Below are 40,889 nucleotides of genomic sequence, written 5' to 3' on the forward strand. Positions count from 1 at the left end.
GTGGACTGGCGACCCGTTTCGTGCCGCAAACGTCCTGCGGCGCAGACTCCTAGGGGTCTGCGCCGTAGGAACGGTGCAGACTCGTAGTCAGGCCCGGTTGGGCGGCGATCGGAGCCGCAGGCGACGATTGTCGGGCTACGCCCCGCCGGCGACGACTACTGCGCGTCCTCCACCCACTCGGCGAACTGCGACCACGGCCCCGGCACCCCTTGGATGGGGACGATGGTCTCGACGTCGAGCCCCAGCCGCTGCACGTTGCCGTACAGGCTCCGGGCGCTGGCGTTCGGACTCGCCGGCAGCGAGCCGCCGGGGCCGGGCGGCGTGAACAGGTCGGCCTGCACCAGGATCTTCTCGTGCGGCAGGTAGGCCATCAGCATCCCCGCGGCGTGGGCCAGGCCCTGGACGTGGTGCAGCTCGACCAGGCGCGTCGTGTCGCCGAGGATGTACTTCTCGCGCAGCGTCTCGAAGATGTAGCCCTCCGACCACTCCTCCGGCGGGAACAGCGAGAAGCGGTCCGGCTCGAGCAGCCACGGCCGCGCCCGCAGGACCTCCTGGTAGTAGGGGAAGTTCCCCTGGTGGGTGACCACGGTCGCGCCCTCGTGCACGTAGGCGCGCATGCCGCCCAGGGTGTCCCAGTGGTGATGGGTCGTCACCACCCAGCGGATTTCCTTGCCCGGGATGCGGCGCCGGATCTCGTCCATCACGGCGAGCGAGCGCGCCTCGTTCAGCGGCGCCTCGATGACCGCGACCTCGTCCTCGAACTCCACCGCCACGCTGTGGTGCGAGCCGCCGGCCATCAGCCACACGCCCTCGGCCACTTCTTCCGCCACCACGCGCATGGGGGGCGCCGTCGCGTTGCGCGCCGCGTCCGGGACGCTCAGCGCGGCGTCCGCCACGTTCACCTCGACGCTGTCGATGGTCGACAGTTGAAACGTGTGATCGCCGCCGCTGACGTTCGGCGCGTGGGCGCCGTCGTCGAAGTCCTGGTGCTGGTGCCAGTTCATCGGGAACATCATGCCCCCGCCCACGTCCTGGTAGTTCGTGTAGACGGTCTCGTAGTACATGTCGCCCACGACCGGACTCGGCATCCAGGTCTGCACGCGCTGGACGATGTTGTCCCCGGTGATGGTGCCGTTGATCCGGTACTTGTCGAGGGCGACGAACGAGACGACGGTGACCCGCCCGCCGTATTCGTTCCGCTCGACCGCGATCACGTCGTCGGCGGCCATGGCGCCCTTCAGGAAGCCCTGCGGGGTGAGATAGATCTCCAGCCGCCTGCGCTCGGCGTCCTGCGGCCGGGGCACCACCCGGTCGATCTCACCGTTCCAGGCATACTGGCCCCGGACCATCCAGTTCCGGACCCGGTCTCCCACGATCGGCGCGCCGCCGCCGCCCCGGGCGGGATAGTTCCCCTGTCGGATGACCATCTCCTCGGTCGACGATTCGGTCTCGAAGTCGATCGTGCGGGTGTACTCGGCCAGCTCGAAGCGCGGCCAGTCCTCGGCGGGGGCGAAGTTCTGGCCCGCCGCGCCCACCCAGCCGTCCCCGGAGTACCGGATCGACATCATGTCGTCGACGCCCATGGTCTCGGCGGCGGCCTGCAGCACGGCCTGCGCGTCCTGCGCCGCGGCCGGCCCGGCCGCCAGCATCGCGACGGCAACGAAGATTCCAACTCGCTTCCTCATGATTCCCTCCCCGTAGCTTCCTGACGATCCGCGCCGGACGGACCGCAGCCGATGCGAGCCGCCCGGCCCCTCGGAGCGCCCAGCGTAGTCGTTTTGCACCGCGATGACCACGGGAATCGTGGGATTTAGGTCTCAAGCTGTTGGAGGACCGTTGCGGATGGGGTCACGTCTTGCTGTGCAGAACGCCAGATGCCGTTCTCGTGGTTCCTCGCAGCCTACAGACGACGAGTCTGAAACCCGCCACGAAGTCGGGCGCATCAGCGCAGTCTGGAAATTATACCGAATCCCATCATAGCGGACACAGTCATGCCCAGCAACCCAATGCAGCCGAAGAGCCAAAAAACTATACTGAAACACTGTCTATAGGACAAGTACGTCTTCCAAAAGCGCAACCTGAAGCGCCTGCCCTGCCTTTCCTTCTTGGTGGTGAGTTCTTCAAATCTGAACAACTGGAGTTCGCAGGGTTGTTGCGCGTCGGAGTTCGTGAAGGATCCTTCCAAGTTCTTCAACGCAAGTTCGGAGTTCTTTATGACGGTCCGCACCCGCTCATCCAACTTACCAAAAACAAACGCGACGACCACGAGTAGTGCACCGAGCAACGTGCCAACAAAATAGAGCTTCTGGACGAGTGAAGCTCCCAAACTGGTGGCCATGAAGGCAGCCAGTGTAATGAAGAACTTGAATGAAGACATGCGCTGGTTGGCGTGGAGTTCGAAGTAATCCCATGCATAGCTTCGCATGCCTTCCTCGCTCACGCCGTTTCGTGTATCTTCCTTCATTCTCCTCTGCCCGTCTCTCGGTCGAGTCGCCGGCGGGCGTCACGGAACACCGCCAGCGTAGCGCGTTCCCACCTCGGCTCACGCCCCACGCCTCGTTCTCGCTGAGCGGCTTCGTCCGCCCGCAACCTCGATCTCGTCGAGGTTCATTCCTCCCATTCTACCGCCAGAGGGTTCGATTGGCAGGATGCCGCGATGGGCGGATTGGTCAGTCAAAAACGGGGGCATCCAACGTATTCAACGTCGTCCAACGTTGTCCAGCCGTTCGGGGGATCCCGGCAACCGGGCTTCGCATCGTGGTGCGTCGAAACCACCAGCGGTGGGGCTTGAGTGATACGCACACTTCGTCCCATCGCCGAAGGGCGTGGTCGATGCGCTTCATGCTGGACGCCCTGCCGGGATCGAGCAGCCGACGAACCTGCACGGGTTGCCCGCCGAGTGAACGGGCCAGCTCACCCAGGCTGACGCCCTGCTGCCTCATGGCCACATAGAGCGCCGCCGCCGGCCATTCCGTCGCGTCGTCGATGTCGTCGCCATGCGTGGTCGCGTCCGGCAGGTCGGGGGAACGTCACGAGTTAGCCTCCAATCACGCTCTTTCCTGAATCTTGCCGGATAAGCGAATTCAGTCGTCGCCCCGTCGAAATCCCACCTTTTCGAAGATTCTGCTTGACAACTCTCTGACGGCCGGTCGGGCGCGGTCCGGCACGAAGTCTGAGACCCCTCTCGGAACGACACATCCGCGCCCTGAGGTCCCTCTTCGGCCAGGATGACCGCAAATCACCAATCCGCCCTCGGACGAGGCGCGCGAACGCTATCAAGCCGTTTAAAAACAGAGGGTTACAATGGATCCATGAGCGCAACGGCAGCCTTGGTTCCAGCCACTTCCAGCGACATCCCGACGTCGACGGTCGCCCCGCCGCCCAGCGGCGCTCCCGTGTCCATCGAGGAACACCGCGCGGCGGTCCTGCAGCGCCGCGACGAGGCCGAGCGCCTCGGCAACGACATCGCCGAGCTGGCCGCCCGCATCCAGGCCGCCACCTACGAGCTGCTGGTGATGATTCGCGCCTTCGACCAGCGCGAAGGGTGGAGCGGTTTCAAGTCCTGCGCCCACTGGCTGAACTGGCGCACCGGACTCGCCCTGGGCGCCGCCCGCGAGAAGGTGCGCGTAGCCCGCGCGCTGGTAGACCTCCCGCTGTTGAGCGACGCGATGCGGCGGGGACGGATCTCCTACTCGAAGGTGCGGGCGCTGACGCGGGTGGCGACGCCGGCCAACGAGCGCCGGCTGCTCGGTTTCGCGGAGTGCGCGCCGGCCTCCTACGTCGAGCGGCTGGCGCGGGCGTGGTGCCGGGTCGACCGGCAGGCAGAGGCGACCGACGAGCGGCGGCGGCACGAACGCCGGAACCTGACCACCTGGGTCGACGACGATGGGATGGTGGTGATCCGCGGGCGGCTCTCGCCCGAGGTGGGCGCGGTGGTGCGCCGCGCCCTGGAAGCGGCGGGCGACCAACTGCGCACCGACGTGTCGCCGGAGGAAGCGGCAGACACCAGCTTCGGCCAGCGGCAGGCGGACGCGCTGAGCCTGGTAGCCGAGAGTGCGCTGGCCGCGGGGCTGGATCGCGGCACGGCGGGCGACCGGTACCAGGTGGTGCTGCACGTCGACGCGGAGACGCTGGGGAGCGGCGCGGGGGAGGGTCCGGAGGACGTTTCCGCGGAAACGTTGACGAGCGGTGAAACCGCCGAGGACGTTGCAATCGAGCTCTCCGACGGTCTCGACGTTTCCGCAGAGACGCCGTGGACCGTCGCGGGGGAGGGGGCGGAGGACGTTTCCGCGGAGACGCCGCGAACCACCGCGGAGGTTCCCGCGAAGACGCCCCGGATGACCGGCCACGCCGCTCTCGAAGATGCAGACGGGCTGCGGGTGTCCACCGAGACCGCCCGCCGGATGGCCTGCGACGCCGGCACGGTCGTCATGGTCGAGGCTGCAGACGGCTCGGTCCTCGACGTCGGCCGGAAGACCCGCACCATTCCCCCGGCGCTGCGGCGGGCGCTGCAGGCCCGCGACCACGGGTGCCGGTTCCCCGGCTGCAACGCGCGGCGCTGCGATGTCCATCACATTCGGCACTGGGCCGACGGCGGTGCAACGCGGCTCGACAACCTGGTGCTGCTCTGCCGCCGGCACCACCGGGCCGTCCACGAAGAGGGCTTCAGCGTGCGGGTGGGTCCGACCGGCGACGCCGCGTTCTGCTGGCCCGACGGCCGGCCGTTCCCGGACGCGCCGGCCGCTCCCCGCTGGACCGGGCCGCCGCTGGCGCCGACCGGCGCGCATCTGGCCGCGGCCGGCATCGAGATCGGGCCCGACACGGCGACGCCGGACTGGCACGGCGAGCGGCTCGACCTCGGCTACGCCATCGATGTCCTGTGGAAACCGAGGACGGACTCCTGCGACGCCGGAGCCCGGATGCAGGCGTAGGTCGTGGACCGAGGCCAGTTGACTGCGAAGGTGAACACGCTGCCAATCGGAGTCGGGGCATCGGCCGAGAGTGCACACTGTTGCCGGAATAGCCCGCAGAAGCCGAGCACCGAGGCGATGAGGATGCCGGTGTCGTCCACGGTCATGTCACGAGCGGAGCACGTTCCCGGCAGGGCTCTAGATTGGCGCGTAGACCGCATACGTCGGCGCACCAGCGACTACAATCGGACCGTCTTCCACGGGGGAGGGAACACGATGACGATGACGATGAGACTGTCGGCGGTCGCGCTGCTGTCGGTGCTGGCGGTGTCCGGAGCGTGGGCCCAGACCGGCTCGGACCGGGCGGTGACCGAGGCGCAGTACGAGCAGTGGAAGGCGGAACTGACCAACTGGGGGCGGTGGGGCGCGAACGACGAGATCGGCGCGCTGAATCTGATCACCCCGGCCAAGCGGCTGGAGGCGGTGGCGCTGGTCGAGGAGGGATTCACCGTGTCCCTGGCCGGGGACGCCGACACCGTCGAAGCGGTCGACAACCCGCGGCCGTACCAGCACGAGATGGTGGGGATCAGTTCGGACCGGATCTCCGTCCAGTATCACGGGATCGCGCATACCCATCTCGACGCGCTGGCCCACATCAACGACGACGGCGTCTTCTACAACGGCTACGCGCCGGACGCCGACGAGGTCATCGCGAACGGGCACCCGAAGAACTCCATCCACAACCTGAAGAACGGCATCGTGACGCGCGGCGTGCTCATCGACATCCCGCGGCTGCGCGGCGTGCCGTACCTGGAGCCGGGTACGCCGATCTACGTGGAAGATCTGGAGGCGTGGGAGGAGCACGCAGGGGTGAAGGTCTCACCCGGGGACGCGCTGTTCATCCGCACCGGCGTGTGGGCGCGCCGCGCCGTCGAGGGGCCGTGGCTGCGGGGCCGTCGCCCGGGCGGCCGGTCCGCGGGGCTGCACCCGTCGGTCATCCCGTGGCTGAAGGAGCGCGACATCGCGCTGATGGGCAGCGACCATCCGACTTACGTCGCGCCGTCGGAGCTGCCCGGCGCGGTCCACGACTTCGCGCTGCTGTACTTGGGCATTCACATGTTCGACAACTGCGACCTCGAGGCGCTCGGCGAGGCGGCGGCGGAACGCAACCGGTGGAAGTTCCTGCTGATGGCGGCCCCGCTGCCGATCCGCGGCGGGACCGGGTCGCCGCTCAATCCGATCGCCGTGTTCTGAGCGGACACTGGTGTCCGCCGATCGTGGTGGTCGAATCAACGGAACGGAGCCGGCCATGGCCACGCGCTGGCTTGGCAATTGGCCGGCTGGAAACGCGAGCCGTGGACCCTGAGCGGGAGATGCTGGTCTTCGAGCGTGACATGGCCACGGGCGGTTCGGCCCAGTCTGCCGGTACGCTGGCGTGCACTGAGCGCGGCACGGTCGACCTTGACGATGTGCTTCCACCGCACGACCCCGGTCCTTGGCCGGCCGGCCTGTCGCAGCGGCGCGAGCACATCTGCGACGACCGGGATCGCTGAAGGGCGGGGATGTTCCTCGACACCAAAGTCCTGGTCCGTGCGTGCTTCACAACTGCGCCGCGATAAGCCCTGGCCCGCGTCCGGCTCCGCGACGTGATCGGCGGCAAGGAGCGACCACGCATCAGCGGTCGGGTCGTGCGCGAGTACCTGGCCGTGGTGACGCGCCCGCAGACTTGGTCGGCACCCTTGGCCGTGCTCGGCCGCACTCCGGGACGTGGACTGGTTTCTGTCGTCGTTCGCTGTACCGAAGGACGGTCCTGAAGTCACCCGCACGCTGGCCGCGTTGTGTCGAGAGGTTTCAGGTTGCCGGACGCCAAGTCCGCGACGCGAACATCACGGCAACGATGCTCACTCACGCCGAAGGGCGCCTGCTGAGGTTCAATCCGGACGATTTCCGAAGGGTACGGCGATCACATCGCGCTGATCGATCCGGCCGCGGGCGTTTGAGTTTGGTGTTCGCCAAGCGTGCGTTGGTCGGGAGCACGGTGGGTTGCACGACAGGATCGTGCAACGATTTCCTCGCCTGTTGGACTCACGATTCGCGGTATTTCCTGCGGCAAGAACCCTGCGATGCGCGACATCGGTGCTGCCGTGTGGCTTGGCACCCGGCCGGTTTCACGTCCTGAGCAGCGTTCCCTCACGCTCCTCTCGCACGGCGAAACCACTTGACGGCTTCCCGATCGTTCTGCGGAACGCCCCGGCCGTGACTGTACATGTATCCGAGGTTGTGCTGTGCTCTGCGGTGGCCTTGTTCGGCGGCGCGTCGAAACCACTTGACGGCTTCCCGATCGTTCTGTGGAACGCCCAAGCCGTTTTCATACATGGTGCCAAGGTTGGATTGTGCGGTGGCGTCACCCTCTACGGCGGCGCGTCGATACCATCGGGCGGCTTCACCATGGTCCTGTGGAACGCCCCGGCCGCTTTCGTACATGACGCCGAGGTTGGACTGTGCGTCGGCGTGACCTTGTTCGGCGGCGCGTCGAAACCACTTGACGGCTTCCTGATCGTTCTGTGGAACGCCCAGGCCGTTCTTGAGCATGACGCCGAGGTAGGACTGTGCTCTGGGGTGATGCTGTTCGGCGGCGCGTCGATACCATCGGACAGCTTCTTCATCGCCCTGTGGAACTCCCCGGCCGCGACGGTGCATGACCCCGAGGTTACATTGCGCAGCGGCGTGATCTTGTTCGGCGGCGTGTCGATACCAGCGAGCGGCCTCACCGTAGTCCTGGGTAACACCTTGGCCGGTGTAGTACATGATCCCGAGGTTGAATTGCGCAGCCGCGAGGCCTTGTTCGGCGGCGCGTCGATACCATCGGACGGCTTCTTCATCGTCCTGTGGAACCCCCCGGCCCTGACGATACATGACCCCGAGGTTGAATTGTGCGGCGTGATCTTGTTCGGCGGCGCGTCGATACCAGCGAGCGGCCTCACCGTAGTCCTGGGCAGCACCTTGGCCGGTGTAGTGCATGAACCCGAGGTTGAATTGTGCAGCGGCGTGACCTTGTTCGGCGGCACGGCGAAACCATCTGGCTGCCTCGGAGGCGTCCGCGGATACTCCATGGCCGTTGCTGTACACGGTGCCCAGCCAGTATTGTGCTTCAGCGTGACCGTGGTCTGCAGCCCGTCTGGCTGCCGTCCAGCCGGGGTCAACGAAATCCTGCCCGAAGATGGCTAGCAGCAGCCGGAATCCCTCCAGACCGAGCTCGAAGAGATCCTCCGCGTCGGACCGCTCGATATCCGCCAGCCCGCGCGTAACCAGATTGCGGCGTTCACGCGCCGCAATCGTGCGTCCGTGCGGCGCTGGGACAAGGTCGGTCCCTTTCCGCTGCTTCACGGTGCCTCTGCCCCCAGGGCCGCGAGTTCTTGTCGCGCGGTAGCGATTTGGTCATCGACGGAAACTGCCATCTCCTCCAGCAGGTTCCCGCCCGCCTCTGCACGTATTCTGCGTTTCTGCTGGAGGGCGTAGAGATCACCCGCTTGAAGCTCCCGGATGGTCCAGGCGATGCTGTCGAGTCGTCGCCGTACCTGGTCGAGCTGGCGGATTACACGGACCAGATCGCTCGCGGTTCCCGTCCCCGATACCGACTCCGGACTCGTTTCCCAATCCGAAAGCAAGGCTGCCAGGGCCTCGGAGTCCTGCTGCTGGTAGGCGTCATTCGCCTTCGCCATCCAGTCGTGGCGTCGTTCCCGTTCGTCATCGGTCGCAGCTAGATCGGGGTGAACCCTGCGCGCGATGGTCCGATACAACGTCTTGACCTCGCCGGGTGGGTCGAAGGGAGGCGCCGGCTCTTGAGCTCCTTGGCCTTGGGCCTCGGCTGCGGAGAACTCCGCGGTAGCCCGTGCTTCCGTGGCTGCTGCCTGCGCCGCGTCGTTGGTCGGAGCCTTGGCCGCGAGGGTTTCTGCAATACGAGCCTTGAGGTCGTCGAGTTCGGCGAACCGGACGCCAACGACGCGAAGATACTCGGTCTTGAAGGCCGCGAGTTCTGCCTGAAGAGTTGAGAGACGGAGCTCCTGTTCGACGAGGTCGGCCTCCAGCGCGGCCAGCTCATTTCGCTTCCGTTCGAGTTCTCGCTCTTCGGGGCTCTGTACCCGCGACGGTAGGTTACCCAAGACGTCCACCGTACGTGCAGAACAGGGTTGTCGCGAGCAGCGCAACACCGAGACCGAATCCGCACACGTGAACGTAGAACAAGCACCATGTCCAGCGGCCGAGGCCACGCAGTCGCCGAAGACTTTGTGCCGTTCGTCCGCCCCGCGCCCTCTGCGCAGTACCCCGGAAATCGGACATCCGGCAGACCACGCAGGCCAAGCCGCAGACTGCCGAGGTCGCCAACGCGACGAATGATGACAGCATCAAGCCCTTGGCAGGGGTGGCCTGCATGAACTCACCGTCCCGGAGGAGAGAGAACCAGTAGCCGAGCGTCGTGATGGTCAGGGCCAAGAAGAGATTCAACGCGTAGGTGAGCTGGTCGATGGCGATCTTCTGCCATCTCTGGGCTCTATCCGTTGCACCCATATCAGTCTGATTCAGGCGCCAAAGGCAGCAACGCCAACCTGCTATGCCGGCGTGACCGGTGCGCCCGCTGCCGCGGCAGCGTCGCTGCCACAATTATACGGAGCCGAGAAGCTCCAGTGTTATCGGGGGTTTGCGCCTATCGTGCTAGCAAGTATGCCGACTCCGCCCCAGCCTTCCGGTTCCCATGCCAACCCCCTGGGACCCCCACAGAGGCCGCGCCAACTCAGGGGGCGGGGCGTGGTCAGACCGGCATACCGTGAACGAGGCGGCTGCCTGACCGGCACCGTGCTGGGGTGCTGGCCAGACCGCCTCGATTCGCTACGCTTACGCTACCGCGACTGCGCCGCGGCCTCGGCCTCCGCTTCCTCGGCCCGCGCCCCGGCCAGGATGTTGTAGAGCCCGTAGTTGCCTTCGTGGCAGGCGTACTCGAACAGCGGCTCTTCGTTCCGCTGCATCGGGACCTCGTAGGTCCACGGCCGCGTCCAGACGGTCGGGTCGTCGATGGTCGCCTGGTACAACAGCGTGTCGTCCGCCACGCGCGTGAACCGCTCGGTCAGGCGCAGGTTGGCGTCGGTCCGTCCCTGCGAGAAGCTGGTCTCGCGCAGGAAGCGGCTCGTCTCGACGACCAGGGTGTCGCCCTCCCAGTAGCCGCGGGCCTCGCCCGTCCACTGCGGCAGGTCCGTGTGCGGGCGGCCGTCGAGTGGGACGACGCGCACGTTGTGGTTCATCTCGACCAGCAGCGCCACGGTGTCCGGCGTCTGGAAGATCTGCACGTTGTTGTTGTAGCCGCCCGGCGTCATCGGCGGTCCGGAGTTGAAGCCGGTGATGCAGCGCAACTGCAGGCCGTTCGAGCCGAAGTCCTCCATCCAGCCGCCGGGGGTGGGCGCGTGGGTCACGACGCCTTCGCGCGCCGCGCGCAACGCCGCGTGCCTCGCCTCGGCCTCGGGCGTGAACGGCGGCATCCTGCCGTTCGGCGGGTCGATGACCAGCGACGTGCGCCGCGTGCCGACCGTCGTCGTGCCGCGGTCGAGCCAGAAGTTGTTGTAGAACCCGGGAGCGCCGTTCTCACCGCTGTCCACGCTCTCGGTCACCGTGGTGCGCACGGCGGCCCGGTTCAGCAGCTCCTCGTTGCGATCGAGCGTCTCCTGCTCGAGGCGCGCCGCCTCTTCCGCGGTCAGGAACTCCTGGTCCGCCAGCGCGGCGGGTCGCTCCATGGGGGTTATGGACCGGAAGTCCCAGACGCCCTGCAGGTCCGGCACGCCCCACGGCGTCCGGGGCGTGTCCGCCGCGTTCTCCGCCTGGGCCGCCGCGGCCAGGGGCGTCAGCGCCACGATCGCGACCGCCGTTGCCAACGCCGCGAAGTACCGATGGCTCATCGTCGTCCTCCTTCTCCGTTTCCTCACGCGTCGAATAGGTCCCCGTGCGTTTCGGACGCGACCTCGTCGTCTTTCCAGGGGCCGCGACCGGTCCGTTCACTGCTGATGTCAATCGCCCGCCGGCAGGGCGAAGACGTAGAGCGCGTTGCCTCCCTCCGGTTGGAAGATCTCCGGGGTGAGTTGCGCGGTGAGGCTCCGGAACGCCCCTCCCAGCGCGCCCGGAACGGCGATGAACTGCCGCCCGCCCGCCTCGTAGGTGATTGGATAGCCGGCCGCCGCGGTGCCGAGGCGGGTCTCCCAGAGGACGTCGCCCGTCCGGATGTCGAACGCCCGGTAGTAGCGGTCGGCATCGCCAGCGAAGACCAGGCCGCCGGCCGTGGTCAGCGTCGACGTCAGGAAGGCGGCGCGCTGCTCGCGGCTCCACAGCTCCTCCATGGTCCGCACGTCGTAAGCGGCCAGCTTGCCCACGTTGCCGTCACTGCCCGGCATCTCGCGGTACTCGGACCGGCCCGCCTCGCCGCCGCCGCCCTCGACGAACTCCACCTCGCGCCCGGTCAGGTACATGCACGCCTGGTGGAGGGGGATCACCAGCGCCCCGGCGCCGGGATGATACGCCGATGCCTGCCAGTTGTGGCCGCCGAGCAGACTGGGGCACGCGGGCACGCGGTCGCCGATGCGGGCGTCGATGATGTCCTGCCGGTAGGTGAACCGTCCGGTGGTCCGGTCGATCGACTCGAAGATGTCCTGGTAGACGGTCTCGCGCAGGTCGACGAGCGCGCCCGTCCGCCGGTCGAGCTTCCAGAGGATGCCGTCCTTGCCGATCGTGAACAGCCACTTCTCCTCGCCCGCATCCACCAGCACCCGCTCGTAGACGATGTCGAGGTCGAGCGTCTCCCCCGGTGCATGCTGGAAGTACCACTGCACCTGCCCGCTGCGCGGGTTCAGCGCGAGCGTCGAGTTGGTGTAGAGCGCGTCCTGCCGCGTCGTCATGCCGCGGCTGGCCGCCACCCACGGCTTGGCCTGCGCCGTGCCTATGTAGAAGAGGCCGAGGTCCGGGTCGTAGCTGCCCGGGATCCACGAGTCGCCGCCCGCACGCAGATACGGCGGCGTGTCGCCCCACGAGGCGTCGTTCGGATCGCCCGGCAGGGCGATCGTCGACGTGCGCCAGAGCTCCTCGCCGGTGTCCGGGTCGTGGCCGGTGATGAAGCAGGTCTGCTCCTTGTAGCGCTGGCACCCGTTGGTGCCGGTGACGACGACGCCGTCGGCGATGATCGGGCCGGCGTTGCCGCGGAACCCCTGCGTGTAGTCCGCTTTCAGGGTGCGCCACACTTCGGCGCCGGTCCGCGCATCGAGCGCCACGATCGCCGCGTCGGCGGTGGCGAGGAACACCTTGTCGCCGTAGAGCGCCAGCGTACGGGTCGGCGCCCGCTGCGGCGCTTCCTCCGGCAGCGGCGAGCGGTACTGCCAGATGACCTGGCCGGTGGCCGCGTCGATGGCCTGCACCACGCTGCCCGGATTGGCCAGGAACATCACGCCGTCGTGCACCAACGGCGTCGTCTGGTGGCGCCCCTCCCGGATCGCCAGGACCCAGGCCAGTCGAAGCTGGTCGACGTTGTCGCGCGTGATCCGATCCAGCGGGCTGTAGCCGTGGCCGTCGCGCGTCCGTCGCCAGCTCGGCCAGTCGCCCGGCGGCGGATCCGCCAGCAGGGCGTCGGTCACCGGGGCGAGGGGCTGCTCCACCGTGCGGTTGACGAACCGCAACGGGCGCCGCCGTGGCCGCTCGCCTTCCCGCGCCGCCCGCCGCGCCTCGGCCACGTCCGCCGCGTCGCCGATCGCGACCGCCGCGTCGGCCGTCAACGGCGCGTCCCCGGGCCGGGCGCCGTTCGTGTCCAGGATGTACGCGACCAGGTTCAGGTAGACCTGATCGGAGAGCGATCCGCCGAGGCCGGGCGGCATCGCGTCCCGCAGGTACTCGAACAGCTCGTCCGTGGTCTGGCCGGCCCAGCCGTTCAGGAACTCCACCCCGCGCAGCGCCGGCGCTTCTGCCCCGTCCAGCGCCTCTCCATGGCACTCTCCGCACTGCCGCGCATACACGGTCCAGCCGGCGAGGGACTGCTCTGCCGTGAAGGCCCCTTCCGCGGCCGGCGGCTGCGCCGCTTCGACGCCCCCGGGCGCGACGCCCGGTACGCCGATCGAGCCGCCCGCCACGATCAGGCCGGCGACCGACGCCCGGACCACCGCCGTCGCGAGATTCGTTTCCAGCAAACGCGATCCGCCGACGCCGGCGCGAGCTCTCTTCGACATGGTCCGCAACTCCTCGGTGTCGTCGGACGGCGCCAGCACCCCGCGTGGCCGCCCCGTGCCGCCGTTATACCACCAAACCGTCATCGTCCAGTTTCTCGACCTCCACGCGCAGCGCCCGCAGGGCCTCCCGCGGGCGGGTCTGCAGGTCGAGCGGTCCGCGGGCGGCCTCCCAGCGGCGCACCGTGGCGGCGGAGACCCGGAGCAATGCGGCGAACTCGGCGACCGAGAACCCGCTCTGTGCGCGCAGCCGGGCGATCAGCGCGCCCGTGGGGCGGAACCCGGCGGGCGCCTTCGGTTTCCGTGCGCTCGATGCGGGCGCGCCCTCCCCGTCCTCGAGATCGATGCCGAAGATGCTCCCGAGATCGCCGTCCGCCAGGGTGTCGGCCGTCGCCGTGCCTCCCGGCAGCGCCATGTCGGCGGCGATCAGCTCCGACTCGTCGACCCCGCGCAGCCGGAAGAGCAGCTCGGGGCTCTTGTCGAGACGGGCGCCGACGCCGTAGAGCACCGCCGCGGCGTGCTTGCACATCGTGGCCCAGTCGGGGCAGTCGCACGCCAGCTTGATCTCGCCCGGCTTAGGGAACAGGCCGGTGTCGCGGTCGGTGACGATCTCCATGACGCGGTCCGACAGCCGCCCCCGCAGCAGCTCGAGAACCGATCCGATCTGCCCGGCGCACGCGGCCCGGATCGCCTTCCAGGCCGGCCGCTTCAACTTCCGGATGCGGATGACGACGTGGTAGAGCTCGCGGCCGGCGACCATCGCGTCGACGCCGCCGGGCTCGATGACCAGGTGGCAGACGCAGCCGTTTCGCACGTAGGTGCGGCCGCGCGGCAGGCGGTTGGCGTAGTCGGAGAACGACTCCAGGTGCTCGCACCAGCGCTGGCCCCAGAAGCTTCGCGCAATGGCGCGCCCCCTGCCCTCGAGCTCGACCGGTTGCACCTCGACGCCGCGCTCGCGCAGGGCGCGCATCTCCAGCCTGGCTCGGGCGCGCCGCGCGCCGACCGGCACATAGGGCGGATACCAGTCCAACTGCGTAGCCCTCCTCAGCTCGCCGCCTGCGGATTCGCGCGCGTGACGTCAAGCCGGACCAGGTCGATCAACTCGTCGTCGGACAGCTCGGTGAGGTTGACCTCACTCTCGCCGTCGAGCAGATCATCGGCCAACTGCCGTTTCTCGGCAATCATCCGATCGATCTTCTCCTCGATGGTGCCGCGCGTGACGAAGCGGTGGACCAGGACGTTGCGCCGCTGGCCGATGCGGAAGGCGCGGTCGGTGGCCTGGTTCTCCACCGCCGGGTTCCACCAGCGGTCGAAGTGGATGACGTGGGAGGCCGCCGTCAGGTTCAGCCCGGTGCCGCCCGCCTTGAGCGACAGGATGAAGAAGGGCGGCCCGTCGTCCCGCTGGAAACCGTCCACCAGCGCCTGCCGCCGCTTGACGCCGGTCGCGCCGTGCAGCACGAGGCCGGGCCGGCCGAAGATCGTCGCCAGGTACTCCGACAGCGGGTCGATGATCTCCCGGAACTGCGTGAAGACCAGGGCCCGTTCCTGGCGCGCGGACAGCTCCTCGCAGATCTCGGCCAGGCGCGCGAACTTGCCGCTGTCGCCGGGCCGGTAGTCGCCGTCGCCGGCGAGCTGGCTGGGGTGGTTGCAGGTCTGCTTCAGCCGCATGAGCGACCGCAGCACCACGCCGCGCCGCTGGATGCCCTCGGTCGCTTCCAGCTCGTCCTGCATGGCGCGCACGATGCGCTGGTAGAGGGCGACCTGCTTGCGGGTCAGGTGGCAGTCGCGCGTCGTCTCGGTCTTGTCCGGCAGGTCGGCGATGATGCGGCGGTCCGTCTTCAGGCGCCGCAGGATGTAGGGGGCGACGAGCCGGCGTAGCGGCGCGAACGGCTGCTCGTCGCGCCGCTGCAACTCCTTGACGAATCGGTTGAACACGTCGCGCGAGCCGAGCAGCCCCGGGTTCAGGAAGTCGAACAGCGCCCACAGGTCTCCCAGGCGGTTCTCGACCGGCGTGCCGGTCAGGGCGATGCGGGCGCGGGCCGCCAGCTTGCGCACCGCGCGGCTCTGGCGGGTGTCGGGGTTCTTGACGGCCTGCGCCTCGTCCAGAATCACCAGCCGCCACTGCACGTCGGCCAGCCAGGGCTGCCGCTGCAGCATCGCGTAGGTCGTCACCGCGAGGTCGACCCCGGCCAGGCGCCGGGCCGGCGCCGCCGCGACGTCCGTCAGCGTCTGCCGGTCCGTCTCTGCAGGGTGGAGGAACCGCAGCGCCAGCGACGGGGCGAATCGCTCGGCCTCGCGGCGCCAGTTCCCGAGCAGGGAGGCGGGAATGACGAGCAGCGCGGGCGCCGGCGGGGGCGCATCCCCGGCGCGGTCGCACAGCAGCAGCGCCAGCACCTGGATGGTCTTGCCCAGGCCCATGTCGTCCGCGAGGCAGGCGCCCAGGCCCAGCGTCGTCAACAGGCGGAGCCACGCCACGCCGTCGCGCTGGTACGGCCGCAGCGTGGCCCGCAGGGCGCCGCCGAGCGCCGCCGGATCGAGCGCATCCGGCTGCCGCATCCCGGCCAGGAGTTCGCGCATCCCGTCGCCGGCGTCGACGTGCACCCACGGGCGTTCGGCCTCCGTCCGATCCTCGTGGCGGAGATCGGCCGACGCGCCGGCGAGCAGGCGCATGCCCTCGACGAACGAGATGCCGTCGTCCCCGGCCATCTCGCGCACCGCCTCCCAGTGCTCGATCGCCTCGCGCAGCCGCTCGCGGTCCACCTCGACCCACTGGCCCTTCAGCAGCACCAGCTCGCCGTCGCCGTCGAGCAGCGTCTCGAGCTCGGCGCGCGACAGCGGCTCGCCGCCCAGCGCTACGCCCACGTCGAAGTCCACCATCGCCTCGGCGCCCACCATCGACGGCGCGGTGTCGCCGATGGTGACGCTGACCCGTGGTCGCGGCCGCTTGCGCCACCAGTTCGGCAGGCGCACGGACAGGCCGCTCGACTCCAGCTCCGGCACGCTGCGCAGCAGCCGGTAGGCGCGATCCGGCGTCCACGCCAGCGGCTGGTAGACGTCGCCCGACTCAGCCAGCTCCCGCACCCAGTCGCACGTCTCGGCGGCCTGCTGGATCGGTGACAGCAGGGAGATGAGCGCGGCGCGGTTCTTCGCCCCGGCGTACTGCTGCAGCGCCCGGCGAAGGGGGAGGTGCTTCACCCGTCCGCTCGCGCCGAATCCCGACGCGTAGGTGGCCATGAACGCAAACGGCCGCTCCGGGTCGTTGCGGTTCTCGGCCAGGTGGAAGCAGACCCGGCCCACCTGGTGCCAGCTCGGGGCCCGGGCGCGGAGAAATGCCGGCAGGCCGCCGGCCGTGTCCTCGACGGTTTCGCGCACCCAGGCGTCGAGGTGGCTCCAGACACCCTGCAGGCTGTCCTCGGAGAGATACTCGCCGCCGCGCATCGGCGGGGCGGACAGGATCCAGGCGGCGCAGTCGGCCGCGGTCGGAGGCTCGACCGCGACGCGCGACTCGTGCTCCGGCAGGTGGCACAATGCGGTCAGGTGGCGTTCGGCGATCTCCTGCCAGAAACGCGCGTCGGGCGCTTCATGCGTGTCGGTCCGGTCCGCGGCCAGCGTGAAAAGCGCCTCGCGCCAGTCGGCCTCGAAGGCGGTTTGCAGGGGCGCGATGGCGGGCGGGACGGGGTCGCCGTCGCGAGGTGTCCAGCGCAGGTGCCCGGCCGGCGTCAGTCCGAGGCTCATGTCGACGGAAGGAGGCCGCGGCTATCCATCGCCGTGCGCTGCCGATGATGGCGGGCGGGCGTCAGGCGGCGTCCCGGTCGCGTCGGCCGGCAAGGAAGCCTTCCAATGAGCCTTCGAGCTTCGCCATGCGCTCGCGCAGGTCGGCGAGCTCCCGGTTGATGTCGTCGAATCGCTTGTTGACCTCTTCGAATCGCTTGTTGACCTCTTCGAATCGCTTGTTGACCTCCTTGTTGACTTCGTCGAATCGCTTGCTAATGTCCTTGGCGAGATCGTCGATTCGCTTCTCGGTCCTGTCGATGCGGAGGTTCAGATCGCGGCGCAGCTCGCGGATGTCGAGGCGCAGCCAGGCGAAGAGCGCTACCAGCAGCGCCGGGGTGAGCCAGGGCGTGACGGCGTCCATGCGGTCAGCGTAGCACGCGGCCGCGCCGGGCGAAACCGTCCCGGCCCGGAGTCGTGGAGGCGTACCGGACGAATTCGCGGTGGAACATCAGGCCGCCGCCGGGTAGACTGGGCTGTCTTGAGGAATCCCGGTCGGGCGTTGGCAGGTCCATGCTGAAGAGAATGCGGGTTGCGGTCGGAATCGTGGTCCCGGCGCTGGTCGCCGTGTCCGCGGCAGGTACGGTGCATGCGCAGGTTCCAGCCCCGGCCGAGGCCGGGCGGCCCCCCGTTGTGACCGGGACCCCGCAGGCGCCGGTCGCGCCGGTCGCGACCGGCGCGGCGCAGGCGGTAGTGGACCGCACCTGTCGCCGCTGCCACAACGAGCGTCTCCGCTCCGGCAACCTGTCGCTGGCGGACTTCGAGGTCGCCGGGGCCGCGAAGCAGGCCGACGTGGCCGAGCACATGGTCCGCAAGCTGCGCGCCGGCCTGATGCCCCCTGCCGGCGTCCGGCGCCCGGACGAATCGGCCCTGATCGGCCTGGCCGAGGAGTTGGAGACGCGGCTCGACGCGGCCGCCGAAGCGAATCCCAATCCGGGGCGGCGCGGCTTTCAGCGTCTGAACCGCGCCGAGTACGAACGGTCGATTCGCGACCTGCTGGCTCTCGACGTCGATGCGGGCGACTACCTGCCGCTCGACACCAAGAGCGCCAACTTCGACAACATCGCCGATGTGCAGATGCTGTCGCCGACGCTGATGAACGGCTATCTGCGCGCCGCCAGCGAGATCAGCCGGCTCGCGGTGGGCGACCCGGCGGCCGCCGCGGTGGAGGCCGCCTACAAGGTACCGCGCTGGGTCTCGCAGCGCGAGCAGGTCGAGGGTGCGCCGTACGGCTCGCGGGGCGGCGTCGCGGTGACGCACACCTTTCCGGCCGACGGCGAGTACCGCTTCCGCGTCTCGTTCCACCACGAGACGACGGGCGAGCTCTTCGGCAGCGGCCGCGCCGCGCTGCACACGACGGAGCGGCGCGAGCAGGTCGAGATCGCCATCGACGGCGAGCGGGCGGCGGTCTTCGAACTCGATCGCTGGATGCACGTCTCCGATCCGAACGGCGTCAACCTCTGGACCGATCCGATCCACGTCACCGCCGGTCCGCACCGCGTGTCGGCCGTCTTCGTGCCGCAGTTCGACGGCCCCGTCCAGGATCTGATCTCTCCGCACGACTGGTCGCTGGCGAGCACCAGCATCGCCAACGCCTACGGCTTCACGAGCCTGCCCCACCTGCGCGATCTCGCGATCCGGGGGCCGCAGACGGTGACCGGCGTCTCCGAGACCCCCAGCCGGGCGCGCATCTTCACGTGCCGGCCCGCGGCGCCGGAAGAGGCCCGCCCCGGCGGGCGTGTTGGAAGTTCCGCCGGCCCGGAACTTCCGCGCCGGAAGCTCCCGGCGCGCGACTGCGCGAGCGAGATCATCGGCGGGCTCGGCGCCGCGGCCTACCGGCGTTCGCTCACCCCCGCCAACCATGAGGGGCTGATGGCCCTGTACGATGCCGGGGAGGAAGAGGGCGGCTTCGAGGCGGGCGTGCGGATGGCCATCGAGGGGATGCTGGCCAGCCCCCACTTCGTGTTCCGCTTCGAGGAGCCCCCGGTAGACGTGCCGTCCACCGCCAGCTTTCCGATCGCGGACCACGACCTCGCGTCGCGCCTGTCGTTCTTCCTCTGGTCGTCCGCACCCGACGCCGAGCTGCTGGCGCTGGCCGGCGAGCAGCGCCTGTCGGAACCGGACGTGCTCGAGCGGCAGGTGCGGAGGATGCTCGCCGATCCCCGCGCGGAGGCGCTCGCCACGCGCTTCGCGGCCCAGTGGCTGCGGTTGCCGGACCTGGAGGCGCTGCAGCCGGACGTTCGCGTCTACCCGGACTTCGACGAGCAGCTCAAGTGGGCGATGCAGCGCGAGACCGAGCTCTTCTTCCAGCATCTGCTCCGCGAGGATCGGAGCGTGCTGGAGCTGCTCGACGCCGACTGGACGTTCGTCAACGAGCGTCTCGCCAGGCACTACGGGCTCCCCGGCGTCGTAGGGTCCGGGTTCCGCCGCGTGACGTATCCGCCGGGCGACCCCCGGCGCGGGCTGCTGGGGCACGGCAGCGTGTTGGCCCTGACCTCCTACGCCGACCGCACGTCGCCGGTGCTGCGCGGCAAGTGGGCGATGGAGGTGCTGTTGGGGAGTCCGCCGCCTCCGCCGCCGCCCGACGTGCCGGATCTGGAGGACACGGTCGTCGCCGAGGACGGCCGGCTGCTCTCGGTGCGCGAGCGGCTGGAGCGGCACCGCGCGAGCCCGGCGTGCGCCTCGTGCCATCGCATGATGGACCCGATCGGGCTGGCCCTGGAGCGCTACGACGTCACCGGGGCGCGCCGCCTGTGGGACAACGGCTCGCGGATCGACGCGTCGGGCGAGCTCTACGACGGCACGCCCATCGGCAGCGCTGCCGATCTGCGCGAGGCCCTGCTGCGGCGCCCGCTGCCGATAGTGCGGACCTTCGTCGAGAACCTGATGGCCTACGCCCTGGGGCGGCGCCTGGAGCACTACGACATGCCGGCCGTGCGGGAGATCGCCCGCGCCGCGGGCACCGCGGAAAACCGTCTCTCCGCCTTCATTCTCGGCGTGGTGCGCACGCCGGCGTTCCGGATGAAGGGCGGGCTGGCGGGGGAGAGCAATCCATGACCCTGATCACCGGCAAGCATCTGCCCCGGCGCACGTTCCTGCGCGGCGTGGGCGTCAGCGTGGCGCTGCCGTTCCTCGACGCCTTCGTGCCGGCCGGCCTGAACCGGGCGCGCGCCGCGGCAGCACGGTCCGCCGCGGATCCTACCCGGCTGGTCGCCATCGAGAACGTGCACGGGGCCGCCGGCAGCACCGCGTACGGCGCGTCGCAGCACCTGTGGTCTCCCGCCGCCGAGGGACACGACTTCGACCTGACGCCGAGCGCGCTGAGTCCGCTGGAGCCGTTCCGCGACGTGCTGACCATCGTCAGCGACACCGACGTGGCGCCGGCCGAAGCCGCGACCCCGCCGGAGATCGGGGGCGACCACTTCCGGTCGAGCGCGACGTTCCTGACCCAGTCGCATCCGAAGCAGACCGAGAGCTCGGACGTGCGGGCCGGCATCTCGCTGGACCAGCTCTACGCGTCGCGCTTCGGCCAGGACACGCCGATCCCCTCGATGCAGCTCTGCATCGAGAACGTCGACCAGGCCGGCGGCTGCGCCTACGGTTATTCGTGCGTCTACACGGACACGATCAGTTGGGCGTCGCCGACCGAGCCGCTGCCGATGATCCGGGACCCGCGGCTGGCCTTCGACCTGTTGTTCGGCGCCGGCGGTACGGCCGAGCAACGCACCGCGCGGCGGCGCGAGCGGCGCAGCGTGCTCGACTTCATCACCGCCGAGGTGGCCAGCCTCAAGCGCGACCTCGACCCGGTGGACCGGCGGCGCATGGACCGCTACCTGGACGACGTGCGCGAGATCGAGCGGCGCATCCAGCGGGTGGAGGAGCGCAACACCAGCGGCGAGGCGCTGCTGCTGCCGGGCGCGCCGGCGGGCGTGCCGGACTCGTTCGACGAGCACGTCAAGCTGATGTTCGACCTGCAGGCGCTGGCGTTCGAGGCGGACATGACGCGCGTCTTCTCGTTCAAGCTGTCGCGCGACGCCACCGGCCGCGTCTACCCGGCGAGCGGCGTCGACCGCGGGTTCCACCCTTCGTCCCACCACGGCGAGCAGCAGGCCCGGATCGAGGAGTTCGCGCGGCTCAACCGCTATCACGTGAGCCTGATTCCCTACTTCCTCGAGAAGCTCCGCAGCATCGACGAGGGGAGCTCGAACCTGCTGGACAAGTCGCTGGTCATCTACGGGTCGCCGATGGGCAATCCGAACGTGCACAACCACAAGCGGTGCCCGCTGTTCGTGGCCGGCGGCGCCAACGGGAAGCTGCCCGGCAACCTGCACCTGCGGGCCGAGCCGGGCACGCCGATGGCCAACGTCATGCTCGACCTGCTGCACCGCCTCGGCGTCGACGACCTCGAGTGCTTCGGCGACAGCACCGGGACGCTCTCGCTGTCGGCGTGACGCGACACACCCGAGCCCGTAGCAGTGAGCCCAGTCACATGGTGGAGCCAGTGATGCATCCGATTCGATTTGCCGCGCCTGCCGTGAGCGGATTCGCGTCCCGAAGCGGCAGCCGGAGGGCCGCGCGGCGCCGGTGTCGAGTCGACGCGCTCGCGGGGGCGTCGTGCCTGGCGGTCCTGCTCGCGCTCGCACCCGTCTCGGCCGCCGTCGACGCGCCGGTCGCCGACGCCGCCATGCGTCAGGACCTCGAAGCGGTCCGCGGCCTCATCGCCCGGGGGGCCGATCCCGACGCCGCCCACGGGGACGGCATGACGGCGCTCCACTGGGCCGCGCAGCACGGCGACGTCGAGATCGTCGCTTTGCTGACCGGGGCCGGAGCCGACGTTGCGGGGCGGACCCGGCTGGGCGGTCACACCCCGCTGCACGTGGCGAGCCGGAGCGCCCGGGCGGCGGCCGTGCGGGTGTTGCTCGCGGCCGGCGCCGACGCGGGCGCGGTCACGAGTACCGGCGCCACCGCACTGCACTTCGCCGCCGGTTCCGGTTCCGCCGCCGCCGTCTCGGCGCTCCTGGACGGCGGCGCGGACGTCGACGCGCGAGAGCCGGTGTGGGGGCAGACGCCGCTGATGTTCGCGGCCGCCCGAGCGCGGACCGAGGCCATCGTGGTGCTGCTCGCCCGGGGCGCCGATCCGGAGCTGGCCGGAGCGGTAGTGGACGTCGGCGCCCGCAACGAGGCCGACCGCGAAGAGAGCCGCCGCCGGCGGGGGCGCATCGCGGCCCTGCGGTCGGCGCTCGCGTCGCGAGAGTCCGCGGAGCGGCCGAGCGCCGCGACGGCGTCCGGCGCTGCCGGAGCGCCCGATGCGTCGGCTGCGGTTGCGCAATCGCCTGCCGCGCCGCGGTCGCCCGAGACTGGCGCCGGCGCCCCCGCCGGGAACGTCGCAGGCGCCTCGGACCCGACCGCATGGACCTCGTCTCGACCCCTCTCTCCCGAGGCGCGCGCCGCCGCCGCGGCGGCCGAGGCCGCGGCCATCGAGGCGGACCTGCTGGAAGAGCCGGAGCCGCTCGGCTTCGCCGACCTGGTCGGGACGCACGGCGGGCTGACCGCGCTGTTGCTCGCGGTGCGAGAAGGCCATGCCGACGCGGCGCTGGCCCTGATCGACGGCGGCGCCGACGTCAACCGGGTGAGCGCCGCCGACGGGACGAGCGCGCTGCTCGTCGCTTCCATCAACGGGCACTTCGACCTCGCGTTGCGCCTGCTGGAGCTGGGCGCGGACCCGACGCTCGGGAGCGACGCCGGGGCCACGCCGCTCTACGGCGCCCTCAACATGCACTGGGCGCCGAAGGCGCGGCACCCGCAGCCGACCGACTACCTGCAGCAGTCCACCTCGTACGTGGAGCTGATGCAGGCGCTGATCGACGCCGGGGCCGACGTCAACGCCCGCCTGAGGCGCTCGCTGTGGTACACGACCTACAACCGCGACCTGCTCGGGGTCGACCGCGCCGGGGCCACGCCGTTCTGGCGCGCCGCCCACGCCCTCGATCTCGACGCCATGCGCCTGCTGCTGGCCCACGGCGCCGACCCGCACCTGCCGACGATCAAGGTCCCCTCGCGCCGGCGTCCGCTCGACCCCGATCCGTCGGGTCTGCCGGCGGTGCCCTACGGCGGTCCGGGCGTGCCGCCGCTGCTGGCCGCCTCCGGTGTGGGATACGGCCAGGGCTTCGCGGGCAACTCGCACCGTCACGCCCCGGACGGCTGGCTGCCCGCCGTGCGCTTCCTGGTGGAGGAGGTCGGCGCCGACGTGCACGCCCGCGACCACAACGGCTACAACGCAGTCCACCACGCCGCGGCGCGCGGGGACAACGGCCTGATCCGCTATCTCGTCGCGCGGGGCGTCGACGTCACGCAGGTCAGCCGGATGGGGCAGACCACCGTCGACATGGCCAATGGCCCGGTCCAGCGCATCCAGCCGTTCCCGGACACGATTGCACTGCTGGAGAGCCTCGGCGCGGTGAACAACCACCGCTGCTTGAGCTGTTGACGGACCACCGGGACTCCCGGATGGTACGTGTCAGACGCCGAGGCGGCGGATTCCGGGAACATCGTCGAAGCCGCGGTCGAACGAGAGGATCTCCTGTATTTCGTGTTGTCGCATCACCGCGGCATGCAGCGCGTCACGGGCCGAGAGCGCCGGAGACCCGAGCACGATGTCGCGCGCGCTGTGCAACGTCTCCGCCGTAATCGGGAGAACCTGGTCGACGACGCCGAGGAGTGCGTCGAACGCCGGCTGAATCGCGTCGCGCCGGTCGATCGCGACGTAGCGATGCAGGATCTCCTGCAGCACCTCCGCGTCGCTCACCAGCCGTCGATTGTCGATCGCAAAGCGTTCGAGGAGCCGTTGGGCATCGGCCTTGTGCGGATGCGCGGCGCCCACGAGGTACATCGGGATGTTCGAATCGATCAGAATCATCCGCGGTAGCCCGACTCGATCTCACGCAGCATCCGATCGATGTCCGCGGTTGGGAAATCGTGGCGCGCGGCCGCGCGGATCGCCGCAAGCTTGCGGTCGACGCTACCCGACGCTTCACTACGTTCGGCGCGGCGCAGCTTCTGGCGAACCCATTCCGACAGGGTAAGCCCGTCGCGCCCCGCGAGGCGGCGGTACTCGCCGACTTCCGCTTCGTCCATGACCACCTGCAAGCGGATACTCATTCCGGTAGTATACAGTGAGGCTGTAAGGAGTATTCAGGCGGGCCCCGCTGCGATCCGTGGGGGCAGGTCCGACAGGATATCGTGCCACTGCCCGATGTGCCCGGCATCGTCGAGAATGCCGCTGTGCCCGCCGGTTACCTTGCGGTTGCGGTGGGCGACGTCGAGCGTGCGGGGACCGAAGCGGTTGCCGAGCCAGCGGAACCGGCTCTTCCAGCCCCGCTTGCTGTACAGGTGCACCCACTGGCGGCAGCGCGCCGCCGCCCGGCCGTAGACGCCGTCCATGTCCCGCCGGACCGGCATGTCGACCGTGACGACGTGGATTGGACAGACGTCGGCGTGCATCTCCGCCAGCGCGTAGGCGAGCACCTGTCCGCCGTGGCTGTGGGCGACGATCGTGACGCCGCCCGACTCGTCCAGCTCGCGGCGCCGCGCGCGGAGGAAGCCGCGCAGGGTCTCGCCGCCCGTCCGCCACGCCGGGTGCCTGTCGCGCCACCACGCGACCCACTGGATCAGCAGCCCGTTGACCGCTCCCGACCAGTAGCCGTCGTCCGGTCGGTTCGGATCGCGGTCCTGTTCGACCCGTTCGTAGCCGTGTCCGGCCATCACCCGGTCGAAGGGTGAACCGCGCCGGTACCACGCGTTCTCGTGATCGTGGCGCGAGCGCGCCCATGTGCCGGCAATGGGGATGTATGGCTGTTGCGGCATTGGCTCTCCCGGAACCGGTGGCTCGGAGTCCGCATTCTGGTCCGCGCGCGCAGGGCGTGCATTGACGGATATCAACTCTCGCTCAACCCGTACAGGCTCGATGAGCTGCGCCGGGCCGAAATCGCGGCGGGGCGCCAGATCGTGTGCACCTGTTCACGGAAGTCCGACGTGGTACCGTAGCGAGACGATCGTAGAGACATGCGATGACTTCGGCGTGATCGCCGGCGGCGACGGCCGCGAAATGGACGAGAAGGCCAAGCGCACGGCCCGCAAGAGGGGTATACAGTACGGTTCATGCACAGCAGAGTGGCGCACGCCGAGCGCGAGCTCGAGCGCCGGCTGCGAACAGCGGCGCGGCAAAGCCTCGGTCCCGATGCGACGGTGGTCCAGGTCGACCTCGTGGTAGCCCGGACGCAACAGGGACCGTGGCGGCCGCGGGTGGGAGACGACACCTACGTACGCCGGCTCGTCAAGGAAGAAACGCGTCGCCTCGAGGACGCGCAGTTCGAACGATGGAAGCGCTGATCCTGCTCGACACGACGGAGTTGCTGCGCGTGATGCCGCGCAAGCTGCATGCAGCATGGGCGGAGCTGTGCGGTACGAAAGCGCGGATGCCGCCGACGGTCGCCGACGAGCTCGCCCCGGCCGGCGTGCTGCAGAGCAGGACCGCCGCGCTCAGCGTAGCCGAGGAACTGCTGCAGCCGGATGCGCCGGCACTTGACGACGAGCGCCGGCAGCAACTCGAACGCCAAGCCTGGTGGGCCGCGATGTGGCGCGACCCGGAGTCGCCGTACGAAAAGCTCGAGCTCACCGCCGCGCAGCGGGAGTTGCACACGACGCTGCTGGCCAACTTGCCGCGCGAGTGCTTCCCGACGGCCAACCCGCTGCTGCTGGCCGACAACCGCGACACGCAGATTGTGGGGGAGACGCTCGCGCTGGGCGGCAAGATGCTGCTGACGAGCAACATGCGCACGATCGACCACATTCGGCTGAACGACTGGGCCGTGGACAACGGCGCACGATTCGGGTTCCAGCCCGAGCCCGTGGTCTTCCAGGCAGATGACCAACTGGTGCGGTGGACGCGTTCGCCCGCGGCGGGGGAACGGTGGATCCAGGCCGGTATGCTCGCCTCGTGGCCGGCCCGGGACGACGCCGGCGCCGAGCAGGTGATCCGCGCGACGGTCAAGAACATCGGGACCCTGGTGAGGGCCGGCGGACCACTGCCGAACGCGAGCGCGCGGCTGCTGAACGAGCTCGAGAACCACCCCAATCCGATCGACCTGGTCGAGCGGACGCGCCGCCGGTTCCCGAGCCCGACGATTACGACGGACCGGACCCACCCGAGCTACCCCGACGCGGCGTGAGCCCAACGGGCCAGACGCTCTGTGTGCGCCGAGGTCCGCGCATGTTCCCTCCTCCGCACCCACTCGTCTCGGCAGCGAGAGCTTGCGGCAGGACGGAAATGGGGCGCCCGTCTCGGTTGGCGGACGCCCCATTTCGGATTCTCGGGCGACCCACGAGCGGCCACCCATTCGAACCACCGCGCTACGCGATGATCTGCGGGATCGGCACCCCGTGGACGTCGGTCAGCCGCATGTCGCGGCCGTTGTAGCGGTACGTCAGCCTCTCGTGGTCGATGCCCAGCAGGTGCAGGATGGTGGCGTGCAGGTCGTGCGGCGACACCCGCTGCTCGGCCGCCTTGTAGCCGAACTCGTCGCTGGCGCCGATCACCTGGCCGCCCTGGATGCCGGCCCCGGCCATCCAGCCGGTCATCGTGCCCGGGTTGTGGTCGCGGCCGACGCCGCGCTGCGAGATCGGCATGCGGCCGAACTCGGCGTGCCAGACGAGCAGCGTCTCGTCGAGCATGCCGCGGGCCTTCAGGTCGGTCATCAGGCCGGCGATGGGCAGGTCGGTCTCGGCCGCGTGCTGCGTGTGATTCTCGATGAGGTTGCTGTGCGCGTCCCAGGTGTCGGTGTTCTGCTGGCCGATGCCGCCGTGGAAGAGCTGCACGAAGCGGACGCCGCGCTCCACCAAGCGCCGCGCCATCAGGCACTGCCGCCCGAACGGCTCGGTGATCGGGTTGTCGAGGCCGTAGAGCTTCTTGGTCGCCTCGGACTCGGCCGACACGTCGACCGCCTCGGGCGCGCAACCCTGCATCCGGTAGGCCAGCTCGTAGGACGAGATGCGGGCGGCCAGCTCGGAGTTGCCGGGGTTGTTCGTCAGATCGATGTCGTTCAGCTTCGCCAGCGTGTCGAGGCGGGCGCGCTGCTGATCGACCGACATCCCCTCGGGCGGCGCCAAGTCGACGATCGGGTCGCCGACGGCGCGGAACAGGGTGCCCTGGTAGGTGGCCGGCATGAACCCGGCGCTCCAGTCGTTGGGGCCGCCGAGCGGGCCGCCGCGGTGGTCGTTCATCACGACGTAGGCGGGCAGGCTGGCCGCCTCGGAGCCGAGGCCGTAGGTGACCCACGACCCGACGCTGGGGAAGCCCATGCGGATCTGGCCGGACTGCATCTCGTAGGTCGCCTGGATGTGGTCGTTCGAGCGGCCGTACAGCGACCGGATGAACGCCATCTCGTCGACCTTGCCGCCCAAGTGCGGGAAGATCTCCGAGACCTCGATGCCGCTCTCGCCGTGCCGGTGGAACTCGAACGGGCTCGGCATCAGCGGACCGGGATGCCCCTGGCGGACGACCACGGACTCGGCCATCGGCTGGCCGGCGTACTTCGTCAGCGCCGGCTTCGGGTCGAAGGTGTCGACCTGGCTGACGCCGCCGCTCATGAAGAGCGAGATGACCGCCTTGGCCCGCGGCTCGAAGTGCGGCTGCCTGGGCGCGAACGGGTTGCCGGGGATGGGCAGCTCGCAGGTGTCGGACTGCGCCGTCCCCGCCGCCAGCAGCCCCTGCCTGTCGAGCATGTCAGCCAGTGCGAGGCCCGCGATGCCGCCGCCCGACTGGAACAGGAAGTCGCGCCGCGACCAGAACGTCTTCTTCCGGCAGTGGTGATGATGATCGTCGTGCATCGTCGTGTCCTCTGTCTCTCGGTCTGCCGCAGTGTGTCAGCGATTCCGTTCCGCTATCTCAGGTACAGGAACTCGTTCAGGTTCATCATGACGTGCGTGAAGTCGACCAGCGACTGCTCGGTGGCAAGGCCGCGGGCGACCTCGCGCTCGGCGTCGGTCGGCTTCCGGGTCAGCGCGATCAGGTAGGCGAGATCGATCTGGGCGTCCAGATCGCCCGGCGCCTCGCGCTCGAGCCGCGCCGCGAACAGCTCGGCTTGGTTCAGCACGAACGGGTTGTTCATCAGCGTCAACGCCTGCGTCGAGACGGTGGAGACGTTGCGCGCCGCCGCCGTCTGGTTCTGGTCCGGCAGGTCGAAGGTGTCGAAGAAGGGGAAGCCGAGCGACCGGCGCCGGAAGACGTAGACGCTGCGGCGCCACACCTCCGGACGGTCCGGCTCTTCGCACCAGAAGCCGGTGGACGGCGCGGTGATCCGCTGGCCCGCCGGGGGATTGCCGCACCAGAATCCCTTGCCGTCCGACTGGAACAGGATGTCGGAAGGAATGTGCGGGAAAATCGCCGGCCCGCCCACGGCCAGGTCGATGCCGCCGCTCACCGTCATGATGGCGTCGCGCAGGATCTCCGCCTCGAGCCGCTGCCCGCGGTAGCGCCAGAGCAGGTTGTTCTCCGGGTCGGCGCTTGCGCTCGCCTCGTGCGGGAACGAGGACGCCATGCGGTAGGCCTCGGACGTCATCAGCAGCCGGTGCATCTCCTTGATGCTCCAGCCGCGGTCCATGAACTCGACGGCCAGCCAGTCGAGCAGCTCGGGGTGCGTCGGCGTATCGCCCATCCGGCCCAGGTTGTCGAGGGTCCGGACGATCCCCCGCCCGAAGTGGTGGTGCCAGATCCGGTTGGCCATGACCCGCGCCGTCAGCGGGTTGTCGCGCGACGCGATCCACTCGGCCAGCGCCAGACGGCGGCCCGACGTCCGCCCGTCGGGGCGCGCGATCTCGGTCGGCGGGTCGCCGTAGGTGGCGGCGGTCAGGAAGCCCGGCGACATCGGCGAGCCGGGGCTGAACGGGTCGCCGCGGATCAGGAAGTAGTTGGGCGGCGCCTGGTAGGCGGGCCCCCCTTCCTCGTACAGGTAGGTGCCGTCGACCTCGGGCGGCGTCCGGCATTCCGGACAGCCGATCACCTGGTCGCCCGGGCCGTCCGGGGCGAAGCGGTAGTCGCCGTCGGTGACGATGTGCGCCATCGCCGGCGTCGGCGGCCGCTCGTCCTCCAGCGCCGCGATCTCCGCGTTCAGCTCGTCCACCCGCGCCTTGTCCTCCGGGGTCAGCGCGGCGGCCACTTGCGTGCGCGGGGGGTTGATGGTGAGCACCTGCGTGGCGAGGAGCTGTTCGCCGGGGGTCCGCTCGGCTTCCGGCTTGAAGGCCGCCGCCTGCACGTTCTCCGGGAACCGCTCCCGGATCAACTCGGCCCGTAGCGCCTCGCGGTACGGCGTCTCGATGGCGTCCACCTCGTCGCGCAATGGCTGCTGCCGCTCTTCGACGTCCCGCATCGCCGCGAAGTAGACGTCCGCCTCGTCGCGGTCGAGCAGCGGGTAGTCGATCTCCACGTAGCCGTAGATCGACGCCTGCATGCTGTAGTAGTCCTTCTGCAGGATCGGGTCGAACTTGTGGTCGTGGCAGCGGGCGCAATGGACCGTCATGCCGAGGACGCCGCGGCCGACCGTAGCCAGCATGTCGTCGAGGTAGTCGTGACGACGCTCCGGGTTGTCCTTCTCGCGGAAGTTGACGCGCGGGCCGGACCGCAGGAAGCCGGTGGCGATGCGCGTCTCGTCCGTGACGTAGTCCAGCTCGTCGCCCGCGATCTGCTCGCGCAGGAACTGGTTGTACGGCTTGTCGTCGTTGAAGGCGTCGATGACGTAGTCGCGGTAGCGCCACATGTTCAGGCGGACGTAGTCCTGCTCGAACCCGTCGGTGTCGGCGTAGCGCGCCACGTCCAGCCAGTGGCGGCCCCAGCGCTCGCCGTAGTGGGGCGAATCGAGCAGCTTGTCGATCAACCGCTCCCAGGCCCCGCGCTCGGTGTCGGCCAGGAATTCCTCCACCTGCTCGGGGGTGGGCGGCATGCCGATCAGGTCGAGATAGGCGCGCCGCAGCAGCGTCAGCCGATCGGCCCGCGGCGCGGCGGTCAGGCCGGCGTCCTTGCGCGTCGCTTCCAGGAAGCGGTCCACGGGGTGGTCGAACTCGCGCGAGGCCGGCACCGGCGCCTGCTGCGGGTGCCGGAACGCCCAGTAGTCGCGGGCGCCCGGCGGCAGCTCGTCGTTCTCGAGCGCGGCCAGCGCGTCGGCGGCGGCGGTCACTTCGCCGGTGTCCCAGTGCGCGCCCTCATCGATCCAGGTGCGGACCGCCGCGAGCTCCGCGTCGCTGAGCGGATCGCCGGTCATCGGCATGGAGGGCTGGTCGAGGCCGGCCACCATGCGGAACAGAAGGCTGTCCTCGGCCCGGCCGGGCACGATGGCGGGGCCCTTGGTGCCGCCCTCGAGAGCGCCGTCGCGGCTGCTCAGATCCAGGTCGGAGAGCTGGGCCGCCTCGCCGTGGCAGTTCCAGCAGGCCCGCTCCATGATCGGGCGGATGTGATCGGTGAAGTTGATCGGCTCGTTCTGGGCGCCGGCGGTGGCCGCCAGGCCCAGCACGGCCGCGAGTGTCACGCCGAACAGGACGGATGGTCTTGCGCTGCGCATCGTTGTCGTCGCTCCGTTGGTTCTGCCGCGCTTCGTCAGTTCCGGCCGGGCGCCGGCAGCTTGTCCGCGTAGTCCGGATCTTCCTCGTACCGCGCGTTGTGCAGTATGTTCCGCAGCCCGAGGTTGCCCTCGTGGCAGGCGTACTCGTAGAGCACCTGGTCGGGGTCGGTCTTCGTCATCGGGACCAGCGCCGTCCAAGAACTCGTCCAGGTGGCCGGGTCCGCCATCGTCACCTCGTAGTGGGCCGTGTCCGGGCCGACGCGGGTGAACCGCTCCACGAGCTTCAGCTTCTCGGTCGAGCCGCGGAACGCGCTCTTGGGCGAGAAGTTGACGGTTTCGACCACCAGCGTGTCGCCGTCGTAGTAGCCCCGGGAGTCGCCGTGCCACTGCGGCAGGTCCGCCGAGAGATGCGCTCGCCCGTCCAGCGGCACGATGCGCGCGTCGTGGATCATCTCCGAGACGATCGCCACGTGGGTCGGCGTCTGCAGGATCTGGAAGTTGTTGTTGTAGGCGCCGGGCAGCCGCGGCATCCCGAAGGTGATGCAGCGCTCGGTCAGCCCTCTGTAGTCGGCCCCGTCTCCACCGTACAGCCGCCGCCGCTCGGAGCGCGCCGCCGCGCGCTGTCTCGCGTCCTCGGTCACCGCCGGAAGCCGGCCGTCGGGCGGATCCACGATCAACGAGGTTCGTCGGTCGACGGTCAGCGCCCGCCCGTAGTCGAGCCACCACTTGGCGTGGACGCTGGGCGCGCGGTCGTAGTCGTCCAGCCGCTCGTTTTCCCGCTGCTCGTACGCGGCCGCCTCCTCGGCGGTCAGCGTTTCCTTGCCGGCGAGCTCACGCGGGCGCTGCAGCGGCGTCATCGTCCGGTAGTCCCAGACGCCCTGCAGGTCGGGCGCGCCCCACGGGGTGCGGGGAACCTGCCAGTCGGCTGCCGGCGCGGCCTCCGGGCTCTCCTTTGCTGACTGCGCCGCCGCACCCGCCGGCAACGCGAGAACCAGCGCCATGCCCATGGCCAGCGCAGGTGGAATCACTGAGCACGCCCGCCGCATGCAGTCCCTCCTGAAGCGGTCTCGTCAGACAAACCGTAACGATAGCACCATGCGGGTCCGGATCGACAGCGATTTCGGCGGCTCAGAACATCGCGATCGGGTTGACTGGGCTTCCGGTGCCGCGCGCCACCCGCAACGGCAGCGCCTGGAACATGAACTCCCAGCGCCCTTCCTCCGCGCATGCGGCGGCGACCGGCTCCAGCAGCGCGTTGTCCAGCAGCGCCACGCCGAAGTTGAACAGTACGCCGTGCACCGGCCACGGCAGGTCGCTGGACGCGCGGGCGTCCATCAGGTCCCAGCCGAGCAGCGCCACGTCGTGGTCGCGGATGAACTCCGCGCAGCTTGGATGCAGCCCGGGGCGCCCGCGGCTGCCGTCGTCACCGCTCGCCATGTAGGCGCCCCAGCCGCTGTGGACCAGCAGCGCGTCTCCCGGCTCGACGGTGGCGCCCTGGGCGCGCGCGATCGCTTCGAGCTCTTCTCCGCGCACCGGTTCGTCGATGCTCACGTGCGGCGCGCCGCGGTGGAGCGGGACGTCGATCAGCACGCCCCTGGTGATGATGCCGCCGCTCCAGTGCGTGATGTCGCCGAAATGCGCGCCCTGGGTCGTGACCTCCACGTCGGGGTCGCGCCCCTGCCAGATACCGTCGTCGTCCCAGATGTGGCACAGCGCGTCGACGTGGGTCACGGTGGACCCGTGGTAGATGAAGCCGAGGTAGTCCATGACGTAGCCGCCGCCGGGGCCGAGCGAGCTCTTCTGGATGAAGTGCTGCGGGGGCTCGAAGACGCGGCTCAGCGAGACGGTGCGCCCGGTGCGCACGAGCCCGGCCGCCGCCGCCCGCTTCTCAGGGGTGATCAGGTTGATGGCGCCGATCTGGTCGTCCCGGCCCCAGCGTCCCCAGTTGCGCCGGTCGCGGTACATCGCCGCGTAGTTGGTGTCACCGCTCGACTGCACGGTGCTCGCGGTCGCCGATGCGGGATGGGCTGCCGCGGCCGCGGCTCTCCGGGCGCGGGCCGCCTGACGGGCAAGCAGCTCCGGGGGAGAGAATGTTCCGGGCGTGGTGCCGGTGCCGGCCGCCGCTGGCTCGACCGGCTCGGCCCAGGCCCGGCCGGGATGTGCGAGAGCCGCCGTGCCCATGGCCGCCGCGTGCGTCAGAAATCGCCGTCGTGAAGAAGCCATGTCGTTCCTCCGCTCGGTTTGGTGCCGGCGGTACCGTCGACGAATTGTCAGTGACTTCGGTACACCTCGCGCCGATGTCCGATTCTCACTACGAGGACCACCAGCAGGTCATCCTCGACTTCGTAGATGATTCGATAATCGCCTGTCCGCACGCGATAGCGGCTCCTCGTCCCGCGTAGCTTCTCGACGCCCGGCGGACGGGGCTCATGAGCAAGTGCGTCGATCCGCTTGGCGAGGCGTCGTTGAACCGCCCGTCCGAGAGTGCGGAACGCGCGTGCCGCCGAAGGAACGAACTCGACGCGGTGCATCCGGCTCGATCGGGGGATGCAATCGCGAGTGCAGGGTTTCCGGCCCGGATTCTAGAGGTCCAGGTCGCGTTTCAGAGCAGACCAATCAACGCGTCCTCGTTCTGTGCCGGCTCTCGCGGCGGCTTCATTGTCGAGCCGGTCCTCGATCTCCCTCAGAAGCTCCAGGTCCTCGATCGGCACGAGGGCCGCAACACTCCTGCCACCTCGATCCAGCACGATGCGTTCGCCTCCCTCGGCGACACGGTCGAGCGTGGCCGCAAACGCATCCCGAACCGAGCTTGCAGTGAGCCTCGTCATTCGGCTATGTGACCTCGACCTGGAAGTCGAGCACGTCGAGCGCTTCCTCGTTGAGCTCGTCGGCGTGCTCGTCGATGATCTGTCGATCCCGGTGGTCGACATCGGTCCTGTCCTCGAGGTCGGAAGGTCCCGAGCGCCCGGGTTTCATGCCACCATCATACTGCCCGTCCGGATCGCTTGATGATGCCGTTGACAGGCAACCCTCACGGCAGCGCCAGCGCGATCAGCTCCGGGACATCCCCGCCGATGGTCAGCGCGATGTGCTGCTTCCCCTCGTACAGGTAGGTCATCGGCGTCCCGATCGCGCCGGACGGGAGATCGACGGATCCGACGATCGCGCCCGTGGATTTGTCCCGCGCCACCAGTCGGGGGCCGCCGTCCGAGCCCCCCGCCGACAGGGCGCTGATGAGCAGCGTCTTCGTCAGCACCGGGCCGCCGTGCCCCTCGCCGCCGAGGGGCGGCAGGTCCAGGTCGCGCAGTAGCGGGTGATTGCGGTACCGGTCGCCGTCGCCATTGGGTTGCATCCAGGCGTGATCGCCTGCGTTGAGGTCGATGGCGGTCATCCGCGAGTAGGGCGGCTTGAGCAGCGGCAGCCCCTGCGGCATGGTCGGCTGGGTCCCGCTGTCGAAGTCCGCCTGCGTAAAGCGCAGGTTGCCGCCCTCGGCCGGGTCCGGCGTGTAGTACTTGATGACCGAGAAGCGGTTCTCGGAAGGCACGTAGAGCAGGCCGGTCTCGGGATCGGCCGCCGCCCCGCTCCAGCTCGCCCCGCCGGCGATGTGCGGGCGCTGGATCGTCCCCTGCAGCCCGCCCTCCACGCTCAGCATCGGCGGCGTGAAGAGCGGCCCGAGCCGGAAGTTCCGCACTGCCTCGACGGCCATCGCGCGAATCTCGGGCGTGAAGTCGACCAGGTCGTCGATGCCGATGCCCTGGTACTCGAACGGCGGCGGCCTGGTGGGGAAGGGCTGGGTCGGCGACAGCACCTCGCCCTCGAGGTCGGTGTCGGTCTCCACCGCGCGCTCCTCGATGGGCCAGACCGGCTCACCGGTGGCGCGGTCGAAGACGTAGGTGAAGCCCTGCTTGCTGACCTGCGCGAGTGCCTTGATGGTGCGCCCGTCCACGTTGATGTCGATCAGGGTCGGCGCGGCGGGGAAGTCGTAGTCCCAGACGCCGTGGTGGACGGCCTGGAAGTGCCAGACGCGCTGCCCGGTCTCGGCGTCGACCGCTACGATGCTCTCCGCGAACAGGTTGTCGCCCAGGCGGTGACCGCCGTAGTAGTCGCTGGTCGGGGTGCCGGTCGGCAGGTAGACGTAGCCGAGCTCGTCGTCGGCGCTCAGGGGCGGCCAGATGTTGGCGTTGCCGGAGTAGCGCCACGACTCGTTCAGCCAGGTGTCCGCGCCGAAGTCGTCCGCCTGCGGGATGGTGCGGAACACCCACCGCACGTCGCCGGTCCGCGCGTCGACCCCCTTGACCCACCCGGGCGGCGCTTCCCGGCGGATGACGAAGTCCGAGATGATGGTCGGCGTGACCACCACGTCGCGGGTGATGACCGGCGGCGAGGCGACCCCTACGAGGTTGCGCCCCTGGTAGTTGGTCCCGCCGCGCTCGGCCCGCGGGACGCCTTCCATCAGGTCGACCCGGCCGTTGTCGCCGAAGTCGCGAATCGGCTCGCCGGTGCGGGCGTCCACCGCGATCAGGTACGCCTCGCTCGTGCCCCAGAAGATGCGGGCGTCGTCGGCGCCGTCGCTCCAGTAGGCGAGACCGCGCGAGCGGTAGGCGTGCGTCGGGTCGCCGCCCGCGTAGGCCTGCGGGTCGTGCACCCAGACGGTCTCGCCGCTGCCGGCGTCGACGGCCGCCGCCTGGTAGAGCGCGGTGGTCAGGTAGAGCACGCCGTCGATCATCAGCGGCGTCGCCTGCAGGCCGCGGATGGAGATCGGTCGGTCGTCCGCGCGCCGGGGCAACGACTCGAGGTCCACGTTGCCGTCGACGGACTGCCAGCGCCAGGCGATGCGCAGGTCGCTGAAGTTGCTCGCGTCGATCTGATCCAGCGGAGAATACTTGGTGCTGCCGTTGTCGCCGGCATAGCTGCGCCACTCGCCGTCGACGGCGCCGTACTGCGCGGCGGCGGGTTGGGCCGCCAGCAACAGCGCCGCTGAGACGGCAACGGTGAGTGCGACGAGACCTGCGTGTCGAGCGGACATGGGATCCTCCAATCCGAACCTGTGAGCGTGTGGCGAGATCCCGCGCGAGGTCCCACCACGACTCCCGGCGGCCGGCGCCGCTATCGATCGCAGGCGATGTAGGCGTCGATCACCGCGCGCTCGCCCTCCCGGCCCTCTCCCGCGTTGCCGTGCTCCATGCCGACGATGCCCCGGTAGCCCTTCTTCTTCAGGTGGCGGAACACGTTCAGGTAGTTGATCTCGCCGGTGGTCGGCTCGTTGCGTCCGGGGTTGTCGCCGACCTGGATATAGGCGATCTCGTCCCACGCCCGGTCGAGGTTCGGGATGAGATTGCCCTCGGTGATCTGCTGGTGGTAGAGGTCGTCGAGGATCTTGCAGTGGGGGCTGCCCACCGCCCGGCAGATCTGGTACGCCTGTGGAATGCCGGTAAGGAACACGCCGGCGTGGTCGGTCCAGTGGTTGAGCGGCTCCAGCACCAGGGTCAGCCCGGCCGGCTCGCAGATCTCCACCGCCCGCTTCAGGTTGTCGATGACGATGGACGTCTGGTAGGCACGCTCCAGCCCGCGGTCGTAGTCGCCGGGCACCACGGTGCACCACCGGGCGCCGACGCGGCCGGCCACCTCCGTCGCCTGCCGGATGTCGGCGAGGATGCGGCTGCGCGCCTCTGGAGCGTCGGAGGCGAACGAGACCTCGCCCCAGGCGGTGTGGGCCACGAAGACGCCCATGCGCATGTCGAGCCGCTCGAGCTCGGCGCCGATGCGCTCCTGGAGGGCGACGTCGCGCCGCGGCATCCCGTTGTCCTCCAGCGCCCGGAATCCCTCGTCGTGCATGAAGCGGAGCTGGTCGAGGAGGTCCTCGCCCGCGTGGTGGCGGAACATGCCGAAGTGGGGGGCGTAGTCGAGGCCGAAGCGGCGCCCGCCGCCGGCTGACTGCGCTGCCGCCCAGGCCGCCGCCGGTCCGCGCGCGGCGGTGAACGGGGTCGCGGCCAGCGCGTCGGTCGCCGCGGCAACTGCCGTGGCGAGACCCGTTCCCAGAAACGCTCTTCTCTGCATGCCCGCTATCGTATATTGCCGGGATGGACGAGGCGGCCGGAGAATCGTTCGAAGCGGTGCAACAGGAGCGCCGGGGTTCCCGGCATGTCTGACCCGCCGGTCAATCTTCGCAAGCTGCTCGGCCGCGGCGACGTGCTGGCCATCGCCTTCGGCGCGATGGTCGGCTGGAGTTGGGTGGTGCTGGCCGGGGAGATGGTCGTCCGGGCTGGCGCGATCGGCTCGATCCTGGCGTTCGGAGCCGGCGCGGTGATGGTCTGGCTGGTCGGTCTCACCTACGCCGAGCTGTCGTCGGCGCTGTCGCGCGCCGGCGGCGAAATCAGCTTCACCTTCGTCGCCATGGGAGCGGGCGGCGGGTTCGTTTGCGGCTGGACGCTGGTGCTGGCGTACGTGGCTGTCTGCGCCTTCGAGGCCGTTGCCCTGCCCACCGTCGTCAGCTACCTCGCGCCCGGCTTCGATGCCGGCTCCCTCTACGTGGTGGCCGGCTGGGAGGTGCACGCGAGCTGGGTGCTCGTCGGGGTGGCCGGCGCGCTGGTCATCGGCGTCGTCAACTACCGCGGTATCCGCTTCGCCGCCTTCGCGCAGCGTCTCGCCGTCGGCAGCCTGCTGCTGGTGGGGCTGGCGTTCTTCCTGCCGGGCGCGGCGCGCGGCGACACCGCCAACCTGGCGCCCTGGATCACGGACTGGGAGGGTGTGCTGCAGGTCGTCATCATGACGCCGTTCCTCTACGTCGGGTTCGACGTCATTCCGCAGCTCGCCGAGGAGATCGACGTTCCGTTCCGGACCATCGGCCGCATCATCGTGCTCTCGATCCTGATGGCCCTCGGTTGGTACGCCCTCGTGCAATGGACGGTCGGCCTGTCGCTCGACCCCGCGACGCTTCCCGGGCGGGCGTTGCCCACCGCCGACGCCATGAGCGCCGTCTACGGCAGCCCCTGGGCGGGGCGGGTGCTCGTGGTCGGCGGCGCGTTCGGTATCCTCACGAGCTGGAACGCGTTCTTCCTCGGTGCTTCACGGCTGCTGTTCGCGATGGCCCGCGGCGGGATGCTGCCGGCGGTATTCGCCCGCCTGCACCCGCGCTACGGGTCGCCGGTGGCGGTTGTCGTCGTGCTGACCGGGATCACCGTGGTCGCTCCGTTCTTCGGCCGTCCGGCCCTGGTGTGGCTGGTCGACGCCGGATCGCTGGCGACGGTAGTCGGCTACCTGCTGGTGGCGGTGGCGTTCCTCATCATCCGGCGCCGTCATCCGGACCTGCCGCGCCCGTATCGCGTCGCGGCTCCGAGGCTGGTCGGCTGGCTGGCGGTGGCAGCCACGGTGTTCTTCATCCTCCTCTACCTGCCCGGCAGCCCGTCGGCGCTCGTCTGGCCGGAGGAGTGGGCGATCGTGCTGCTGTGGGCGGGGCTGGGTGTCGCGCTGGCCGCGGGCATGCGGCGCCGGGAGGCATCCATCGACCGCGGCCGGCAGGCGCGGCTGATCCTGGGAGAGTATGCCGGGTTGCTGGGGCTGGGAGGAGAGGCAACGATGGTGGCGCGAGAGTGGCTCGAGAGCGGAGACGAAAGGTTCGCTCCTATCGATCAGCTGACTGACTATTGGCGGGCATTCAACAACCTCTACTCGCCTGTGACTGGTCCCTCCGAGCCCCAAAGAATCCTGAACTTTCTGGCGCTGCATGTTCCCGAAGAGACGGCCACGACGATACTCCAGGACCGGGAGGGAGAAGCACGCTATCTGTTGTCGGTACCGGTAGTGGACATGAGGGGGAATGGCCGCGACACAGCGGACTGTATCGAGAAGTTCGACGACGCGGGTAATTCTCTGGAGAAGTTACAGCAACTGTTCAGGGTAATCTATCAAGTTCGCTGCAATCTCGAGCACGGTCAGAAGTCTCCAACCGACGACCGAGACGTTCGGTTGTGTCAGGCCGCAGGGCCGATCGTGGCGGACGTCGTGAGGATCAACACGTAGTCGAAGATATTGGAAGCGGCGCGGCCTCGAAGCGGCTTGCACTTCTTCATTGGGCGGCGGTGCTAGACTAGCGAAATGAAGTCGGTTGCCTGTACAACCAGTCGCCGTGAGGCTGCCGCGGTTCGGGCAATGTCCCCCGCGGAACGCCTTGATCTCGCGTTCAGCCTGGGGGAAGAGGATCTCGAGTCTTTCCGGGCAACGCATGGCCTGGACCGGCGGACTGCGATTCGGCTGTTGGAGCGCCGGCGACAGGCCACGCGGCAACCTAGCGCATGCCTCGAACGGCTCATCGGGTGAGCCTGATCGAGCGCGTCACGGAGGTCCTCGACCGGGCCAAGGCGAGTTACGCGGTGATCGGCGCGGCGGCGATGGCGGCTCGCGGTGTAGGTCGGTCGACCCGTGATGTAGATCTGCTGACGCTGTCCGTGGCTGGACTCGACAAGGCGTGGTGGACATCGCTATCGAGAGCCGGCGTGAGCGTGTCGGTCTCGCACGGCGATGCCGACGATCCCCTCGCCGGCGTCGTTCGCTTCGAACAGAAGGGCGAGCGACCGGTCGATCTGGTATTCGGCCGGTATCGGTGGCAGCAGCGCGTGCTCGCGCGCGCAGAGCCGGCAGTGATCGGCGGATTGAATCTGCCGACTGCCCAGACGTCGGATCTCATTCTGCTGAAGCTCTACGCTGGCGGCGCGCAGGACGCGTGGGACATCGAGCAGTTGCTGGCTGGCCCGGACCGCGGGGTGCTCATCGCCGACGTCGAGGCTGTGGTTGTTGAACTGCCTGCGCGGTGTCGGAGACTATGGAAAGCGGTTCTCGATCCCCGCCCTTGACCAGGTTGTCCATCGGGGTCGCAGCGGCAGACGACCCGAGACACGGTGGTACCATTGAACTGCTGGTTGACAGGTGGCGGCGGATGGTTGGCGCTGTCGAGATTCGGACGACGGGAGACTTCGACATGCAGATGCAGCTTCGCGTAGTGGTGTTCACGGTGGTGGTGTTGATGATGGGGTTCACGACGACGGCGGCCGGCCAGACGGCGCTTCGCACGCCGGACGGGCAGCCCGACCTGCAGGGGGTCTGGGACTTCCGCACCATGACGCCGCTGCAGCGGCCGGCGGATCAGGAGCGGGCCTTCCTGAGCGAGGAGGAGGCGGCTTCGGCCGAGGCGGCCGCCAACGCGCGGCGCGCGGCGCTGCTCGAGCCGAGCGAGGTGCGCACGGAACTGCTGCCCGCGGGCGGCACCGGCGCCGAGCGCGGGCGCCGGGTTGGCGGCTACAACGACTTCTGGCTGGACTACGGTACGAACATCATCGAGGACCGGCGGACGTCGCTCATCGTCGATCCCCCGGACGGCCGGCTGCCGGCCCTGACCGCCGAGGGCGAGCGCCTGCGGCAGGTTGGCTCACTCGCCGAGGATCTGCCGATCCCGAGTCCCGTGCGCGTCCGGAGCGCCGGCACCGGCGCCGACGATCCCGAGGACCGCGGTCTGGCCGAGCGCTGTCTGCTGGGCTTCAACAGCGGCCCGCCCATGATGCCGAGCGGATACAACAACAATATGCAGCTCTTCCAGACGCCGAACCACGTGGTCATCCTCAACGAGATGGTGCACGACGCGCGGATCATCCCGCTCGACGGCCGCCCCCACCTGCCGGAGAGCGTGCGGCAGTGGATGGGCGACTCGCGCGGCCGCTGGGAGGGCGACACGCTCGTCGTCGAGACCACCAACCTGACCGAGCTCACCGGCAGCTTCGATCCGTCGGCCATGCAGGCGATCGGCACCGGCCTGACGGTCACCCTGACCGAGCGCTTCACCCGCATCGACGAGGACACGCTGCTCTACGAGTACACGGTCGACGATCCGGCCATCTTCACGCAGCCGTTCACCGTGGCGGTTCCGATGCGGCGCAACGACGAGCCGATTTTCGAGTACGCCTGCCACGAGGGGAACTACGGCCTGCTCAACATCCTGAGCGGCGCCCGTGCCGAGGAGGTCGAGCAGCAGTAGCCCCTCAATCACCGCCCGCGGCTCCGCTTGCCGCTCACCCGACCTTCGCCGGAGGGCCGGCCGTTTGCGTTGCGGATTCGGGTCTACGTTGATACACTTAGGCGATGCAGCGCTTGCGCGAGGAGTGGCCGGTCCTTCTGATCGTGGCGGCCATCGCGGGCGCAGCCTGGATGGCGGCGTGGAACGTTCAGGGCTTCATTGCGGCACAGGTCGCCGCGAGCGAAGCCCGCCTCACCGCCCAGATCGTCGAGACCCGCGAGCAGATCGCCGAGACCCGCGAGCAGATCGCCGAGATTCGCAAGTACATCGTCGATCACTTGGGCGACCACGG

General features: G+C 69.5%; 32 protein-coding genes. 12 read left to right on the plus strand and 20 right to left on the minus strand.

The annotated features are described in order from the left end of the window. Positions 1 to 155: 155 nt before the first annotated feature. On the minus strand, positions 156 to 1,685 hold the full coding sequence (locus F4X11_01325) for an MBL fold metallo-hydrolase (protein ID MYN63663.1): 1,530 nt from the start codon (positions 1,683 to 1,685) through the stop codon (positions 156 to 158). A gap of 257 nt (positions 1,686 to 1,942) precedes the next feature. Further along, complete coding sequence (locus tag F4X11_01330; GenBank protein MYN63664.1) at positions 1,943 to 2,464, minus strand: hypothetical protein; 522 nt, start codon at positions 2,462 to 2,464, stop codon at positions 1,943 to 1,945. A 763-nt stretch (positions 2,465 to 3,227) separates the two neighbouring features. Here F4X11_01330 and F4X11_01335 point away from each other — a divergent pair. The 3 genes from F4X11_01335 (at position 3,228) to F4X11_01345 (ending at position 6,463) form a co-directional block, all read left to right on the plus strand. Then, positions 3,228 to 4,931, plus strand: a complete 1,704-nt coding sequence (locus tag F4X11_01335; protein ID MYN63665.1) for a DUF222 domain-containing protein — start codon at positions 3,228 to 3,230, stop codon at positions 4,929 to 4,931. Positions 4,932 to 5,198: 267 nt separating this feature from the next. Beyond that, on the plus strand, positions 5,199 to 6,164 hold the full coding sequence (locus F4X11_01340; GenBank protein MYN63666.1) for a cyclase family protein: 966 nt from the start codon (positions 5,199 to 5,201) through the stop codon (positions 6,162 to 6,164). A 119-nt stretch (positions 6,165 to 6,283) separates the two neighbouring features. After that, positions 6,284 to 6,463, plus strand: coding sequence for a hypothetical protein (locus F4X11_01345; GenBank protein MYN63667.1), 180 nt, complete (start codon positions 6,284 to 6,286; stop codon positions 6,461 to 6,463). Positions 6,464 to 7,100: 637 nt separating this feature from the next. Here the strand turns inward: F4X11_01345 and F4X11_01350 are convergent. The 7 genes from F4X11_01350 to F4X11_01380 all read right to left on the minus strand — a co-directional run bounded on the left by F4X11_01350 (position 7,101) and on the right by F4X11_01380 (position 17,291). Continuing rightward, positions 7,101 to 8,246 (minus strand): SEL1-like repeat protein, encoded by a 1,146-nt coding sequence (locus tag F4X11_01350; protein ID MYN63668.1) that lies wholly within the window; start codon positions 8,244 to 8,246, stop codon positions 7,101 to 7,103. A gap of 47 nt (positions 8,247 to 8,293) precedes the next feature. Then, positions 8,294 to 9,082, minus strand: a complete 789-nt coding sequence (locus tag F4X11_01355; GenBank protein MYN63669.1) for a molecular chaperone DnaJ — start codon at positions 9,080 to 9,082, stop codon at positions 8,294 to 8,296. A gap of 726 nt (positions 9,083 to 9,808) precedes the next feature. Next, a complete protein-coding gene (locus F4X11_01360; protein ID MYN63670.1) occupies positions 9,809 to 10,855 on the minus strand; it encodes a hypothetical protein in 1,047 nt (348 codons plus the stop codon). 108 nt (positions 10,856 to 10,963) lie between these two features. Then, positions 10,964 to 13,243 (minus strand): PQQ-binding-like beta-propeller repeat protein, encoded by a 2,280-nt coding sequence (locus F4X11_01365; protein ID MYN63671.1) that lies wholly within the window; start codon positions 13,241 to 13,243, stop codon positions 10,964 to 10,966. Next, positions 13,224 to 14,186, minus strand: coding sequence for a helix-turn-helix domain-containing protein (locus F4X11_01370; protein MYN63672.1), 963 nt, complete (start codon positions 14,184 to 14,186; stop codon positions 13,224 to 13,226). Before F4X11_01370 ends, F4X11_01365 begins: the two co-directional genes overlap by 20 nt. 14 nt (positions 14,187 to 14,200) lie before the next feature. Next, positions 14,201 to 16,891, minus strand: coding sequence for a DEAD/DEAH box helicase (locus tag F4X11_01375; protein MYN63673.1), 2,691 nt, complete (start codon positions 16,889 to 16,891; stop codon positions 14,201 to 14,203). Between the two features lie 61 nt (positions 16,892 to 16,952). After that, complete coding sequence (locus F4X11_01380) at positions 16,953 to 17,291, minus strand: hypothetical protein (GenBank protein MYN63674.1); 339 nt, start codon at positions 17,289 to 17,291, stop codon at positions 16,953 to 16,955. Between the two features lie 149 nt (positions 17,292 to 17,440). Between F4X11_01380 and F4X11_01385 the strand changes: the two genes are divergently transcribed. The 3 genes from F4X11_01385 to F4X11_01395 are packed head-to-tail and all read left to right on the plus strand — an operon-like array spanning position 17,441 to position 23,414. Then, positions 17,441 to 19,984, plus strand: a complete 2,544-nt coding sequence (locus tag F4X11_01385; GenBank protein ID MYN63675.1) for a DUF1592 domain-containing protein — start codon at positions 17,441 to 17,443, stop codon at positions 19,982 to 19,984. Next, entirely contained in the window at positions 19,981 to 21,378 is a 1,398-nt protein-coding gene (locus F4X11_01390) for a DUF1552 domain-containing protein (protein ID MYN63676.1), read from the plus strand. Before F4X11_01385 ends, F4X11_01390 begins: the two co-directional genes overlap by 4 nt. 38 nt (positions 21,379 to 21,416) lie before the next feature. Then, positions 21,417 to 23,414, plus strand: coding sequence for a hypothetical protein (locus F4X11_01395; protein ID MYN63677.1), 1,998 nt, complete (start codon positions 21,417 to 21,419; stop codon positions 23,412 to 23,414). 30 nt (positions 23,415 to 23,444) lie between these two features. On the opposite strand, the gene F4X11_01400 is transcribed toward F4X11_01395, so the two are convergent. From F4X11_01400 to F4X11_01410, 3 genes are read right to left on the minus strand one after another with little or no spacing between them, the layout of a single operon-like run. Beyond that, positions 23,445 to 23,843, minus strand: a complete 399-nt coding sequence (locus F4X11_01400) for a type II toxin-antitoxin system VapC family toxin (GenBank protein ID MYN63678.1) — start codon at positions 23,841 to 23,843, stop codon at positions 23,445 to 23,447. After that, positions 23,840 to 24,085, minus strand: coding sequence for an antitoxin (locus tag F4X11_01405; GenBank protein ID MYN63679.1), 246 nt, complete (start codon positions 24,083 to 24,085; stop codon positions 23,840 to 23,842). Before F4X11_01405 ends, F4X11_01400 begins: the two co-directional genes overlap by 4 nt. 33 nt (positions 24,086 to 24,118) lie before the next feature. Continuing rightward, a complete protein-coding gene (locus tag F4X11_01410) occupies positions 24,119 to 24,790 on the minus strand; it encodes a hypothetical protein (protein MYN63680.1) in 672 nt (223 codons plus the stop codon). 294 nt (positions 24,791 to 25,084) lie between these two features. Here F4X11_01410 and F4X11_01415 point away from each other — a divergent pair, with 294 nt between their 5' ends. Beyond that, positions 25,085 to 25,315: a hypothetical protein gene (locus F4X11_01415; GenBank protein ID MYN63681.1), complete on the plus strand. Its 231-nt coding sequence runs from the start codon at positions 25,085 to 25,087 to the stop codon at positions 25,313 to 25,315. Continuing rightward, a complete protein-coding gene (locus F4X11_01420) occupies positions 25,303 to 26,154 on the plus strand; it encodes a hypothetical protein (GenBank protein MYN63682.1) in 852 nt (283 codons plus the stop codon). Before F4X11_01415 ends, F4X11_01420 begins: the two co-directional genes overlap by 13 nt. Positions 26,155 to 26,335: 181 nt before the next feature. Here the strand turns inward: F4X11_01420 and F4X11_01425 are convergent, their stop codons facing one another. The 8 genes from F4X11_01425 to F4X11_01460 form a co-directional block, all read right to left on the minus strand. Further along, positions 26,336 to 27,811, minus strand: coding sequence for a DUF1501 domain-containing protein (locus F4X11_01425; protein MYN63683.1), 1,476 nt, complete (start codon positions 27,809 to 27,811; stop codon positions 26,336 to 26,338). 53 nt (positions 27,812 to 27,864) lie between these two features. Next, positions 27,865 to 30,534: a DUF1553 domain-containing protein gene (locus tag F4X11_01430; protein MYN63684.1), complete on the minus strand. Its 2,670-nt coding sequence runs from the start codon at positions 30,532 to 30,534 to the stop codon at positions 27,865 to 27,867. Between the two features lie 35 nt (positions 30,535 to 30,569). Next, positions 30,570 to 31,580 carry a hypothetical protein gene (locus F4X11_01435; GenBank protein ID MYN63685.1) on the minus strand — a complete coding sequence of 337 codons (1,011 nt, stop codon included), beginning with the start codon at positions 31,578 to 31,580 and terminating at the stop codon, positions 30,570 to 30,572. An 82-nt stretch (positions 31,581 to 31,662) separates the two neighbouring features. Beyond that, positions 31,663 to 32,757 carry a cyclase family protein gene (locus F4X11_01440; protein MYN63686.1) on the minus strand — a complete coding sequence of 365 codons (1,095 nt, stop codon included), beginning with the start codon at positions 32,755 to 32,757 and terminating at the stop codon, positions 31,663 to 31,665. 47 nt (positions 32,758 to 32,804) lie between these two features. Beyond that, entirely contained in the window at positions 32,805 to 33,065 is a 261-nt protein-coding gene (locus F4X11_01445; protein ID MYN63687.1) for a type II toxin-antitoxin system RelE/ParE family toxin, read from the minus strand. 51 nt (positions 33,066 to 33,116) lie between these two features. Further along, complete coding sequence (locus F4X11_01450; GenBank protein MYN63688.1) at positions 33,117 to 33,362, minus strand: type II toxin-antitoxin system Phd/YefM family antitoxin; 246 nt, start codon at positions 33,360 to 33,362, stop codon at positions 33,117 to 33,119. Between the two features lie 203 nt (positions 33,363 to 33,565). Continuing rightward, positions 33,566 to 35,560: a pyrroloquinoline quinone-dependent dehydrogenase gene (locus F4X11_01455; GenBank protein MYN63689.1), complete on the minus strand. Its 1,995-nt coding sequence runs from the start codon at positions 35,558 to 35,560 to the stop codon at positions 33,566 to 33,568. Positions 35,561 to 35,640: 80 nt separating this feature from the next. Next, complete coding sequence (locus F4X11_01460) at positions 35,641 to 36,591, minus strand: TIM barrel protein (protein ID MYN63690.1); 951 nt, start codon at positions 36,589 to 36,591, stop codon at positions 35,641 to 35,643. 84 nt (positions 36,592 to 36,675) lie between these two features. Here F4X11_01460 and F4X11_01465 point away from each other — a divergent pair, with 84 nt between their 5' ends. From F4X11_01465 to F4X11_01480, 4 genes are all read left to right on the plus strand, one after another. Then, positions 36,676 to 38,553, plus strand: coding sequence for an APC family permease (locus tag F4X11_01465; GenBank protein ID MYN63691.1), 1,878 nt, complete (start codon positions 36,676 to 36,678; stop codon positions 38,551 to 38,553). Positions 38,554 to 38,846: 293 nt separating this feature from the next. Beyond that, on the plus strand, positions 38,847 to 39,383 hold the full coding sequence (locus F4X11_01470) for a hypothetical protein (GenBank protein ID MYN63692.1): 537 nt from the start codon (positions 38,847 to 38,849) through the stop codon (positions 39,381 to 39,383). A gap of 83 nt (positions 39,384 to 39,466) precedes the next feature. Further along, complete coding sequence (locus tag F4X11_01475; GenBank protein ID MYN63693.1) at positions 39,467 to 40,558, plus strand: hypothetical protein; 1,092 nt, start codon at positions 39,467 to 39,469, stop codon at positions 40,556 to 40,558. Between the two features lie 104 nt (positions 40,559 to 40,662). Next, a partial coding sequence (locus F4X11_01480) for a hypothetical protein (GenBank protein ID MYN63694.1) occupies positions 40,663 to 40,889 on the plus strand: 227 nt, incomplete at its 3' end.

It is taken from the genome of Acidobacteriota bacterium, assembly GCA_009861545.1.
In the GTDB taxonomy this organism is placed as follows: domain Bacteria; phylum Acidobacteriota; class Vicinamibacteria; order Vicinamibacterales; family UBA8438; genus WTFV01.

Bases quoted from the DNA above. Each gene is read 5' to 3' on its own strand.
- F4X11_01385 (MYN63675.1), top strand. From the start codon at position 17,441: ATGCTGAAGAGAATGCGGGTTGCGGTCGGAATCGTGGTCCCGGCGCTG.
- F4X11_01365 (MYN63671.1), bottom strand. From the start codon at position 13,243: ATGACGGTTTGGTGGTATAACGGCGGCACGGGGCGGCCACGCGGGGTG.
- F4X11_01400 (MYN63678.1), bottom strand. From the start codon at position 23,843: ATGATTCTGATCGATTCGAACATCCCGATGTACCTCGTGGGCGCCGCG.
- F4X11_01335 (MYN63665.1), top strand. From the start codon at position 3,228: ATGACCGCAAATCACCAATCCGCCCTCGGACGAGGCGCGCGAACGCTA.
- F4X11_01390 (MYN63676.1), top strand. From the start codon at position 19,981: ATGACCCTGATCACCGGCAAGCATCTGCCCCGGCGCACGTTCCTGCGC.
- F4X11_01455 (MYN63689.1), bottom strand. From the start codon at position 35,560: ATGTCCGCTCGACACGCAGGTCTCGTCGCACTCACCGTTGCCGTCTCA.
- F4X11_01430 (MYN63684.1), bottom strand. From the start codon at position 30,534: ATGCGCAGCGCAAGACCATCCGTCCTGTTCGGCGTGACACTCGCGGCC.
- F4X11_01375 (MYN63673.1), bottom strand. From the start codon at position 16,891: ATGAGCCTCGGACTGACGCCGGCCGGGCACCTGCGCTGGACACCTCGC.
- F4X11_01330 (MYN63664.1), bottom strand. From the start codon at position 2,464: ATGAAGGAAGATACACGAAACGGCGTGAGCGAGGAAGGCATGCGAAGC.
- F4X11_01360 (MYN63670.1), bottom strand. From the start codon at position 10,855: ATGAGCCATCGGTACTTCGCGGCGTTGGCAACGGCGGTCGCGATCGTG.
- F4X11_01460 (MYN63690.1), bottom strand. From the start codon at position 36,591: ATGCAGAGAAGAGCGTTTCTGGGAACGGGTCTCGCCACGGCAGTTGCC.
- F4X11_01440 (MYN63686.1), bottom strand. From the start codon at position 32,757: ATGGCTTCTTCACGACGGCGATTTCTGACGCACGCGGCGGCCATGGGC.
- F4X11_01395 (MYN63677.1), top strand. From the start codon at position 21,417: ATGGTGGAGCCAGTGATGCATCCGATTCGATTTGCCGCGCCTGCCGTG.
- F4X11_01450 (MYN63688.1), bottom strand. From the start codon at position 33,362: ATGACGAGGCTCACTGCAAGCTCGGTTCGGGATGCGTTTGCGGCCACG.
- F4X11_01340 (MYN63666.1), top strand. From the start codon at position 5,199: ATGAGACTGTCGGCGGTCGCGCTGCTGTCGGTGCTGGCGGTGTCCGGA.
- F4X11_01420 (MYN63682.1), top strand. From the start codon at position 25,303: ATGGAAGCGCTGATCCTGCTCGACACGACGGAGTTGCTGCGCGTGATG.
- F4X11_01325 (MYN63663.1), bottom strand. From the start codon at position 1,685: ATGAGGAAGCGAGTTGGAATCTTCGTTGCCGTCGCGATGCTGGCGGCC.
- F4X11_01405 (MYN63679.1), bottom strand. From the start codon at position 24,085: ATGAGTATCCGCTTGCAGGTGGTCATGGACGAAGCGGAAGTCGGCGAG.
- F4X11_01435 (MYN63685.1), bottom strand. From the start codon at position 31,580: ATGCGGCGGGCGTGCTCAGTGATTCCACCTGCGCTGGCCATGGGCATG.
- F4X11_01410 (MYN63680.1), bottom strand. From the start codon at position 24,790: ATGCCGCAACAGCCATACATCCCCATTGCCGGCACATGGGCGCGCTCG.
- F4X11_01425 (MYN63683.1), bottom strand. From the start codon at position 27,811: ATGCACGACGATCATCATCACCACTGCCGGAAGAAGACGTTCTGGTCG.
- F4X11_01475 (MYN63693.1), top strand. From the start codon at position 39,467: ATGGTTGGCGCTGTCGAGATTCGGACGACGGGAGACTTCGACATGCAG.
- F4X11_01465 (MYN63691.1), top strand. From the start codon at position 36,676: ATGTCTGACCCGCCGGTCAATCTTCGCAAGCTGCTCGGCCGCGGCGAC.
- F4X11_01415 (MYN63681.1), top strand. From the start codon at position 25,085: ATGCACAGCAGAGTGGCGCACGCCGAGCGCGAGCTCGAGCGCCGGCTG.
- F4X11_01445 (MYN63687.1), bottom strand. From the start codon at position 33,065: ATGCACCGCGTCGAGTTCGTTCCTTCGGCGGCACGCGCGTTCCGCACT.
- F4X11_01380 (MYN63674.1), bottom strand. From the start codon at position 17,291: ATGGACGCCGTCACGCCCTGGCTCACCCCGGCGCTGCTGGTAGCGCTC.
- F4X11_01345 (MYN63667.1), top strand. From the start codon at position 6,284: ATGCTGGTCTTCGAGCGTGACATGGCCACGGGCGGTTCGGCCCAGTCT.